This window comes from Myxococcus dinghuensis (assembly GCF_024198235.1).
In the GTDB taxonomy this organism is placed as follows: domain Bacteria; phylum Myxococcota; class Myxococcia; order Myxococcales; family Myxococcaceae; genus Myxococcus; species Myxococcus dinghuensis.
Window position 1 is genome coordinate 1 of record NZ_JAKCFB010000020.1, and the last position, 54862, is coordinate 54862.

The 54862-nt window shown below is 71.1% G+C and carries 56 protein-coding genes (1 of these 56 cut by a window edge); 29 read left to right on the top strand and 27 right to left on the bottom strand.

Annotation, left to right across the window (positions count from 1 at the left end; translation table 11 throughout):
- Positions 1–508: 508 nt before the first annotated feature.
- Genes LZ198_RS24500 through LZ198_RS24515 form a run of 4 tightly spaced genes read right to left on the bottom strand, consistent with a single transcriptional unit; the run spans position 509 to position 2371 of the window.
- Positions 509–889, bottom strand: a complete 381-nt coding sequence (locus LZ198_RS24500; protein ID WP_253974455.1) for a hypothetical protein — start codon at positions 887–889, stop codon at positions 509–511.
- A gap of 2 nt (positions 890–891) precedes the next feature.
- Entirely contained in the window at positions 892–1359 is a 468-nt protein-coding gene (locus LZ198_RS24505) for a hypothetical protein (RefSeq protein ID WP_253974456.1), read from the bottom strand.
- The gene (locus tag LZ198_RS24510; protein WP_253974457.1) at positions 1356–2213 is read right to left on the bottom strand and encodes an RHS repeat domain-containing protein; all 858 of its coding nucleotides are present in this window, start codon (positions 2211–2213) and stop codon (positions 1356–1358) included. The genes LZ198_RS24505 and LZ198_RS24510 overlap by 4 nt, the downstream gene beginning before the upstream one ends.
- On the bottom strand, positions 2210–2371 hold the full coding sequence (locus LZ198_RS24515) for a hypothetical protein (protein WP_253974458.1): 162 nt from the start codon (positions 2369–2371) through the stop codon (positions 2210–2212). Before LZ198_RS24515 ends, LZ198_RS24510 begins: the two co-directional genes overlap by 4 nt.
- A 257-nt stretch (positions 2372–2628) precedes the next feature.
- Here LZ198_RS24515 and LZ198_RS24520 point away from each other — a divergent pair, with 257 nt between their 5' ends.
- Both LZ198_RS24520 and LZ198_RS24525 read left to right on the top strand, forming a co-directional pair.
- Positions 2629–3513, top strand: coding sequence for an oxidoreductase (locus LZ198_RS24520; RefSeq protein ID WP_253974459.1), 885 nt, complete (start codon positions 2629–2631; stop codon positions 3511–3513).
- A 1-nt stretch (position 3514) separates the two neighbouring features.
- Complete coding sequence (locus tag LZ198_RS24525; protein WP_253974460.1) at positions 3515–4522, top strand: AraC family transcriptional regulator; 1008 nt, start codon at positions 3515–3517, stop codon at positions 4520–4522.
- A gap of 39 nt (positions 4523–4561) precedes the next feature.
- Here the strand turns inward: LZ198_RS24525 and LZ198_RS24530 are convergent, their stop codons facing one another.
- Entirely contained in the window at positions 4562–5344 is a 783-nt protein-coding gene (locus tag LZ198_RS24530) for an SDR family NAD(P)-dependent oxidoreductase (RefSeq protein ID WP_253974461.1), read from the bottom strand.
- 103 nt (positions 5345–5447) lie between these two features.
- Between LZ198_RS24530 and LZ198_RS24535 the strand changes: the two genes are divergently transcribed.
- Entirely contained in the window at positions 5448–6122 is a 675-nt protein-coding gene (locus LZ198_RS24535) for a TetR/AcrR family transcriptional regulator (RefSeq protein ID WP_253974462.1), read from the top strand.
- A gap of 31 nt (positions 6123–6153) precedes the next feature.
- On the opposite strand, the gene pdxR is transcribed toward LZ198_RS24535, so the two are convergent.
- The gene (gene pdxR, locus LZ198_RS24540) at positions 6154–7626 is read right to left on the bottom strand and encodes a MocR-like pyridoxine biosynthesis transcription factor PdxR (RefSeq protein ID WP_253974463.1); all 1473 of its coding nucleotides are present in this window, start codon (positions 7624–7626) and stop codon (positions 6154–6156) included.
- Between the two features lie 130 nt (positions 7627–7756).
- On the opposite strand from pdxR, the gene LZ198_RS24545 reads away from it, so the two are divergent.
- Positions 7757–8188 (top strand): rhodanese-like domain-containing protein, encoded by a 432-nt coding sequence (locus LZ198_RS24545; protein WP_253974464.1) that lies wholly within the window; start codon positions 7757–7759, stop codon positions 8186–8188.
- Between the two features lie 109 nt (positions 8189–8297).
- On the opposite strand, the gene LZ198_RS24550 is transcribed toward LZ198_RS24545, so the two are convergent.
- A complete protein-coding gene (locus LZ198_RS24550; protein ID WP_253974465.1) occupies positions 8298–8486 on the bottom strand; it encodes a hypothetical protein in 189 nt (62 codons plus the stop codon).
- 107 nt (positions 8487–8593) lie between these two features.
- Positions 8594–8980, bottom strand: a complete 387-nt coding sequence (locus LZ198_RS24555) for a hypothetical protein (RefSeq protein ID WP_253974466.1) — start codon at positions 8978–8980, stop codon at positions 8594–8596.
- A gap of 144 nt (positions 8981–9124) precedes the next feature.
- Between LZ198_RS24555 and LZ198_RS24560 the strand changes: the two genes are divergently transcribed.
- Positions 9125–9436, top strand: a complete 312-nt coding sequence (locus tag LZ198_RS24560) for a hypothetical protein (RefSeq protein WP_253974467.1) — start codon at positions 9125–9127, stop codon at positions 9434–9436.
- A gap of 103 nt (positions 9437–9539) precedes the next feature.
- Positions 9540–10664, top strand: coding sequence for an NAD(P)-dependent alcohol dehydrogenase (locus LZ198_RS24565; protein ID WP_253974468.1), 1125 nt, complete (start codon positions 9540–9542; stop codon positions 10662–10664).
- Between the two features lie 55 nt (positions 10665–10719).
- Here the strand turns inward: LZ198_RS24565 and LZ198_RS24570 are convergent, their stop codons facing one another.
- A complete protein-coding gene (locus LZ198_RS24570; RefSeq protein WP_323382856.1) occupies positions 10720–11214 on the bottom strand; it encodes a formylmethanofuran dehydrogenase subunit E family protein in 495 nt (164 codons plus the stop codon).
- Positions 11215–11281: 67 nt separating this feature from the next.
- On the bottom strand, positions 11282–12349 hold the full coding sequence (locus LZ198_RS24575) for a TonB C-terminal domain-containing protein (protein WP_253974469.1): 1068 nt from the start codon (positions 12347–12349) through the stop codon (positions 11282–11284).
- Between the two features lie 140 nt (positions 12350–12489).
- Between LZ198_RS24575 and LZ198_RS24580 the strand changes: the two genes are divergently transcribed.
- From LZ198_RS24580 to LZ198_RS24610, 7 genes are all read left to right on the top strand, one after another.
- Positions 12490–14409: a carboxypeptidase regulatory-like domain-containing protein gene (locus LZ198_RS24580; RefSeq protein ID WP_253974470.1), complete on the top strand. Its 1920-nt coding sequence runs from the start codon at positions 12490–12492 to the stop codon at positions 14407–14409.
- A 111-nt stretch (positions 14410–14520) separates the two neighbouring features.
- Entirely contained in the window at positions 14521–15072 is a 552-nt protein-coding gene (gene dps / locus LZ198_RS24585; protein ID WP_253974471.1) for a DNA starvation/stationary phase protection protein Dps, read from the top strand.
- A 110-nt stretch (positions 15073–15182) separates the two neighbouring features.
- Entirely contained in the window at positions 15183–16043 is an 861-nt protein-coding gene (locus tag LZ198_RS24590; protein WP_253974472.1) for an SDR family oxidoreductase, read from the top strand.
- A complete protein-coding gene (locus tag LZ198_RS24595; RefSeq protein ID WP_253974473.1) occupies positions 16040–16657 on the top strand; it encodes a glutathione S-transferase family protein in 618 nt (205 codons plus the stop codon). Before LZ198_RS24590 ends, LZ198_RS24595 begins: the two co-directional genes overlap by 4 nt.
- Before the next feature lie 9 nt (positions 16658–16666).
- On the top strand, positions 16667–18133 hold the full coding sequence (locus tag LZ198_RS24600; protein ID WP_253974474.1) for a protein adenylyltransferase SelO: 1467 nt from the start codon (positions 16667–16669) through the stop codon (positions 18131–18133).
- An 86-nt stretch (positions 18134–18219) separates the two neighbouring features.
- The gene (locus LZ198_RS24605; protein ID WP_253974475.1) at positions 18220–18759 is read left to right on the top strand and encodes an inorganic diphosphatase; all 540 of its coding nucleotides are present in this window, start codon (positions 18220–18222) and stop codon (positions 18757–18759) included.
- A gap of 2 nt (positions 18760–18761) precedes the next feature.
- Entirely contained in the window at positions 18762–19664 is a 903-nt protein-coding gene (locus LZ198_RS24610) for a CHAD domain-containing protein (protein ID WP_253974476.1), read from the top strand.
- Positions 19665–19680: 16 nt separating this feature from the next.
- Here the strand turns inward: LZ198_RS24610 and LZ198_RS24615 are convergent, their stop codons facing one another.
- The 3 genes from LZ198_RS24615 to LZ198_RS24625 all read right to left on the bottom strand — a co-directional run bounded on the left by LZ198_RS24615 (position 19681) and on the right by LZ198_RS24625 (position 21654).
- Positions 19681–19971 (bottom strand): hypothetical protein, encoded by a 291-nt coding sequence (locus LZ198_RS24615; RefSeq protein WP_253974477.1) that lies wholly within the window; start codon positions 19969–19971, stop codon positions 19681–19683.
- 82 nt (positions 19972–20053) lie between these two features.
- The gene (locus LZ198_RS24620; RefSeq protein WP_253974478.1) at positions 20054–20620 is read right to left on the bottom strand and encodes a DUF4142 domain-containing protein; all 567 of its coding nucleotides are present in this window, start codon (positions 20618–20620) and stop codon (positions 20054–20056) included.
- Between the two features lie 140 nt (positions 20621–20760).
- Entirely contained in the window at positions 20761–21654 is an 894-nt protein-coding gene (locus tag LZ198_RS24625; RefSeq protein WP_253974479.1) for a hypothetical protein, read from the bottom strand.
- A 902-nt stretch (positions 21655–22556) separates the two neighbouring features.
- Here LZ198_RS24625 and LZ198_RS24630 point away from each other — a divergent pair.
- Entirely contained in the window at positions 22557–23810 is a 1254-nt protein-coding gene (locus LZ198_RS24630; protein WP_253974480.1) for an Hsp70 family protein, read from the top strand.
- A 72-nt stretch (positions 23811–23882) separates the two neighbouring features.
- On the opposite strand, the gene LZ198_RS24635 is transcribed toward LZ198_RS24630, so the two are convergent.
- From LZ198_RS24635 to LZ198_RS24665, 7 genes are all read right to left on the bottom strand, one after another.
- Positions 23883–24314, bottom strand: a complete 432-nt coding sequence (locus LZ198_RS24635; protein ID WP_253974481.1) for a hypothetical protein — start codon at positions 24312–24314, stop codon at positions 23883–23885.
- A 132-nt stretch (positions 24315–24446) separates the two neighbouring features.
- Positions 24447–25319 (bottom strand): hypothetical protein, encoded by an 873-nt coding sequence (locus tag LZ198_RS24640; RefSeq protein WP_253974482.1) that lies wholly within the window; start codon positions 25317–25319, stop codon positions 24447–24449.
- Positions 25320–25321: 2 nt separating this feature from the next.
- Positions 25322–27946, bottom strand: a complete 2625-nt coding sequence (locus tag LZ198_RS24645; protein WP_253974483.1) for a TonB-dependent receptor — start codon at positions 27944–27946, stop codon at positions 25322–25324.
- Positions 27947–27989: 43 nt separating this feature from the next.
- On the bottom strand, positions 27990–28799 hold the full coding sequence (locus LZ198_RS24650; protein ID WP_253974484.1) for an OmpA/MotB family protein: 810 nt from the start codon (positions 28797–28799) through the stop codon (positions 27990–27992).
- A 127-nt stretch (positions 28800–28926) separates the two neighbouring features.
- Positions 28927–29484, bottom strand: a complete 558-nt coding sequence (locus LZ198_RS24655; RefSeq protein WP_407667461.1) for a chalcone isomerase family protein — start codon at positions 29482–29484, stop codon at positions 28927–28929.
- A gap of 255 nt (positions 29485–29739) precedes the next feature.
- On the bottom strand, positions 29740–30744 hold the full coding sequence (locus LZ198_RS24660) for a 3-oxoacyl-ACP synthase III family protein (protein ID WP_253974486.1): 1005 nt from the start codon (positions 30742–30744) through the stop codon (positions 29740–29742).
- Between the two features lie 173 nt (positions 30745–30917).
- Positions 30918–31814 (bottom strand): hypothetical protein, encoded by an 897-nt coding sequence (locus LZ198_RS24665; RefSeq protein ID WP_253974487.1) that lies wholly within the window; start codon positions 31812–31814, stop codon positions 30918–30920.
- Positions 31815–31928: 114 nt separating this feature from the next.
- Between LZ198_RS24665 and LZ198_RS24670 the strand changes: the two genes are divergently transcribed.
- Entirely contained in the window at positions 31929–34136 is a 2208-nt protein-coding gene (locus LZ198_RS24670) for a molybdopterin oxidoreductase family protein (RefSeq protein ID WP_253974488.1), read from the top strand.
- Here the strand turns inward: LZ198_RS24670 and LZ198_RS24675 are convergent.
- On the bottom strand, positions 34072–35121 hold the full coding sequence (locus LZ198_RS24675; protein WP_253974489.1) for a lysylphosphatidylglycerol synthase domain-containing protein: 1050 nt from the start codon (positions 35119–35121) through the stop codon (positions 34072–34074). The two genes, LZ198_RS24670 and LZ198_RS24675, sit on opposite strands and share 65 nt — an antisense overlap.
- 251 nt (positions 35122–35372) lie before the next feature.
- Between LZ198_RS24675 and LZ198_RS24680 the strand changes: the two genes are divergently transcribed.
- A complete protein-coding gene (locus tag LZ198_RS24680) occupies positions 35373–36359 on the top strand; it encodes a zinc-dependent alcohol dehydrogenase family protein (RefSeq protein ID WP_253974490.1) in 987 nt (328 codons plus the stop codon).
- 46 nt (positions 36360–36405) lie between these two features.
- On the top strand, positions 36406–37179 hold the full coding sequence (locus LZ198_RS24685) for a glucose 1-dehydrogenase (protein WP_253974491.1): 774 nt from the start codon (positions 36406–36408) through the stop codon (positions 37177–37179).
- Between the two features lie 33 nt (positions 37180–37212).
- On the opposite strand, the gene LZ198_RS24690 is transcribed toward LZ198_RS24685, so the two are convergent.
- On the bottom strand, positions 37213–39597 hold the full coding sequence (locus LZ198_RS24690) for a hypothetical protein (RefSeq protein WP_253974492.1): 2385 nt from the start codon (positions 39595–39597) through the stop codon (positions 37213–37215).
- A gap of 246 nt (positions 39598–39843) precedes the next feature.
- The gene (locus tag LZ198_RS24695; RefSeq protein WP_253974493.1) at positions 39844–40101 is read right to left on the bottom strand and encodes a hypothetical protein; all 258 of its coding nucleotides are present in this window, start codon (positions 40099–40101) and stop codon (positions 39844–39846) included.
- Between the two features lie 420 nt (positions 40102–40521).
- Between LZ198_RS24695 and LZ198_RS24700 the strand changes: the two genes are divergently transcribed.
- A complete protein-coding gene (locus LZ198_RS24700; RefSeq protein WP_253974494.1) occupies positions 40522–41622 on the top strand; it encodes a hypothetical protein in 1101 nt (366 codons plus the stop codon).
- Between the two features lie 24 nt (positions 41623–41646).
- On the opposite strand, the gene LZ198_RS24705 is transcribed toward LZ198_RS24700, so the two are convergent.
- A complete protein-coding gene (locus LZ198_RS24705) occupies positions 41647–43077 on the bottom strand; it encodes an ELWxxDGT repeat protein (protein ID WP_253974495.1) in 1431 nt (476 codons plus the stop codon).
- 226 nt (positions 43078–43303) lie between these two features.
- Between LZ198_RS24705 and LZ198_RS24710 the strand changes: the two genes are divergently transcribed.
- The 3 genes from LZ198_RS24710 to LZ198_RS24720 all read left to right on the top strand — a co-directional run bounded on the left by LZ198_RS24710 (position 43304) and on the right by LZ198_RS24720 (position 45944).
- Entirely contained in the window at positions 43304–44725 is a 1422-nt protein-coding gene (locus LZ198_RS24710; protein WP_253974496.1) for a galactose oxidase-like domain-containing protein, read from the top strand.
- 47 nt (positions 44726–44772) lie between these two features.
- On the top strand, positions 44773–45483 hold the full coding sequence (locus tag LZ198_RS24715; protein WP_253974497.1) for a TFIIB-type zinc ribbon-containing protein: 711 nt from the start codon (positions 44773–44775) through the stop codon (positions 45481–45483).
- Between the two features lie 113 nt (positions 45484–45596).
- Positions 45597–45944 carry a PilZ domain-containing protein gene (locus LZ198_RS24720; protein ID WP_253974498.1) on the top strand — a complete coding sequence of 116 codons (348 nt, stop codon included), beginning with the start codon at positions 45597–45599 and terminating at the stop codon, positions 45942–45944.
- A gap of 96 nt (positions 45945–46040) precedes the next feature.
- Here the strand turns inward: LZ198_RS24720 and LZ198_RS24725 are convergent, their stop codons facing one another.
- A complete protein-coding gene (locus tag LZ198_RS24725) occupies positions 46041–46433 on the bottom strand; it encodes a hypothetical protein (protein WP_253974499.1) in 393 nt (130 codons plus the stop codon).
- 244 nt (positions 46434–46677) lie between these two features.
- Here LZ198_RS24725 and LZ198_RS24730 point away from each other — a divergent pair, with 244 nt between their 5' ends.
- The 7 genes from LZ198_RS24730 to LZ198_RS24760 all read left to right on the top strand — a co-directional run bounded on the left by LZ198_RS24730 (position 46678) and on the right by LZ198_RS24760 (position 52807).
- Positions 46678–47400, top strand: a complete 723-nt coding sequence (locus tag LZ198_RS24730; RefSeq protein WP_253974500.1) for a hypothetical protein — start codon at positions 46678–46680, stop codon at positions 47398–47400.
- A 46-nt stretch (positions 47401–47446) separates the two neighbouring features.
- Entirely contained in the window at positions 47447–48283 is an 837-nt protein-coding gene (locus LZ198_RS24735; protein WP_253974501.1) for an urease accessory protein UreD, read from the top strand.
- Between the two features lie 86 nt (positions 48284–48369).
- Positions 48370–49137 carry an urease subunit gamma gene (ureA, locus tag LZ198_RS24740; RefSeq protein ID WP_253974502.1) on the top strand — a complete coding sequence of 256 codons (768 nt, stop codon included), beginning with the start codon at positions 48370–48372 and terminating at the stop codon, positions 49135–49137.
- Entirely contained in the window at positions 49137–50852 is a 1716-nt protein-coding gene (gene ureC / locus LZ198_RS24745) for an urease subunit alpha (protein ID WP_253974503.1), read from the top strand. The genes ureA and ureC overlap by 1 nt, the downstream gene beginning before the upstream one ends.
- 21 nt (positions 50853–50873) lie before the next feature.
- Positions 50874–51536: an urease accessory protein UreF gene (locus LZ198_RS24750; RefSeq protein ID WP_253974504.1), complete on the top strand. Its 663-nt coding sequence runs from the start codon at positions 50874–50876 to the stop codon at positions 51534–51536.
- A gap of 11 nt (positions 51537–51547) precedes the next feature.
- Positions 51548–52282, top strand: a complete 735-nt coding sequence (gene ureG / locus LZ198_RS24755) for an urease accessory protein UreG (RefSeq protein WP_253974505.1) — start codon at positions 51548–51550, stop codon at positions 52280–52282.
- Between the two features lie 153 nt (positions 52283–52435).
- Positions 52436–52807: a YciI family protein gene (locus LZ198_RS24760; protein WP_253974506.1), complete on the top strand. Its 372-nt coding sequence runs from the start codon at positions 52436–52438 to the stop codon at positions 52805–52807.
- Between the two features lie 68 nt (positions 52808–52875).
- Here LZ198_RS24760 and LZ198_RS24765 read toward each other — a convergent pair whose 3' ends face one another.
- Together LZ198_RS24765 and LZ198_RS24770 are read right to left on the bottom strand one after the other, a co-directional pair.
- The gene (locus LZ198_RS24765; RefSeq protein WP_253974507.1) at positions 52876–53373 is read right to left on the bottom strand and encodes a DUF4334 domain-containing protein; all 498 of its coding nucleotides are present in this window, start codon (positions 53371–53373) and stop codon (positions 52876–52878) included.
- Positions 53370–54491 carry an NAD(P)-dependent alcohol dehydrogenase gene (locus tag LZ198_RS24770; protein WP_253974508.1) on the bottom strand — a complete coding sequence of 374 codons (1122 nt, stop codon included), beginning with the start codon at positions 54489–54491 and terminating at the stop codon, positions 53370–53372. The genes LZ198_RS24765 and LZ198_RS24770 overlap by 4 nt, the downstream gene beginning before the upstream one ends.
- A 122-nt stretch (positions 54492–54613) precedes the next feature.
- Here LZ198_RS24770 and LZ198_RS24775 point away from each other — a divergent pair, with 122 nt between their 5' ends.
- Positions 54614–54862: the 5' portion of a PDZ domain-containing protein gene (locus LZ198_RS24775; protein ID WP_253974509.1), read on the top strand. The gene runs 1224 nt beyond the window's last position; 249 of the gene's 1473 nt are visible here — the first part of the coding sequence; the start codon lies at positions 54614–54616; its stop codon lies beyond the right edge, outside the window.

Sequence of the window (54862 nt, forward strand, 5' to 3'; positions counted from 1 at the left end):
TGACCGCCGCTACCTCGACATGTCCCTGCTCAACTCAACCCCAGACACTGCCGCTGCTTGACCCCACCAAGGAGCATTCCTTCCCCGTACCCCTCCGGACCAATTACACACGATTCGGGACTTGACCCACGGACTCGCACCCGCGACGCATCAGCGCTTTCAGCGCTGCCCTGTCTGCCTCCTTCAGCTTCACTTCCGGTCCCTGCATGCCGACCCTCCTACTTGGGCCAACATGCAGGTTCGGCAGACTTCATCCGGGCCGAAAACTAGCCCAGGTGAAGGCCAGCGGCAGGACCCGCAGCGGCAAGGCCGTGGGTAGGCCCTACCGCGATGTGGATCTCGACGCCGCGGCCGCGCTGCACAGCAAGGGCCGGAGATGGCGGGAGATCGCCATCGCGCTCTGGGGCCCGACCCGGCCCCTACACCGGGCGTGGCAGAACCGCCCCCCGGCTTCGGCCGCGTAGCTCCTTCTGGGCAGCGGGGTGTGACGGAAGGTTTTGGTTGTGGCCTACGGGTCCGAGACCTCGAACCGCTTCGCGAAGATGCGGATCTCGCTGGCCGTCGAGTTGGTGGTGATCTCGAAGCACCAAAGATCCCCAAGATCGACCCCGAGCGCCATCCACCGCTGCCTCATCTCGGCCAGCTTCGGCGCGTCAGCGATGCAGCGCGCGGCGCGGATCGACTCCGGCGCGGTCACCCCGAAGTTCATCTGCGCGTTGAAGGCGTAGCAATCCGTGAAGCGCACCTTCTGCTTCCGGCCATCCGGCCACTCGACCAGCAGGGCGACCTCATCGCGCTCACCGGGGGTACTCCGGTCGATGTTCAAGCTCACCAGCAGGGCGTCGTGCCACTCCAGCTCCGCGAACGCCTCGTCGATCCTCTCCGTCATGGCTAGAACCCCGGATCCTTATCGTTGTCGATTGACGCCGGGCTGTGGTGCTTGCCCTTGCCGTCGAGATGGTAGTGGCTCCTGTTCGGTCCCGCCCGGCGGGGTGGAGTCGGAGGGTCGATCCGCAGTCGCTCCTTGAACTTCCCATTGACGATCTCGCCATAGCTGCCGGAACGGTGCGGGTTCTCGAAGTAGCCCTCGGGGATCTTATGCTTCGGCCCCTTCGGGAGCACTACGCCGTCGGGTGTAACGTGGAACACGTCATCGGCGGCACCACCGCCATTCTTTGCGGCCTCGGCTGCGGGCGGGGTAGTCTCTCCTCCACTACCGCCCCCCCCAGCGTCCCCTGCCTGGTTCGCCATCTGCAGAGCATTGGATGCTCCTATGAGGTTGATTGCACCGGCAGCGATATAGACGGTCCCCATTGCCGCAGCCGAAACGCCTAGGGCGGAGGCAGGGACGCCAATCACGGCCCCGATTCCGGACAAGGAGAGTACACCACCTCCCGCCGCCGTCCCTCCTCCTCCAACGATCCCCACCACCCCCCCGACAATGTCCACCACGCCCCAGGCGAAGAGAGCAGCAGCGTATCCCACATAGAACTGCCGCGAATTCCCCTCGGGTGGAGGCACGAGTCCGAGGCCAGGAACTCCTCCTGCGAGCCCCCCCCCAACAGCGCGCCTTTCCCATACTCAATGACAACGCCGATGTTGTTCCGCGCGGAGTACAGGCTCCTTAGAAGAAAGAAGCGGAACTCTGCGGACATCGGCTCTTGCGGTTGGGTCGAGGACACCGAGAACCGTTCCCGAGTACAGATAGTGCCGTCCTCGTTGCAGGATTCACGGCCCCATTCCACTCTGCCAACCGAAGCATTGCTTCCCGCGTAGGCGGAGCCACCATACCAGCTGTCATAAATGATGACGGGCAGCTCGTTGGTCGCGAAGCCCGTGGGGTCTGTGTAGCGCAACGGGTTGTTGAGGCCGTAGCTGTAGCGGTTGAGCACCTGACTGACGCGAGGCCCCACGAACAACGGGTCCGCGCAGAGGAAGCGCCCCAGCTTCGGGTCGTACATGCGCCCCTTCATGTTGATGAGACCCACCTCCTCGTCGTGCTCGTGCCCCGTGAAGCCCTGCCGCACCCGCGAGTTGCCCCGCGTCTGCGACATGCCCAACGAGTGCGGGTAGCGTCGCCCACCATACGGCTCATACTTCGACACCTCGAAGGCCGCGCCCGACTCATCCGTCAGCGTCTCGACCGAGCCCAGGTGGTCCTTGTGCAGGTACAGCGTCTTCTGCGCCGTGAGCTGCTCCTGCGCGTTGGTCACCCTCCTCCGCCCCAGGGTTTCTTGAAGACCCGCTCGAACACCAGATGCCGGGCGTCATCCACGTCCTGCGCCGTGACACCGCATCCCAGCCGGGTACCGAGGGGAGCGGGCGCTCCCACCGCGAACTCGAACTCGAACCAGAATCGTCGCAGCGTCATTGGCTTGCTCCTGGGATGAATCGCGGAGGGCCCCCTGGCTCGAACCGGATGGCGGGGCACCCATGTAAGGCTTGTGTGTCCCTGCAATGTTGCCGCTTTTCCAGGTCGGGCAGGCGTGGGAGTCAGGGCCACGTCCCCGGCTGGCGCCATCGGATGAAACATTGGCGCCATCCGATTGGCGCCAGGACGGGGCGATTCCTAATTCTGAGCCACCGAATCCACGGTGCGGCATCCCACCGCTCAGGAAGGACACTCCCATGTCGAAGGTCTGGTTCATCACCGGCAGCTCTCGCGGCCTCGGTCGCGACCTCACCCAGGCGGCGCTCGACGCCGGCCACCGCGTCGTCGCCACGGCGCGCAACCCCGAGCAGCTCGAGGACCTCGCCAAGCGCTACGGCGACCGGATGCGTGCCGTCGCGCTCGACGTCACCGACCCGGCCGCCGCCCGCTCGGCCGTCGCCGCGGCGGTCTCCGCCTTCGGGCGAATCGACGTCCTGGTCAACAACGCGGGCTACGCCAACGTCGCGGCCATCGAGGACGCCGACATGGACGACTTCCGCAAGCAGTTCGAGACGAACTACTTCGGCGTCCTCAACGTCACCCGCGCGGCCCTACCCGTGCTGCGCAAGCAGCGGGAAGGCCACATCATCCAGGTCTCCTCCATCGGCGGGCGCATGGGCACGCCGGGCATCGCGTCCTACCAGTCCGCCAAGTGGGCGGTGGAGGGGCTGTCCGAGGTCCTCGCCGCCGAGGTCGCCCCGCTGGGCATCCGCGTCACCATCATCGAGCCGGGCGGCATGCGCACCGACTGGGCCGGTGCCTCCATGAGCATCAGCGACGTCCAGGACGACTACCAGGCCACCGTCGGTGAAGTGACGCGGCGGCTGCGCAAGAGCGGCGACGCCGCGCGCGGCGACCCGGCGAAGGCGGCGCAAGCCATCCTCCGCATCACGCAGGAGAAGAACCCACCCCTGCGCCTGCTGCTCGGCTCCGACGCCGTCTTCTTCGCGGAGGCCGTCGCCAACAAGCGCAAGGCCGAGGACGAACACTGGAGGTCCCTGAGCGTGTCCACGGATTATGATGGACAGGTCGACTTCGCGCAGACCCCCATCGCCCAGATGCTCGTGAGCCCGAGGAACTGAAGTGCCCACCGACCTCGTCCCCGTCCCCAGCGTCCTGCTCGACCGACTCACGTCGCTCGGGCTCGACGTGGGGCGGGTGCTCCAACACGCGGGCCTCGTGCTCTCCCGGTTCCAGGAGCCCAAGGCCCGCCTCACCACGCGCGAGTTCATGGGCCTGTGGCACGGCATCGAGGTCATGGCGGGCGCCCGAGACATCGGCCTCCGCCTGGGCGCCGAGGCGCGAGCGCACCAGCTCGACGTGGCCACGATGGCCGCGACCCACTCGCCCAACCTCGGCGAGGCGCTCCAGAAGCTCGCGCGCTACAAGCGCATCACCTGCCCGGAAGAGGTCTCCATCGACGTCACGCGGGACGAGGCCCGTCTGGAGTTCCACTGGCTCCTCGCGGAGGAGGCCCTGCCCATGTTCCTCGTGGACGCGACGTTCGCGTCCACGCTCGCGCTCGCCCGGAGGGGCACGGGCAAGCCCGTCGCCCCCAAGCGGGTGGCCCTGGCCCGCCGTCGCGCCGACGCGGAGCTGCTCACCCGCCACTTCGGCTGCAAGGTCGTCTTCGACGCGCCCGTGGACCAGCTCGTCTTCGATGCACGGCTCCTGGACGAGCCACTGCTCACCCACAACGCGGACCTGCTGGCCCTCCTCGTCCCCAGCCTCGACGCCGCGCTCGAGGACCCCTTGTCGCGGCGCGCGCTCGAGGACGACGTGCGACGCGTGCTGCGCCGCCACATGTCCGGCGAGCGGCCCTCCGTCGACAAGGTCGCCGAGACGCTGCACATGAGCTCTCGCACGCTCCAACGTCGACTCGGTGAGACGGGCACGTCGTACCAGCGCCTGCTCGACGAGGTCCGTCACCAGGCCGCGTGCCGCCTGCTGTCCAGCACCACCGTGGAGCCCGTGGAGGTCGCGTTCCTCCTCGGCTTCGAGGAGCTGAACTCCTTCACCCGCGCCTTCCAGGGATGGGAGGGCATGACGCCCCTGCGGTGGCGCGGGGCCCGTCACGGACATGCGCACTGAGGAGCCCCACCGGGCGCTCGCCGCGCAACGGCCCAGACCTCAGCGGGGGTCGAACTCTCGCACGAGGACCCGTTCGAACGCCCTCAGCGAGAGGACGCGGCGCGCGAAGGCGGCGAAGACGGCCTTCCCTCCCACCCGGTAGCGTGCCGTGGGCGCGCGCTCCGTCGCGGCGCGCAGAATCGCATCGGAGACGCGGCCCGGGTCATCCCCTGTTTCAATCTGCCGCCGGATGATGGACTCGACCCGCTCCCGCCCCTCGTCGTACAGGGACAACAGCTCGCGGGGTCGCAGCATCTGGATGCCGGTGCGGTGCGCGGAGGGCTCTACCAACGCCACCTCCACCCCCATGGGCGCGACCTCCACGCGGAGCGCTTCCGTATAGCCGGCCAGCGCATGTTTGCTCGCCGCATAGGCGCCGTGGAACGGCACGCCGACGAAGCCCGATACCGAGCCCACGTTGATGATGCGCCCCGCGCCACGCGCCCGCATGACCGGGAGGACGGCGTTCGTCACCCGCATGACGCCGAAGACGTTGGTCTCGAAGAGGGCACGAGCCTCCTCCGCGCTCGTCTCTTCACACGCCCCCACCATGGCGCGCCCGGCGTTGTTCACGAGGACATCGATGCGCTCCGTCTGCCGTGACAGTGCGTCGAGGCACGCCCTCACGGACGCATCGGAATCGACATCGAGCGAGAGGAAGCCAGCTCCGCCCGCGCGCCGGGTGCCGAAGACCTGGAAGCCGTGCTCACGGAAGCGGGCCGCGGTGAGGGCCCCGAACCCCGAGGAAGCGCCTGTGATGAGTGCGACGGGTCGTTCATTCATGGGTCGGACGATGCGGCGTCCTCGGGCAGGCAACCACTCAGGTTCCAAGAGCGGTCCTCCCTCCGAGCGCGCGCCGCCGGCCGGAATGACTTACTTTTCCCCCATGCCGCCCCGAGACCGCACGCGTCGCCGCATCCAGCCTCGCCAACAGCGCGCCCAGCTCACGGTCGACAGCATCCTCACCGCGGCCGAACGGGTGATGACGAAGGAGGGCTACGCGAAGACGACGACCAATCACATCGCGGAGGTCGCGGGCGTCAACATCGCGTTGGTGTACCGCTACTTCGCGGGGAAGGAGGCCATCGTGGGCGCGCTCATCGAGCGCTGGGCGAACCGCACCGCCGAGGCGCTCGAACAAACCCTCGCACGGCATGCCGACGCCCCACTTCCAGAGACAGTGAGGGCCATCATCGAGGTCCTCGTGAAGACCCCGGGACTTCCGGACTCGCTGCACCGAGAGCTCGTGAACAGCGTGGAACTCACGAAGCGGCGCGCGGCCATCGAGGCGCTTCGCGCACGGGCCTTCGAAGCCTTCGTCGAGGACCTCCAGCGACGTCGTGTGTTGGCGCGCGCGGCGGAAGGCGAGGCCCGGCTCTTCGTCCTTGCCCGGGCCCTCGAGGCGGTGAGCCACGCGGCGGCCTTCGAGCGCCCCGCGGGAATCTCCCTCGACACGGTCATCGAGGTGACGCGCGACATGGTGCTCGGCGTCCTCGAAGCGCCGAGGAGCGCCTCCCGACCTCGGGCACGCCGGAGCGGAGCAGCCGGCGGCGCCGCGTGAGGCCATCGCCCGCGCTCTCGGGATGCGTGACTCAGAGCAGCCCCGCCAGGCTGCGCACCGCCGCGCGCAGCCCCGCGGGGCTGGCCCCCGAGAACCCCAGCATGAGTCCCTGGACGGCGCCGCGTCCCAGGTAGAGCGGTGACAGCCTGCGCGCCCCCAATCCACGCGCGTCGGTGCTCGCGACGACGTGCGCGTCCCTCCTGCCTGCTCCGAGGAACGTCGCGACGTGCATCCCCGCCTCGGCAAGACCGGGACGGAGCTGGATTCCGACTTCCCGCCTCAACGCATCCAACAGCGCGTCCCGCCGCTCCGCGTACACGAGCCGCATCTGGCGCAGATGCGCCGCGTAGTGTCCTGACTCCATGAAGTGCGCCATGGCCGCCTGGGACAACGGTGGCGCGTGGCCGTCCGTCGAGGCCCGCGCCACGACGAAGGGCTCCACCAGCGCCTCCGGCACCACGAGGAACGCCAGCCGCAACGCGGGGAACATCACCTTGTTGAAGGTCCCGGCGTAGAGCACCCGCCCCGCCACGTCCATGCCCTGGATGGCGGCGACAGGACGCGTCGCGTACCGGAACTCGCTGTCGTAGTCGTCCTCGAAGAGCCACATTCCCGAGGCCCGCGCGTGCTCCAGCAAGGCCAGCCTGCGCGACAGGCTCATCGTCACGCCGAGCGGGTACTGGTGCGAGGGCGTCACGTACGCCAGCCGCGCCCTGGGCGCACGCGAGACGCCGACCTCGACCTGGAGACCTTCACCATCCACCGGCACGGGTTGCACCCGCGCCCCCGCCGACTCGAAGGCCGCCCGTGCGCCCAGGTAGCCGGGCTCCTCCAGCCACACCCCATCGCCTTCATCCAGGAGCAACCGCGCCGCCAGGTCCAACGCCTGCTGGGTGCTGGAGAACACGAGGACGCGGCGCCAGTCACACCGCACGCCTCTGGCCACCGCGAGGTGTGCCGCGATGGCCTCGCGCAGCGACCGCAGTCCGGAGGGTTCTCCCGCGGTCATCATCCCCGGGCCCAGGAGCCGCGCTTGTCTCGCGACGGAGCGCGCCCACAGCTTCGCGGGGAACAGCTCGAGCGCGGGCAGGCATGGGGTGAACGGCTGGACGTCCCTGGGTTCGGGAGGCAGGACCTCGCGGGACATGAGCAACCCGCGGCGCGACAATCCGCGACCTCGCGCGCCCGCGCCTCCACGCGAAACCACCGACGCGCTCCGCGGCAACCGTGCATGCTCCGGCAGCGCGACGATGCTGCCCGCGCCCACCCGTCGCTCCAGGAAGCCCTCTGCGTCCAACTGCGCGAAGGCTCCCTCCACCGTGCCCCGGGAGACGCCCAGCTCCCGGGAGAGCGTGCGCGTGGACGGGAGCCTGCTTCGTGGCGCGAGCGCGCCCGAGAGGATGGCCTCGCGCAACCGTTCGTAGAGCTGACGATGGAGGGGACCCGAGCCTCCTCCATCCGAGAGCAGGAACGGCAACGACACCCCGGCGGAGCGCTTCGGCATGCTCTGCATCTAGCCGGAACCCGCCACTGGCTGCTCGGGAAAATGGTCCAGTCATCGCGCGTGAAATGGAGCTGTTTCGTGGACCACTCCAGGCGCACATTGCCAGGCGTCGGAAAGACCGGAGCCCACCATGACCTCGCCCACCACCCCGTTCTCGTTCGTCCTCGAAATCCCAGCGGCCACACCCGAGGCCGCGCAACGTCACTTCCTCGCCAAGCTGTCCGTGGAGACCGACCCCGCAGACGTCTTCGTCGACCTGGACCGCAAGAAGAAGGGCTTCGTCGTGGTGGACACGCGCTCGAAGGAGGCCTACGCCGAACGCCACGTCCCCGGCGCGCTGAGCATCCCGACCCGAACCATCTCCGCGGAGTCGACAGCGCATTTGAGCAAGGACGACGTCATCGTGACCTACTGCTGGGGCCCGGGGTGCAACGGCTCCACCCGCGCGGCCGCGCGCTTCGCCGCGCTCGGCTTCCGCGTGAAGGAGATGATTGGTGGCATCGAGTACTGGGTGAAGGAGGGCTACGCCACCGAGACGACTGGGCGTGACCCTGCGCGATAGACCAGCGACCGAGGGATTCCCCTGGGCGTCTGTTCGCAGCGCGGAGTGGGCATGGCCCGGCTCCGTGGACAGGTTGGGGACGCTGCCAGCCTGCTCGTCCGCGCCATGCCTATGCGGCGATCTTCGAGCCGATGAAGCGCAGGAGTGTGGAGACCCAGACGAAGGCCCTCACGTTCTCCAGGTCCTCGGACAACTGCCCCACCGTGAAGTCCGACGGGTCCTCGTAGACCGAGTACAGCTTGTCGTTCGGGATGCTCCAATAGTGGTCGCTGTCCAACTCGACCTCGGTGTGCCCCACCTGCGCCAGGTAATCGAAGAGCAGGTTCGTCGCTTGTCTCAGCTCCGAGACTTCGAGCTTCGTGGACTGCCTCCAATGAGGGTGACACCACCGCGGGGCCGGTGGATTCAGACAGGCTCCTCGACACAACTCCAGTCGCACGTCTCACCTGCGACATAGGCGGTGTTCTTCGTCAGGTCAGGCAAGCCAGGGCCATCGTCGGGGTAGGCATCCAGCACCACGAAGACGCGGTCATCCTTCCAGGCGAACTGCACCCCATCCGACAGCACCTCGAACGTCCTCTTGTCGAGCTTGAAGCTGAATTCCTTCGCTCCGCTGACCACCAGGGTGACCCTCGACCATCCAGAGCGCGAGTCCCGATCCTGGCACACCACCTCGATCCTGCAGAGCCTCGAAGCGACTCCCACGTCGAGCTCAATCTTGCGAACCACGCCGTCGTACATGTCGCAGAACCGCTCGTGGAAGACCGCCACATGCTCGGGTTGCAGGCGCATCCATTCCCCCTGTCATCACGTTGAAGCCACTGAAATCGACGACGACACATGCCCCACGCGGACTGAACGGGAAAGCAAGTCTCCAGCTATCGACAACACGAGTCGGCCCCGGTTAGACCTGAGGGACAGGAGGAGGATGGATCCATGAGCACCACGCCGACCCAGGTTGGAGTCCTCGTCGAGGCCGCCCCCTCCAACGAGTCACGAGGAAGCGGCTCGGGAGCATCGCCGGAGGAGCGGGTGGCTCGATTCAAGAGCTCGCTCTCGAGCTTCGCCGCCGCGCTCGACAAGACTCGCGCCGCCATCCGGACAGCGTCGCGCGAGGCGGAGAAGACCCTCACCGTGAGCTTCGAGCGCATCACCGACGCGGTCCCTCGCGCGCAGGACGACGCCTCACGTGGGACGGAGCGTGACTCGACGACGCCCCGCACGCTCGAGCGGCTGGACGTCGAGTAGGCCCGGCGGCAGACCTGCGCCCGGCGAGCATGCTCGTAGGAGGCCTTTCGCAAAGCCTCGCACGCCCTCACCTTCTCGTGGACAGGCATCCAGGAGAGAGCCGATGAGCGACCAAGCCCAGGCCAGGGCAGCCGTGGTGAGACAGAAGGGCGGACCCTTCCAGATCGAGGACGTCACCCTCGAGGCCCCCCGCGAAAGCGAGGTGCGCGTCCGCATCGTCGCCACCGGCATGTGCCACACCGACATGATCGTCCGGGACCAGTTCTACGCAGTGCCCCTGCCCGTCGTCCTCGGCCATGAGGGCGCCGGCATCGTCGAGAAGGTCGGCCGCGGCGTCACCAAGGTGGTCCCCGGAGACCACGTCGTCATCGCCTTCGCGTTCTGCGGCAAGTGCGACCTGTGCACCACGGGCCACCCCGCCTACTGCCGCGAGTTCTACGACCGCAACTTCGGCGGCGGACGGAAGGACGGCTCCACCGCCACGCAGGCCCAGGGGAAACCCCTCCACGACCACTTCTTCGGACAGTCGTCGTTCAGCACGCTCGCCATCGCCACCGAGCGCAACGTGGTCAAGGTCCGCAAGGACGTCCCGCTGGAGCTGCTGGGACCGCTCGGCTGCGGTATCTCCACCGGCGCGGGCGCGGTGCTCAACTCCATGCGCATCCCCGCGGGGAGCACCTTCGCGGCCTTCGGCTCCGGCGCCGTGGGCCTGAGCGCCATCATGGCCGCGCGACTGGCGGGCGCCACCACCATCATCGCCGTGGACGTGAAGCCCAATCGCCTCCAACTCGCGATGGCGCTGGGCGCGACGCACACCGTGAACGGCGCCAGCGAGGACGCGGTGAAGGTCATCCGCACCGCCACCGGAAGCCGGGGCGTGGACTTCGCGCTCGAGTCCACCGGCAACCCCAGGATCCTCCGACAGGCCGTGGAGGCGCTCGACATCCTCGGGACCTGCGGCGTCGTGGGAGCGCCCCCCATGGGCACCGAGGCAGCGTTCGATGTGAACGACCTCATGGTCCCCGGCAAGCGCATCCAGGGCATCGTCGAGGGCGACAGCGTCCCAGATGTCTTCATCCCCCAACTCATCGACCTGTTCATGCAGGGACGCTTCCCCTTCGACAAGTTGGTGAAGTTCTACGCCCTGGAGCAGATCAACGAGGCCGCGAAGGACTCCGAGAAGGGCGACACGCTCAAGCCCATCATCCGGATGAGTCGGCCTGCGTGAGCACGCGCGGCGACACGACAGCGCGGACCGATGCCAGGGGCTGTCGTCCAGCCCCTCAGGACCCGGTGACGACCTCGAAGACCTCCGCGTCCGGCAGCGTGAGCACCTCCCGGCCCCTGACCGCCAATTGCTCGCGAGGCACGTCACGGAAGCGCTCGACGAATGAAGCCGCGGGCCGCAGCGTCAGCGATTTCCCCGTGGCGCGATTGCGGAACGTCGTCACCGTCTCCGCCGCATCGAGCCGCGTGAGGTTCAACTTCCCCAGGCTCGCACCCGTGGCCGCCGCCGCGCCGTCAGCCACGCACGCGTACTGCACCTGCGAGGGGCTGTGGTGGATGACCTCCAGGTCGAAGCTCCCGGCCCGCAAGCCCAACGCTCCCAGCGCGTACTCGCCCATCCGATATCCCGCGACCGCCCACGGCCCCGCGCCGCCGTGCACCGCCGCGACCCGCGCCAGCGCATCCTCCTCCGCGGCGCTCTTCGCGACAGGCGTCGTCGCGCAACCCATGCCAGCCAGCACGACGAGGGAGAGGACGACACGCAAGGCCACGGGCGACTCCTGACGCGGGACGAGACACCGGGTTCTACCCCGAGCCCGCCACCCCGGGCGACGCCCGTCAGTAGATGCCAATCAAGATGACCTTCACCCGCGGATTGCCGAGGTACTCCTCCAACCGCCACCGGCTCCGCAGCCCATCCGCCTTCACGCCGACCCCCTCCTCCGGCGGAGGGTCCGCGCTCGCCAGCGCGTTCTCCAGATGCGACAGCGCCCACGCGTCGAACTTCGCGTCGCCCGAGCCCTCCAGCACCTTGAGGTCCAGCAGCTTCCCGTCCTTCGCCTGACGGACCTCCACCACCGCGGCCAGCGCGAGCACCGGCTCGGTGACGTCCATCATGTACATGTTCGCCGCACGCCCCGCCTCGACGGCGGCCTGCAAGCGATTGCGCTGCTCCAACCGGCGGTCTCGCGGCTCCGCCGCGAACGGCGTGCCCGTCTTCCCGAAGCGCTCGATGGCCTCCACCTGCTCGCGCTTCAGCCGCGCCCCCAGCACCTTCAAATCCGGAGGAGGCGGCTGCACCAGCGACTTCGAGAAGAGGTTGCGCATGTTCGCGTAGTACGGAGGCGTCGCGCCGCCCCGGGCCCTCGCGGTCGCCGCCGCGTCCGCGGACCACGTGTCCACGCGCTCCGCCACTCGCGCCTGCTCCTGTCGCAGCACTTCCTTCGCGTCTGGCAGCGCCCCCGGCTCGTTGCGCAGCGTGCGCCCCGTCTGGAAGGGACGCCCCACCGGCTCGCCCCCCAGCAGTCCCTTGGGCATGAGCGAAATCGCGGGCGGCTCGGCGGCACGCGGCGCATCCGCCCCTGGCGTCCCGGAGCTCTCCGGCGCGCTCGCCGGTGGAGCCTTCGTCGGCGCCTCCGCCACCACCTCCGCGTCAGGCCGCTCCGGACGCACTGGCGAAGGCGGAGGAACACGCTGACGGGTCGGAGGAGGAGACGGCGTCGCCTCGCGCTTCGACGGGGCCTCGGGCGCCTTCGGCGTCACGTAGACGACTTCCACCTCCGTCACCGGCTGCGACGCGACCCGTGGCGCCGGGGCCGAAGGCATCCGCGACAACACCCCGAACAGCGCCGCGTGCAGGAGCACGGACGCCAGGACCGCGAATGTCAGCCGGGAGCGACGAGACACGCACGGGAGCATGCCTCCTCCCCTGCCCGAGGAGAAGCACCCCGAGGTCCAAGGACCCCGATGTCCCCCTGCCCGCCAGGCCCATCCGCGAAGTCGACGACAGTCACAGACTGTCACATTTCACGGCTAGGCTGTCCTCGATGAGACGCCCGTTCGACCTCCTCCCCGTAGGGCTGAGCCTGCTCCTGGTGCTCGGGTGCGGTTCGAAGCCCGCGAGCCCCCCTACCGAGCCCACCTCCTCGGACGGCGGCGGCACCGCTGGCGGCACGACGGCCCCCGCCCTCGACAGCGGCACCGTGTCCGCCCAGGTGGCCCCGGAAGACGGCGGCGTGACGGCGACGATGGAGGTCCTCGCGCTCGACCCCGAGGGACAGCCCCTGCCCAAGGCCGTGCTCTACCTCGTCCCCGAGGCGCTCCGCGCCACCCTCGAACGGGCGGAGACGGATGCCCAGGGCATCGCCCGGCTGCCCGCGCCCCCAGGCCGCTTCCGCCTGCTCGGGTACTGGGTTCGCAAAGCGGAGGAGGAGGTCGTCGACAACCGCTACCAACGCAAGCGGGAGGAGGAGTTCCTGCGCTACCTGTGGCGCGACCTCGAGGTCCACGCGGGCGCCCCGCCCGCTCGACAGGTGCTCCGCTTCGAGGCCCCGCGCGCCGCGCCCCTGAGTGCCCGCCTCGTCGACCCGGAAGGCAAGCCCATCGCGGGCGCCAGCATCGACGCCGTGCAGGAGTTCCCCTCCGTCCCCTCCGACGGTCCGTTCCTGCGCAACACGGCCTATCCACGTGAGAGCCTCCGCGTGTTCACCGACGCCGAGGGCCGCGTCAACGCACGTCCCGTGCGCGAGGGCGTCTATCGCCTCCGGTTCGACCACGCGACGGGCATCGCCGAAGCCGTGGCGACCACGGGCGCGCCATCCCAAGACGTCTCCATCGACCTCCGGACGCCCCAGTCCGTCACGGGGCGGGTCGTCGACGAGCAGGGCGCGCCCGTGAAGTCCTTCACCGTGGGCGACCACCGGGTGCGCGATGCCCAGGGCCGCTTCACGGTGAGCCCCGTCGGCTTCTACATGCTCGTGTCCGCGAAGGGCTTCGTCGAGCAACCCCTGTCCATCCCGCACCCACCGCCCCGGCACCTCACCGTGCCCGACATCGTGTTGCGCAAGGCCCTCACCGTGAAGGGACGGGTGGTCCTCCCCGAGGGACAGTCGGTGCCGGAGAACTCCACCATCGCCGGGCGGGCCCGTTCACACCGGGAGGGCCCCTTCCAACTGGGGCGCTCGGGCCGCTTCTCACTGGGCCCCTTCCCCATCGGCGAGGACGTCCAGGTGATGGTCCGGACCCCCACGCGCATCGTCTCGCACCGCTTCGCCGCGGACACCCTCGCGAAGCCGGTGAGCCTCCCCGTCCCCGCTCCGGGGCGACAGGTCACCATCCGCGTCGTGGACGCGAAGGGCCAACCCGTCGAGGCCGCGCGCGTGTCGGCGGAGAACCCCTCGGACGGAGAAGGCCTCGTCACCGACGCCCAGGGCCGAGCCACCTTCCAGCTCCCTCCCGGGCACTACACCGTCACGGTCGACGCCCAACAGCGCCTGCGCCCGAGGGAGCAGCGCATCCCCCCGCGCTATCCCCCGACGACGCTGGACCTCCCCGCCGAGGGTGACGTGCCGTCGCTCGAAGCCCGCCCCGTCTCCGGCCCGGGGCACCTCCGGCTCCTGCTCGCCCAGCCCAGCCACTACGACAGCGTCTTCGTCGTCACCGGGGAGCGGGCGTGGCCCGCGGACACGAGCGGCTTCCAGGAAGCGCTCGTGAACCCGCTCCAGGAGGACCCGGAGATGGATGTCTGGGCCAACAAGGGCGTGCCCCTCATCCATTACTCGGCGGTGAAGGAGTTCTCGGACCTCCCGCCCGGCACGTACACGGTCTTCGCCACCGACCCGTACTTCGAGAACGCGGGCGCGCTCCTCTTCCGCGAGGTCGTCCAGGTGTCCGCTGGCGCACACCCCGTCGTGCGGATCCGCTTCCAGGGCGAGGACGCGCGCGTGGTCCCGCCGCCAGGCGGCTGAGCCCGGGCGACGCCCGCCCGTCCGTCCGCCCTCCAGCCAGGGCGCCGACGCGTGGCACGAGCAGGACGCCATCCCCACCCTTGGGAAAGCCTTCTGGAGGGAGCGCGACCCATGAACTTTCCCAGCCATGTGAATGTCCCCGCGGAGACCCGCGAGGAGATCATCGACCTGCTCAACACCCTGCTGGCGGATGCCATCGACCTGCACTGGCAGATCAAGCAGGCGCACTGGAACATCCGCGGCACGCACTTCTACAGCCGCCACCTGTTGTTCGACGACCTGGCCAAGCACGCGCGCAAGCAGGCCGACGACTTCGCCGAGCGCGCCGGCACCCTGGGTGGCTACGCCGAGGGCACCATCCGCCTGGCCGCGAAGAACAGCGAGCTGCCCGAGTACGACCTCAAGGCGGTGGAGAGCGAGGACCACCTGCGCGCGCTCGTGGACCGCATTGCCCGCTACGCGGCCTCCATCCGCAATGGCATCCAGCGCTGCGACAAGCTGAACGAACCCATCACCGTGGACCTGCTCACGCAAGTGCTGGGCGACGTGGAGCTGGACCTGTGGTTCCTGGAGAGCCACCTCAACGGCACCGGCCGCCCCGCCGCCCGCAAGGGGGGGCGCGAGGACGCCCGGGGCGACACCAACCGCACGCCCCACGCCTGAGCCCTCGAAGCCAGCCCCGGCGCTGACCCGCGGGTCCGAGCGCTCTTCCACGAGCGCGCGGGCCCGCGTCGGCGTATAGAAGGCGTCCTCGAAATCCGAGGGATGCCCACATGAGCGCCGAGACACGACTGGACGGGAAGGTGTGCCTCATCACCGGGGCCACGGGCGGCATCGGCCTGGAGACGGCCAAGGCCCTGGGGCGCCTGGGCGCCACCGTGGTGCTGGTGGGGCGCGACCCCGGCCGCACCCAGGCCGCCGTCGAGGCCGTACGCGCCGCCGCCCCCGGGGCCCAGGTGGACTTCCTCCTGGCGGACCTCGCGTCGCTGAAGGCCGTGCGCGAGCTGGCCCAGGCCTTCCTCGCGCGCTACCCGCGCCTGGACGTGCTGATCAACAACGCGGGGCTCATCATCGACCGCCGGCAGGTCACCGTGGATGGCTTCGAGGCCACCCTCGCCACCAACCACCTGGCGCCCTTCGTCCTCACGAACCTGCTGCTCGACCTGCTGAAGCAGAGCGGGGCATCGCGCGTCATCAACCTGTCGTCCGACGTGCACCGCGTGGGCAAGCTCCAGTTCGACGACCTCCAGAGCGAGCGGCGCTACGACGGCTTCCGCGTCTACGCCACGTCGAAGCTGGCCAACCTCCTGTTCACCCGCGCGCTGGCGAAGCGGCTGGAGGGCACGCGCGTCACCACCAACGCGGTGCACCCGGGCGTGGTGAGCACGGGCTTCGGGCACAACAGCCAGGGCTTCTTCAAGTGGGTCGTCAAGCTGGGGGCGCCCTTCATGCTGTCCGCCGCGGGCGGAGCGAAGACCTCCATCTACCTGGCGTCGTCGCCCGAGGTAGAGGGTGTCACCGGGCAGTACTTCATCCGGCGCCGCAAGAGGACGCCGTCCGCCGCCGCGCGGGACGACGCCCTGGCGGAGCGCCTCTGGCAGGAAAGCGCGCGGCTCACAGGAGTGTCGTCATGATCGACCTGTACACGTTCCCCACGCCCAACGGCCGCAAGGTCTCCATCGCGCTGGAGGAGCTGGGGCTGGAGTACACCGCGAAGTCGGTGGACATCACGAAGGGCGCCCAGTTCAAGCCCGAGTTCCTGGCCATCAACCCCAACAACAAGATTCCGGCCATCGTCGACCCGCAGGGGCCGGACGGGCGGCCCATCACCGTCTTCGAGTCGGGCGCCATCCTGCTCTACCTCGCGGAGAAGACGGGCAAGCTGATGCCCGTGGGCGCGCGGGGCAAGACGGAGGCCACGCAGTGGCTGATGTTCCAGATGGGCGGCGTGGGCCCGATGTTCGGCCAGCTCAACCACTTCGGCCGCTTCGCGAGCACGAAGATTCCGTACGCCATCGAGCGCTACCACACGGAGTCGCGGCGCCTGCTGAAGGTGCTCGACGGCCAGCTCGGCAAGGGTGACTACGTGGCGAGCACCTACTCCGTCGCGGACATCGCGCTCTACCCGTGGGTGGCGGGCACCCAGGGCGCCTATCCGGAGCTGTTCGCCGGGCTGGCCAACGTGGCGCAGTGGCTCGCGCGCGTGGGCGGCCGCCCCGCCGTGCAGCGAGGCATGAAGGTCCCCTGAGACGTGCCGATGTCCTCGCTCGAACAGCTCCGCTTCGACAACACCTATGCCCACCTGCCCGCCGGCTTCGGCGCGCGGGTGGCGCCCCGCCCCTTCCCTGGCGCTCGGCTCGAGAGCGTCAACCCGGCCGCGCTGCGCCTGTTGGACCTGGCCCCGGAGCAGGCGCGGCGGCCCGAGTTCGTCGCGGCGTTCGGCGGGGAGAAGCCGCTGCCCGGCATGGAGCCCTTCGCCATGGTGTACGCGGGGCACCAGTTCGGGGTGTACGTCCCTCGCCTCGGGGATGGGCGGGCGCTGCTGCTCGGGCAGGTGCGCAACGCCGCCGGCGAGTCGTGGGACCTGCACCTCAAGGGCGCCGGCCCCACGCCCTTCTCGCGCGGCGGCGACGGGCGCGCGGTGGTGCGCTCCACCATCCGCGAGTACCTGTGCGGCGAGGCGATGCACGGGCTGGGCATCCCCACCACGCGGGGGCTGTGCATCCTCGGCGGCGACGAGAAGGTGTACCGCGAGGAGCCCGAGCGGGGCGCCATGCTGGTGCGGCTGGCGCCGACGCACGTGCGCTTCGGCACCTTCGAGTACTTCCACCACACCGAGCAGCAGGGCCACGTCGCGGCGCTGGCGGACCACGTCATCGCCGCGCACTTCCCGCACCTGTCCGGCGTGGAGGGGCGCCACGCGCGGTTCTACGCGGAGGTGGCCGAGCGCACCGCGAGGCTGATGGCGCGGTGGCAGGCGGTGGGCTTCGCGCACGGGGTGATGAACACGGACAACATGTCCATCCTCGGGCTCACGCTGGACTACGGGCCCTTCGGCTTCCTGGACGACTTCGAGCCGGGCTTCATCTGCAACCACTCGGATGACCGGGGTCGCTACGCGTTCGACCAGCAGCCGCGCATCGCGCTGTGGAACCTGGCGTGCCTGGGCGAGGCGCTGCTGTCGCTGCTCTCCGAGGACGAGGCCCGCGCGACGCTCGGCGCCTTCCAGCCCGCGTTCAGCGCGCACTTCCTGGCGGCGATGCGCGACAAGCTGGGCCTGCGCGAGGCGCGCGACGAGGACCGCGCGCTGGTGGGGGACCTCTTCTCCCGCATGGCGGAGGCCCGGGTGGACTACACGCGGCTGTTCCGCGCGCTGGGCCGGTTCGAGACGTCGACCAGCGCGGGCCCGTCCGCCGCGAGCGCGCTGTTCCCGGACCCGGCCGCCTTCACGCCCTGGGCGGAGCAGTACCGGGCGCGGCTCCGGTCCGAGGGCAGCGTGGACGCGGAGCGGCGCGAGCGCATGGACCGCGTCAACCCGCGCTACGTGCTGCGCAACTGGCTGGCCGAGGCGGCCATCCGCCGCGCCGAGCAGGGTGACTACTCCGAGGTGGACCGGCTGCTGGAGGCGCTGGCGGACCCGTTCACCGAGCGCCCCGAGTTCGAGGCGTATACCGCCCCGCCTCCGTCGTGGGGACGACACCTGGTGGTGAGCTGCAGCTCCTGAGGTCCCCGGCCACAAGGTTGGGCAACCGAAAGTCGCCCACCAGGGCGCTTGTCGGATGGCGCCCCAGGCCCAACCTTGCGCCTTCCATGTCGACGGACCTCACCCGCCTGCCCTTGCGCGGGCAGCACGGCGCCTTCCACGTCGTCGTCGAGTCGCCTCGGGGCTCGACGGTGAAGCTCAAGTACGACCCCGTCCTGGGCGCCTTCTCCATCTCCCGCCCGCTGACGCGGGGGCTGCGCTACCCGTTCGACTGGGGCTTCGTCCCGTCGACCCAGGGGCCGGATGGAGACCCGCTCGACGCGATGGTGTTGTGGGACGACACCACCTGGCCCGGCGTGGTGCTGCCCTGTCGCGCGCTGGGCGTCCTCCAGGTCGACCAGAAGCGCAAGGGCGGCAGGCCGGGAGAGCGCGAGCGCAATGACCGCATCCTCGCCGTCCCCGTGTCCGCCGCGCGCTCGGAGAACCTGCGCACGTACCAGGACCTGTCTCGGCGTGAACGCGAGGAGCTGGCGCACTTCTTCATGACCGCCGTCCACTTCGAGGACAAGGACGCGCGCATCCTCGGGTGGGAAGGCCCCGAGGCCGCCGAGCGGATGCTCACCCCTCACACGCCCGCTGGAGGCTGACCATGGCCCACCCCACCCCCATTCGAGGCCTGGGCCCCGACAGCGAGCTGGGCCTCGCCGCGCGTCGAATCCTCGCCGGCCGCCTCGCGGACGTACGCAAGCCGGAGGCCCGGCTCACCGACAAGGGCATCGACGACGACGCCGTCCACGACATGCGCGTGGCCGCGCGGAGGCTGAGGGCCTCGCTCCAGGTGTTCCGCCCGCTCGGCGGACTGACGAAGCTGGAGACCGAGGTCAAGCAGCTCCAGGACGCCCTGGGCGAGGTGCGCGACCTGCACGTCCAGGCGCTGTGGCTGGAGGCCATGGCCAAGAAGGCCCGCAAGGAGAAGCCGGAGACACGCGCGGGCATCGCCGCGCTGGCTCGACAGCGACAGGACGGCCTGAAGGCGAAGGAGGCCCGACTGCGCAAGGTGCTGGACCGGTGGACGGGCCACACCGTGCCCCGACTCCTGCGCAAGCTCGACGCGCTGGAGGACGACCACCGCTTCGGTGGGCGCAAGGTGAAGGACCACCTGCTGTGGCGCGTGCGCCGCGTGCGCAAGCGGATGGAGGACTACGTGGACGCCTCCGACGCGCAGACCGCCCACGCGCTCCGCAAGGACTTGAAGAAGCTGCGCTACGAGCTGGAAATCTATCAACCCGCCTTCCGACGCACGCTCGGCGCGCTGCTGGAGGTGCTCGTTCCGCTCCAGGACGGGCTCGGCGAGTTGCACGACGCGGACGTGCGCCTGGAGGTCTTCGAGCGGCTCGCCGCGGGCGGCAAGCCCCGGGAGCGGAAGGCGGCGCGCGCCCTCCTGCCGCTCATCCGCGATGGCCGCGACAAGCGCTCCGCGGAGATCTCCCGCGAGCTCCAACGCTGGCACAGCGAGGAGATCCCCCGGAAGCTGAGCCGCGTGCTGTCCTGACGGCCGCTCTCGCCCGTCAGCCGCCGCAATCCGACGGACAGGTGTCCTGGGACTCCGACGAATCACAGACGCCGTTCCCGCACGGCGCCACGCAGTCTCGCGCGCAGCGCTCGAGGGACTCTCCTCGCGTGCAGACCCCATCACCGCAGAAGGGCTCGGCGCCCGGACCCTCGCAGGGGTTGAGCGCCGAGACGAGCACGGCGGACGACGCCGAGGACTCCGGGCAACGCGCGGGGTCATCCCCGCAGCCGATGCCCATCACCCCGAGCAGCCAGGTCCCCATCCAGACAGCGTGTCGTGTGTTCACCGGGAAGCGCTCCGTTCGGCCCCGGCCTCACGCTACCACGCGTCAGTCCCGGGCCGCGGAGGCAGGCCGGGACACGCCCCCCTCACAGCGTCCCGGTGAGGTCCTTCTGGATGGGGAGCGCCTCCTCGAGGTGCGCCTGGACCTCCTTGCGCTCCGACGCGGCCTCCTCCTTGAGCGCCTCGTCCTGCACCTGCGGCGTGACGATGGCGTCCAGCACCATGGCGGCGCGCCCGTGGACCACGAGCTGCGTGTCCATCATCGCCAGGTCGAAGCGTTGTCCCTCCAGTCCCCCCAGCACCCGCATCAGCCCCTGCACCTCCGCCACCAGTTGGACGGACAGTTGGCTCTCGGCGGGCATGATGCGCTGGTCGCTCGCCAGCGTGTCCAACCGCTGCCTCGCCGCGGAGTGGTCGTTGACCATCTTCGTGCTGAAGTCCTTCACGCTCGCGACCGTGGCGCGACCCTCGCCCATCTTGCCGAGCGACACCTCCCCGTCATTCAGCACCTGGAGCACGCGGAGGATCTGCGCGTCGCTCAAGGTCACGACCTGCGCATTGAGGCTCTCCGCCTCGTTCTGGCTGCTCTCGCTCGTGCACGCCGCGGTCAGCACGCACACTCCCGCCAGCACCACCTTCATCCAACCCTTCATCACGGCCCCCCACCTTTCCGGCGCCTGAGCGCATCCGTGGAGGGTGGGATGAGGTGGGGACGGGCGGTATCGGCGCCCCGGGTCGGTTCACGTGTCCGCCACAGGATGGGGCGGTTCGCGCCATCCCGCAGGCAGGCGGGCTACTGGGCCGAGCGGGCGTCGATGCGCACCGCCTTCGCCTCTCCGGAGTCGTCCGTGCGATAGGTGGCGTTCACCTGGGTTCCCTTCTGGAGGTCCTCGGGCACGGACTGGAAGCCATCCAGGGTCACCTGCGTCTGGGGACCGACCTGGAGACGGAGGCGTGGCTCGCCGTTCTCACTGAGCAGCACGGCGTCCTCGCTGGACTGGACCACCTCGCCGGAGATCTGCTGCTCGGCGCCTTGTTGGGTCGCGGTCTGCGACTGCGACCCGTTCGTCGACGTGCCCGTGGTGCTCGACGAGCCCGAGGGGGCGGACAACATCACCCATGGCGCCTGCTGGGTCGTGGGCACGGTGCCCTGCCCCTGCTGCGAGGACGGGTCGATGCCGGCCGCGCCAGGAGCCCCCGTGCCCGGGGTCGACGAAGTCGTCGAGCCCTGCGTCGTGCTCCCTCCCGGGGAGGCCACGGCCCCAGCGGCGTCGGACGTGGTGGAGGGTTGTGTCGTCCCCTCCAGGGACTGCGCTCGAGGCGGTCGTGTATCGAGTTGCTCGAGCGGAGAGAGGGATTGCTGGTCGCCCCCGGCCACCGTGGAGTCCGCGCCCTGCGAGGTGTCCTGACTGGAGCCTCCCGTGCCGAGGGAGGACGACGCGCCCGTGCCTGCGGACGAGGAAGAGGCCGTCGCGCCCGAAGACGACGTGCCCGTCTGGGTCGAGCCCTGCGACGGAGGCTGTGTCTCCGGCGAGGTGCTGGCGCCGAGGTCCCTGGCGCGACTCTGCGCCGCGACCTGCTCCGCACGCGCCTCCTGGTCCCGCTCGCTCCGCACCGCCGCCTCCTGCTCCGCCGCTTGCGCCTCCACCGACGGAGAACCCTGGGAGTTCGCCTGCGCTCCCGACATCGTGGAGTCGGAGGTGGCGCCCTGTCCCACCGAGTTCGCCTGCGTTCCGTTTGCCGAGGTGCCGGATGCGGAGCCTTGCCCCGCCGAGTTCGCCTGGGCTCCGCTCGCTGAAGCGCCGGATGTGGAGCCTTGCCCCGCCGAGTTCGCCTGGGCTCCGCTCGCTGAAGCGCCGGATGTGGAGCCTTGCCCCGCCGAATTCGCATGGGCTCCGGTCCCTGCAGTGCCGGACGCGGAGCCTTGCCCCGCGGCGCCCACCTGGGGTCCGGTCGTTCCGGTGCCGGACGCAGAGCCCTGCCCCGTCGCGCCCACCTGGGTTCCGGTCGTTCCGGTGCCGGACGACGCGCCTGGTCCTGTCGTGGGCGGCTGTGCTCCCTGCGACGGTTGAACCGGCACGGTCCGCGTGCCCTGGGACTGTGGCCCCGATGGCGTGCGCGCCGCGCCTTGCTGGGCCTCTGCCGCCAGTTGGGCCTGCTTCGCGGCCTCGAGCTGTCGTCGGGCCTCTTCCTGTGCCCTGCGCGCGGCGACCGTCTCCTGCTCCGCGCGAGCCTTGGCGTCGGCCAGTGCCTGCTGCTCCCGCTGGAGGTCGGATGGCCCGCTCTCCGGCTGCTGAGACGCGGTCCCCGTGGCCGCCTGCTCGCCTTGCGAAGCGGAGGAGTCGCGACTGCGTTCGCGACATCCCACTCCCAGCGCCAGCGCGGCGGCGCCCGCCACCATCCATCTCGCGCGAAGTCTCATGTAGGGCTCCCGTGGTGTGACTTCCGGTCCAGAAAGTTGAACAACCACCACGGGCATCGGCCCCCGAGCGGACACGAGCGGCCGGCGCCCCGGCCGTCCTCCAGCGGGCGACCGGGCTCACGACGCCCTACCCTTTCCCCGCCATTGGAGATAAGGGGCGCACCCCCATGCGCGCCTGCGGACTCGACTTCGGAACCAGCAACACCGCCGCCGCCCTGCCGGACGGCACGGTGCTGTCGCTGCAACCCCACACCTCGGAGCCCCGGCTGTTCCGCTCCGTGATGTTCTTCCCGGACGACGAGCGCGAGGTCTACACCGGCGCCGACGCCATCAACCGGTACCTGGAGGACAACACCGGGCGCTTCATCCAGTCGGTGAAGTCCTTCCTCCACTCCAACTCGTTCCGCGCCACGCAGGTGAAGGGTCGCACCTTCACCATCGAGGAGCTGGTCGCCATCCTGCTGCGCCGCGTGCGCGACTCGGCGGCCGCCCACATGGGCGGGCCCCCCGAGGCCGTCATCCTCGGCCGCCCCGCCGTCTTCACGCCGGACCCGGAGGCGGACGCGCTGGCGCAGCGGCGGCTGCTGCGCGCCGCGGAGCTCGCGGGCTTCGAGCACGTCCAGTTCCTCATCGAACCCATCGCCGCGGCGCTCGCGTACGAGGCGCAGTTGACGCGCGACGAGCTGGTCCTGGTGGCGGACTTCGGCGCCGGCACGACGGACCTCACGCTGATGCGGCTGGGCCCCTCGAGGCGAGGCGCGAAGGACCGTCACGCGGACGTGGTGGGCTCCACCGGTGTGCGCATCGGCGGTGATCGCTTCGACGCCGAAATCATGCGGCACAAGCTGCTGCCCCGCTTCGGCGCCGGCTCCACGTACCGGGTGCGTGGCCTCAGCGACAAGCGGCTGCCCATCCCCCAGCACGTCATGGCGAAGCTGCTCTCCTGGCACGAGATGTCCTTCATCCGGGAGAAGTCCACGCAGGACCTGCTGTCGACGATGCTGGAGACCAGCGACAAGAAGGCCGAAATCGAGGCGCTGCACGACCTGGTGATGGACAACCTGGGCTACCGCCTGTTCCGCGCCATCGAGGCGGCGAAGGTGCGGCTGTCGCGTGAGGAGGTCGCCACGGTCGACTTCGAGGAGGCGCGCATCAACCTCCACGAGCCCATCACCCGCGACGAGTTCAACGCGTTCAGCAAGCCGCTGCTCGACGAGCTGGAGCAGTGCACCGAGGGGCTGCTCGCGAAGCATCCGGAGGCCGCGCACATCGACGCGGTGTTCCTCACCGGTGGTTCGTCGCAGATTCCGGCGGTGCGCGAGCTGTACGTGCGCCGCTTCGGCGAGGAGCGCGTGCGCACCGCGGACGCCTTCACCTCCGTCGCCGAGGGCCTCGGCCGCGCCGCCGCCGCGCTGGGCTGACCGCTCGAGACACGAACGCCGCCCGGAGGACGTGTCTCCGGACGGCGCGTCGTCACCGCATGGACCCGGCGATTACTCCACCCAGTGGACGGCGCCCAGGCCCGCGGGGAGCAGGTCGCAGATGAAGACGTGGTGCTCGTACGGGTCGTTGTCGTAAACGGCGTCCGCGGGGATGCAGCGGGCGGAGTTGGGGTACGGCGCGTTGAGCGACGCCGCCAGCGCGCGACAGGACGCGTGGTCCGTCAGCCCCGCGCACTCCTCCGTGCAGCTGTCCGCGCTGATGGTGCTCGGGTCGTACGTGCCATAGGAGTTCGACACCTCCCAGCACAACCCGGACGCGCACTCCGTATCCGCCGTACAGCCCTTGCCGTTCGCCTTCAGGCCCTGCGTCTGCTCCGCCGTCTCCGGCGTCGTGGGCTCCGAGGTCGTCTCCGGCGCCTTGCCGCCACAGCCCATCAGGGCGAGGGAGGAGACCGTGACTGCCAGCGCGAGGATGTTCCGCATGGGGTGGGACCTTTCCAGGTGGGGGAAAAGGCTCACCCCATCACACGCAAAGTCCGACACCAAGCCGTCTTCTCGTAAATTCCAAACATCCAGGAGAGCTGGAGGTTTCTGCCGACTCGGGTCCTCCCGTGACTACGGCCCGACCTCGACCTCGCGGCTCAGCCAGCCCACCCCGCCCCGGCCGTCGCGGGCCACCACCCAGAAGGTGACGCGCTGGGGGTTGGCGGGCGTCTCGTACTTCGACGTCGGGTCGCCGGGCACGCCGTTGGCCGGCTCCTGCGAACGGAACTCCTTCACCTCGCCGTCCCCGGTCGCGAACCAACTGAAGAAGACCTGCTCCGTGCGCGGGCCCTCGTCGCCCTCGTACACCTCGGCGCTGCCCTCGGTGAGCACGGGCGTGAAGCGCACCTCCTGCTTCCCCGCGGGCAGCGGCCCCACGAGCGAGGCCCCCTCCCAGAGGATGTCCGCGACGCCCGGGTTCTGGTTCGGCGCGCGCGTCGAGCGCAGCAGCACCTGCCGCACCCCGCGCTCGGTGCCCTCCGGCGTGCCGCTGCCGTCGGACGCCTCGTAGCCCACGAACAGCGGGATGCCCTTCTCCAGCGCCGCGCGGATGCGCGGGTCGTCGGGGTTCGGCTCGCCACTCCCACCGGGGTTGGCCGCCGCCAGCGCGTCGCGCAACACCGCCTGCACCGCGGGGTCCGCCAGCGACAGCGTCGCGTCCGCCAGCGGCACGCCGTTCTCCCCGGGGCACCTGCCGTCGTACGGGTTGCCGGAGGCGCGGCACAGCGCGTAGCTCACCGTGACGGGCCGCGCGTCCGGCGTCACCGCCAGCGCGTCGAAGGTCATCGGACCGGGCAACGTGCCGTCGTCCGGGTCCAGCACCAGCTCGGGCGGCTCCGCGCGGATGGCCAGCACCCGCACGCGGCGAATCTCGCTCTGGAGTTCGAAGTCGGGACCGCAGGAGACCAGCAGCGCGGTCAGGCTGACGAGGACGAGCGGGCGCATGGTCAGAAGGCCCCCTTGGCGCCGAGAATCGGAAGGATGGGCAATCCCTCGAAGTACGCGCTCTGGGTGTAGTTGTAGTTGTAGGCGATGCCCTCCACCGCCGCGTTGTTGTAGACGTTCGTCAAGTCCAGGAAGACATCCAGCGTCCACTTGTCGAAGACGAAGTTCTTGTCCACGCGGATGTCCAACTGGTTGAACGACGGCAGCCGCCGCGAGTTCACCGCCGAGTACAACGGCAGGAACACGTCCGTCCCGTCGTCACGCACCGAGCCGACCACCGGCGTGGTGGGGTTGCCCGACGCGAAGCGGAAGCGCGCCCCCACCTCCCAGCCCCTGGGCAGCTTGTAGGACGCAATCGCCGTCAGCACGTGCGTCTGGTCGTTGTCGAACTTGCGCCAGCGCGCCCCGGGCGCGTCGCGGCGCTCGCTGCGGCTGAGCGTGTACGAAATCCACCCGAACAGGCGGTCCGTCAGCGAGCGGCGCACCAGCAGCTCCAGGCCGTAGATGCGGCCCACGCCCCCGTTCTTCAGCCGCTCCGGCACCACCTCGCCGTTGCGCTCGACGAAGGCGTCGGAGCGGACGATGAGGTCGTCCAGGTCGTTGTAGAAGACCTCGCTGCTGATGAACCACTCCGGCAAGGGCTGCCACTCCGCGCCCAGGCCGTACTGGAGCGAGCGCTTGGCGGCCAGGTCCGGGTTGCCGAAGGCGAGGCTCGGCTCATCCTGCACCGGAGGGCTGTGGTACACGCCCGCGCCGCCCTTGAGCGTCCACTGCTCCGTGAGCGCGTAGCGCACCGCGAGCCGCGGGTTGAGCGTGCCGCGCGCGTGCTTCTGGTCGGTGAAGACGTAGCCCTCCGCGCGCACGCCCGGCACCACCAGCAGCTCCCTCACCGGCCGCCAGCGCGCCTCCACCCAGGCGGAGGGGAAGAACTGCGTGAAGTCGCCGTCGGTGGTGAGCAGCTCCTCGGTGACCAGCGGCATGGGCGGCTCGCCCTCGCGCGGCGGGCGCTGCACGCGCGCGTTCACGTGCGCCAGGCTCGTCACCACGTCCACGCCACCCGCCAGGGTGAGGGGCTCGCCGAAGGGCACCTCGACGGTGGAGCGCAGGTTCAGGTCCGTGGAGTGGATGCGCAGGTTGCGATCCCCGATGGCGAACTCCACCAGCGTGTCGCCCACCATGGCCTGGGTGTCGAGCCGCAGCGCCTCGCCCTTGTACTCGTGGCGCAGGCGCAGCTGGTTGAAGCCCGTCGTCACGTCCAGGTTGCCGTTGACCGTGGGGTCGTCGTCCGCCGGCCGGTCGAACACCAGCCCCAACCTGTCGCGCGAGGTGAGCCCCTGGAGCGAGAACGTGTGGCGCGGCACCGGCTTCCACACCAGCTTGAGCTGCGCGTCGTAGTAGCGCGGCGCCACCTGGAGGCTCGGGCCGTCCTCGCTCTCCGGGACCACCCCCAGCACCAGGTCGATGTACGAGCGCCGGCCGCCCACCGCGAAGCCGAGGTTCTCCGTGATGGGCCCCTCGAGCACGGCGCTGGACTCCACGAGGCTGACGCCCACCGTGCCGTGGAAGCCGTCCATGCGCGGCTCGCGGCTGCGCACGTTGATGACGCCGCCGGTGATGTCGCCGTAATAGGCGGAGAAGTTGCCGGGCAGGTAGTCCAGCGCGTCCAGCAGGTCGGAGTTGTAGACGGAGGTCAGCCCACCGAAGTGGTACAGCAGGGGGATGCGCAGGCCGTCCAGGAAGACGCCGGACTCCTGGGGGCTGGTGCCACGGATGACCAGGTCGCCGCCGTTGAAGGCCGGCCGCGCCACGCCGGGCAGGTTCTGCACCACCTTCAGCGTGTCACCCTGCGTGCCGGGCACGCGCTGCACCTCGGCCACCTGGATGGTGGTGCTCGTGACCTCCTTGCGCTCGCGGTCGCTGCGCACCACCGTCTCGTAGGGGCTGAAGATGCGCTTCTGCACGTAGTACGTGGCCTGCGTCTCGCGGCCCTCGGTGAAGGTCTCCTTCGTGCGGAAGCGGTCGTACCCGCCCAGCACCACCAGCACCTCGTGCGTGCCCAGCGGCACGCCCCGGAAGGCGAAGCGCCCCTCCACGTCCGCCACGGTGGACTGGTCCAGCTCCGGCAGCACCACCTCCGCGCCCGCCAGCGGCTTGCGCGTGCCACGCTCCAGCGCCCGGCCGCTGAAGTTCACCGGGGCCTCCGGCGCGGCCACGCCCCCGTCCTCCAGCGACGCGGGCGGCGCGGGGCGGAAGACGAACTGGTAGGCGTACTGGATGCGCACCGGCGCGGGGACGTCGTCCACCTCCGCCGGCTCGAACTGGAACTGCTTCACCGCCTCCACCGCCGCCTCGTCGAAGCCATGCCCCGCCGGCTGCGACACCTCCACGTTGGTGACGGCGCCCGTCTCCGAGATGTCGATGACCATCACCACCGTGCCCTCGAGCTGCTGGGCGGCGGCGTCCGGGGGATAGGGCGCCTCCACCTGCTTGAGCAGCACGGGGGGCCTGGTCAGCACGCCGGTGGGGACGGCCGCGTCGGCGCCGGAGTCGGCGACGCCGCCATCCGAGGCCTGGGCCCAGGCCCCGGTGGCGACGAGGAGACAGGAGACGGCGAAGAGCGTTTTCATGTGCGCGAGGGCGGGGGATGGCACATCCCCGCGCCCCACGCTGTCACAACTTCGGCGCCAGGACGATCTCGATGCGCCGGTTCTGGCTGCGGTGCTCCGTCGAGTCGTTGGCGACGATGGGCTGGTACTGGCCGTAGCCCGCCGCCGACAGCATGGTGGGGTCCACGCCCGAGTCCTGCAGCGCCCGCACGACCGCCATGGCGCGCGCCAGGCTCAGCTCCCAGTTGGTGGGGAACTGCCCGCTGCCGATGGGGATGTCGTCCGTGTGCCCCTCCACGCGGATGATCTTCCCGGTGACGCTCTTGAGCGCCTCGGCGATCTTCGCCAGCGCCTCCGCGCCCTCCTTGCCCACGCGCGCGGAGCCGGACGCGAACAGGATCTTGTCCTTGAGCTGCACCGTCATGCGGCCCTTCATCTCCGACAGTTCGATCTTCCCGTCGGAGATCTCCTGCTTGAGGCTCTGCGCCAGGTTCTCGTACTCGGAGCTCTTCTTCTCCAGCTCCTCCTTCGCCTGGGCCAGCTTCTTGGAGTTGCGCGCCAGCTCCTCGTTGAGGGCGGCCAGCTGCGCGTTCTGCTCCTGCAGGGCCCGGCGCTCCGCCGCGTTGGCGGTGAGGCGGGACTCGGAGGTGTTGAGCCGCGTCGTCAGCGCCTCCTTCTCCTGGTTCAGCGTCGCGTTGCGCTCCTCCAGCTCCTTCACCTTGGCCTCGGCGGCCTCGCGCGCGCCCTTCTCGTCCGTGAGCCCCTTGGTGAGCTGCTCGGCCTCCAAGGCCTTCGCGTCGAACTTCCCCTGAGAGACGCACCCGGTGGAGAGGGAGAGGGCGACGAGCGTGCCCAGAATCAGCCGTGTCCGCATATGTACGATTCCTCCCGACAACGATGGTTGGAGCTCCAGACTACCGCCGGGAGCGGTCCAGGTCAGGAAGAACCCACATCGAAAAGAGAGGAGGCGAGCCCCGGGTGGCGGGGCATGCGGCCAGCCGTCAGCGGGGGAAGATGGGGTGCGCGTCGAGCCAGACGGCGAAGAGCGCGTCGGCGAAGGACTTGCCGGGGATGAAGACGCCGCCGCTGGCCTCGCCGCCGACCTCGAGGCCGCCGTCCGGCGTGTAGGTGATGATGAGGTCGCCGCCCTTCCCCACGTCGCGCAGCGAGGCGAGCATGACGCCGAGCTGCTGCGCCAGGGGGCCTTCATTCAGGTGCGGGTTGCGGGACACCAGGCCGTGGCGGAGGCTGTCGACGAGTTGGGAGCGGCTGATGTCGCGCAGGAAACGGAAGTGCAGCCGCTTGACGGAGTCGGAGGCGACGGCCTCCGAGGCGTTGCGGGGCTGGTCCTCCAGGTAGAGGCTCCAGACGTAGACCTTGAAGAAGAAGCGCTTGTGCAGCTCCATGTGGGCCAGCGCGACGGTGCGCCCCTGGAGCGTGAGCGAGTCCGGCATGCGGACACCGCCCACCTGCTTCTGCCCCGCGTGCGCCGCGCCCGCCACGAGCCACAAGCCCAGCACGAGCCACCGCGCGTGTCCTGTCCACGCCTGCATCCTCATGCGTCCGACCCCCGCCCCATCCGAGTCCGGTGTCCCCATAGGTGCACATCGCGACGGCGGGCCGCCAGCAGAACCTGACGTCCCCCTGTGCGCGAGTGGACGGTGACGACGGAAGGTGAAGCGCGGCTCACGCGAAGTGCCTGTTCGAGGACGCTCCGACACCTGGGCGCGGGTGGGCGACGAGCGGTGTGGAGGCTGGGAGGTCGTCATGGCGGGGCGTGGAAAGCCCCGCCATACCAAGCGCCCCTGACGTGGTTACGCGGACGTCACGCGCTCGAGCAGCGCGCCGGACCAGGTCAACCCGCTGCCCACCACGCTGAGCACCAGCGCGTCCCCCAGCGACGGGTCGTCCCAGTGCTCGCTCATCACGCCCGGCGCGCCCGCGGCGCCGGTGTTGCCACGGCGGTGGACGTTGAAGACGTGGCGCGACTCGGGCACCTCGCAGCGGCGGGCCACCGACTCCAGCATGCGCAGGTTCGCCTGATGGCCGATGAAGGTGACGTCCCCCACGCCCTTGCCCGGGTGGCGCGCCAGGTACTGGGCGCGCAGCTCCTGGAACGTCTCGCTGGCGCGGCGGATGGCGAACTTCTGCACCTCCGCGCCGTGCTGCGTGAAGTGGCCGATGCGCGGCACGCGCACCTTGTCCGCCCCGGACGGGTCCCCCGCCAGCCGCGTCTCCGCCACCCGCCAGCGCCCGGGGACACGGGGAGAGAGGATGGCGGCCGTGGCGCCATCCCCCCACAGCACCGCGGAGGAGCGGTCCGTGTAGTCCACCACGCGCGTGGAGTTCTCCATGTTCACCACGAGCACGAACTCCGGCAGCCGCTCCGGGCGCATGCCCGTCAGGAAGTGCAGCTGGGTGCAGAACGACGAGCAGGCGCTCTGCAGGTCCACCGCCGGGCCGTCGATGCCCAACAACTGCGCCACGCGGTTGGACTCGGCGGGGATGCACTCGTCCGGGCTGCACCCACCCGCCACCACCAGGCCGATGTCGGAGGGCTTCAGCCCCGCGCGCTCCAGCGCCATCAGCGCCGCGCGGCGCCCCGTCTCCGCGTTGCTGAACTGCGCCGCCTCCTGCGCGGCGCGCACGTCCCGGTTGCGCGTCTCCCGCACGTACTCCAGGGGCAGCACCGTGTGTCGCGTGTGGATGCCCACGCGCTCGAGAATCCAGGCATCCGTGGTCTCGAGGCCCAGCTCCTCGAGGAAGGCATTGGTCAGGAGGTTGGGGGGATGGAAGTGACCGAGCGCGTGCAGGAACATGTGAACCCTCTAACCGCGAACCCTGCCCATTCTCTGTCAGCGCCATGTCAGGCCTCTGCTGCTCCGCGGGGCAGCCGGCCATCCGTGCCGCGCGCCGGACAATTACCGCCTGGGCATGTCGTCGACGCGACGTGTCATCTGTACCCGTGGACCCGGATGGCGCGAGGCGGGGCTCAGCGCTTCGGTTCGCTCGTGAGCAGCAGGCGGAAGAGGCCCGTTCCCTCGGTCCTGAAGCCCTGCTGGTAGCGCTGGGTGGTGGGCTGGAAGTGGATGTCGCCGGAGAGGTCGAGCGATTGGATCCACGCGCCGTCCAGGAGGACCTCCATCGTGCCCGCGACGTCCGAGGACATCAGCATGGGGGAGGACGGGTCGCTGACGAAGATGAGGCTGGAGGTGATGGAGAAGACGGCCACCTTGCCCTGGGGTCGCTCGCGGACCTCGGTCAGCGTCACCTTCGCGTCCGCGAAGTCCGAGCCCGCCATCTGCTCCTCCATGAAGGACTCGAAGAGCTCGGCGAACCGGGGCTGCGAGGCGCCGGGCTTCATCGCGCCCTTGGGCAGCGCCTTCTCCAGCGCGTTCTCCTTGCCCAGCTCGTTGCCGAGCTGCTCGCGCACCAGCTTCGTCTCCTCCTCCCCCACCGGCTGCCCGGCCTCGTCCGTCACGGCGATGACGCCCTTGGCGCCCGCCTGGGCGACGTACGTCTTCCCGCTGATGGCGGCCGTCTCGCGCTTCACGCCCTGCTCGTCCGTGGAGACGGTGCCTTGCAGGCCGAAGGCCACCTTCACCCGCGTGGGGACGCGGCCCTTCGCCGCGAGCACCGTGCTGGTGGACACGCCCTGCACGTCGGAGAGGAACGACATCGACTTCGGCTCCATGCCGGGACCGGAGAGGGTGACGTCGTACTTCAGCGCGAACATGGCGGACTGCGCCTGGGCCTGGCCCACCACGAGGTCCTTGCGCACGAGCTGGACGGGACTCGCGGCCGCGCCCTTCGCGGGCTTCCCGGCCACGGCAATGACAGGCGACAACACCAACCCCAGGACGACGACGCTCGAAGCCAACCGGTGCATGGATTCTCCCTCGGTCACAATCCTTTCATGGCATCACCGCCCCCGTCAGCAGTGGACAGACGTCCACACTCCGGCGCGGATGCGGGCCTCCGAACTCGGGTAGAGTCAGACGCCATGAGCGCCACCACGTCCCGGGTCCACTTCCGTACGTGCAACCTCTGCGAGGCCATGTGTGGGCTTCGCATCGAATTGGAAGGCGAGCGCATCACCGCCATCCGGGGCGACGAGGAGGACCCCTTCAGTCGGGGTCACGTCTGCCCCAAGGCGCTGGCGCTGAAGGACCTGCACGAGGACCCGGACCGGCTGCGCCACCCGCTCCGCCGCACGGCGACGGGCTGGGAGCAGGTGGGCTGGAACGAGGCGCTGGACGAGGCGGCGCGGCGGCTGAACGAGGTGCAACGCCGATACGGCAGGAACGCGGTGGCGTCGTACCTGGGCAATCCCAACGTCCACAACCTGGGCAGCATGCTGTTCGGGCCGGAGCTGGTGCGGGCGCTGCGCTCGCGCAACCGCTTCTCCGCCACGTCGGTGGACCAGCTTCCCCACCAGCTCGTGTCGTACTTCATGTTCGGCCACCAGTTGCTGGTGCCCATCCCGGACATCGACCGGACGCGCTTCATGCTGGTCATGGGCGCCAACCCGCTGGCCTCCAACGGCAGCCTGATGACGGCGCCGGACGTGCGCGCGCGCCTGCGGAGCATCCAGCAGCGCGGCGGCCGGCTGGTCGTCGTGGACCCGCGCCGCACGGAGACGGCGGCCATCGCGGACAGCCACCTGTTCATCCGCCCGGGCACGGACGCGCTGGCGCTGCTGGCCCTCCTGCACGTGGCGCTGGTGGAGTCACCGCCGCAACCCGGCCGGCTGGACGCGCACCTGGACGGGCTGGAGGTGGTGCGCCAGGTGGCGCGCGAGTTCCCGCCGGAGCGCGTGGCCGGGCACACGGGCATCGCCGCGGACGCGCTGCGACGGCTCGCCCGCGACTTCCTCGCCGCCGAGGGCGCCGTCTGCTACGGGCGCATGGGCCTGTCCACGCAGCCGTTCGGCTCGCTGTGCCAGTGGCTCATCAACGTCCTCAACACGGTGACGGGGAACCTGGACCGCGAGGGCGGCGCCATGTTCACCCAGCCCGCGTTCGACATCGTCGGCGGGCCGCGCGCGCTGGGCATCAACCCGGGCAGCTTCGGCCGGTGGAAGAGCCGGGTGCGCGGGCTGCCGGAGTTCGCCGGCGAGCTGCCCGTGGCGGTGCTCGCGGAGGAGATGCTCACCCCGGGCGAGGAGCGCGTGCGCGCGCTCGTCACCGTGGCCGGCAACCCCGTGCTGTCCACGCCCAACGGCGCGCAACTGGAGCGCGCGCTGGAGGGGCTGGACTTCATGGTGAGCATCGACCCGTACCTCAACGAGACGACGCGGCACGCGCACCTCATCCTGCCGCCCGTCTCGCCGCTGGAGCGGCCGCACTACGACGTGGCCTTCCACGTGCTCGCGGTGCGCAACACCGCCCGCTACGCGCCCGCCCTGTTCGAGCCCGGGAAGGACACGCGCCACGACTGGGAGATCGCCCTGGCGCTCCAGCACCGGCTGGACACGCTGAACCGGGGGCGCCCGTCCGTGCGCGCCACGCTGAAGTACCAGGCGATGCGGAGGCTGGGCCCGGAGCGCGTGCTCGACCTGGGCCTGCGCCTGGGGCCCCACGGCGCCCGCTTCCATCCCCTCAAGCCAGGCCTGACGCTCTCCCAGCTGCGGGAGGCGCCGCACGGCGTGGACCTGGGGCCGCTGCGGCCCTGCCTCCTGGGGCGCCTGCGGACGAAGGACCGCCGCATCCACCTGGCGCCGGAGCCGCTGCTGGCGGACGTGCGGCGGCTGCGCGAGGCCTTCCCGGAGGCCCCGCCCACGGTGGAGGGCGAGGAGGCGCTGGTGCTCATCGGCCGGCGCCACCTGCGCGACAACAACTCCTGGCTGCACAACGTGCCGGGGCTGCTCAAGGGCAAGCCGCGCTGCACGCTCATGGTCCACCCCCGGGACGCCTCGCGGCTGGGGCTGGTGGACGGCGAGGAGGTGGTGGTCACCTCGCGGGTGGGCGAGGTGTCGGTGCCCGTGGCGGTGACGGACGAGGTGATGCCCGGCGTGGTGAGCCTGCCGCACGGCTACGGCCACCAGCGGGGCGGCAGGCTCCAGGTGGCCAACGCGCACGCGGGGGCCAGCCAGAACGACCTGACGGACGACCGCGCGGTGGACGCCGTCAGCGGCAACGCCGCGTTCAACGGCACGCCGGTGCGGGTACGGAAGGCACGGGCGCCCGCCCCCGCCATACCAGCGGCGTGAGGGCCCCCGCCGTCACGAAGAGCAGCTGCACCAGGTGGCCCAGCAGCGCCACCGACATGGCGCGGGCGGCCGTGGTGTCCAGCACGCCCGCCGCCAGCGCGAACGCCCCGTCGCTCACGCCCACCTGCCCCGGCACCAGCGAGCCCACGGCCAGCGCGCACAGGTAGAGCCCTTGCGAGAAGAGGGCCTGCACCAGTGACGTGTCGATGCCCACCGCGTGGGTCAGCACCGCGTACTGGGCCACCTGGAGGGCGCGGCTGCCGAGGAAGGCCGACATGGGCCCCCGGGGCAGGAGCGGCCCGTGGCACGCGGAGGCGTGGAACTGCTGGGCGTGCCGGGCCCAGCGGGCGGAGCGGCGCGCCAGCCACGCGCAGGGCTGCTTCGCGCGCATGCAGGCCCGGAAGCCGGCACAGGCCAGCACCAGCACCACGCCGTGGCCGAGCATCGCCAGGGTGAAGGCGGACCAGCCCGTCAGCAGGAAGGAGGCGGCCGCGCAGGGGAAGGAGATGAGGCCACCCGCCGCCAGGGAGGCGGACTGGGACGTGGCCGCCGCCGCCGTCGCGCGGGCGCCGCCCAGGTAGGGCGCGAGCAGGGCGGCCTTGGTGGCCTCCGCCGCGGCGCGTCCGGCGGGCGCCATGCTGGACACCGCCGTGCCGATGAGCTGCGCGCGCACCAGCTCGCGCAAGGGGACGAGGTCCGCGCTCGGACCGTAGGCGCTGCGCGTGGCCAGCGCGTCCATGACCTGGCGCCCCACCTCCAGCAGGGCCACCCAGGGCAGCCAGGGCGCCGCGTCGAGCAGCACGTCGCCCAGCTCGCGCGGCCCCACCTTGCGCACCAGCAGCGCCAGCATGCCCAGCCCGGCCACCGCGAACAGGGGCCGCAAGAGCCCCGCCACCCTGCGCCGCCAGGGGACCGGGGGCGCGCGAACCGCCACCGCGACTCCCATGGGCCGCCCCAGGACTGCCTCCCCGCGCGCGTTGCTCACCCTCGCCTCCTCGCCACCCCTGCGGCCCTGGGTCAGATTCGAAGGTGAGCAGCCCGCCCGGGGATGGCGAGGGGCGTCCGCCGCGCGACGGCCGGTCGCCTCCGACTCGCGTCGGAAGGTGGACATCGCCCCCTGCCCGTCCCTCCCACGGGGCCGGGGGGTTGCCCGAGCGGCGCGGAGTGCGTGCTCGGCACCGGGGCCGAAGGTCGCTAGGGTGGGGCCCCATAGCCCGTGCGCACAGGGAGCGACCCATGAAGGCGGTTCGGTTTTCGAGCTTCGGACACCCACTGAAGGTGGCGGAGGTGGTGGAGGAGCCCGACGCGGCGCTCGAGTCGGGCCAGGCCCGGCTGGAGGTGCTGGCCTCCCCCATCAACCCCTCGGACCTGCTCACCCTCTCCGGCCAGTACGGCTCGCTGCCCAAGCTCCCCGCGGTGCCCGGCAACGAGGGCGTGGGGCGCGTGGTGGAGGTGAAGGACACGACGGCGGCGCGCGTGGGGGACATCGTCTTCCTGCCGCTGGGCACGGGCACGTGGCGCAGCCACCTGGTCGTCCCGGCGGAGGGGCTGGTGCCGGTGCCTCCGGGCACGGACCTGAAGCAGGCGGCGATGATGTTCATCAACCCGCCCACCGCGGACATCATGCTGCGCGAGTTCGTCACGCTGCAGCCCGGGGACTGGGTGCTGCAGAACGCGGCCAACTCCGGCGTGGGCCGCTACCTCATCTCCCTGGCGAAGCTGGCCGGCTACAAGACGCTCAACGTGGTGCGCCGCGAGGAGCTGGCCGCGGAGCTGACCGCGCTGGGCGCGGACGTGGTGCTCACGGACACGGACGACCTGAAGGAGCGCGTGCGCGCGGCCACCGGTGGCGCGAAGGTGCGGCTGGCCATCGACGCGGTGGGCGGCGACTCCACGCGGCGCCTGGGTGACGCGCTCGCGACCGGCGGCACGGTGGTGAACTACGGCGTCATGAGCGGCAAGGGCCCCAAGCTGTCCGCGGAGGCCTCCATCTTCAAGGACATCACCCTGCGCGGCTTCTGGCTGGTGCTGTGGATGAAGCGCACCCCGCGCGAGAAGCAGGCGGAGACGTTCGGCCGGCTGGCGAAGCTGGTGGCGCAGGGCACGCTGCGCACGGCCGTGGAGGGCACCTTCTCCCTGGACGAGGCGCGCGAGGCGCTCGCGCGGGCCATGGAGGGCGGGCGCTCCGGCAAGGTGCTCTTCACCCCCAACGGCCCGGTGTGAGCCGGCCCCCACGGATGTTCACCCAACGATTCCCGGAGGCGACGCGATGAAGCGAGTGGAAGGCAAGGTGGCACTGGTCACGGGCGCGGCGGGCGGGCTGGGCAGCGCGGCGGCGCGGATGCTCGCGCGCGAGGGCGCCAGGGTGGTGGTGACGGACCGCCCCGGGCGCGACGAGGACGGCCGCGCGGTGGCGGAGTCCCTGGGTGAAGGGCAGGGCCTGTTCGTCCCGCTCGACGTCACCCGCGACGCGGACTGGGCGAAGGCCATGGAGGCGACGCTCGGGCGCTTCGGCCGGCTGGACGTGGTCGTCAACAACGCGGGCATGGGCATCCCCAAGGACATCGAGGAGCTGGCCCTGGAGGAGTGGCGGCTGGTCCACGCGGTGAACCTGGACGGCACGTTCCTGGGCTGCAAGCACGCCATCCGCGTCATGCGGCAATGCGGCGCGAAGGGCTCCATCATCAACGTGTCCTCGGTGGCGGGCCTGGTGGGCGTGCCCACGCTGGTGGCGTACGGCTCCGCGAAGGGCGCGGTGCGCATGTTCACCAAGTCGGTGGCCCTGCACTGCGCGCAGAAGGGCTACGGCATCCGCTGCAACTCCATCCACCCCACCTTCGTGGACACGCCCATGGTGCAGGCGCTGGTGAACTCCAGCCACGCGCCGGACAAGGCCCGCGCCAACCTCATCCGCTCCATCCCCATGGGGCACCTGGGCGAGCCGGACGACGTCGCGAACGCCATCGTCTACCTCGCCTCGGACGAGTCGAAGCTGATGACGGGCGCGGAGCTGGTGCTCGACGGCGGCGCCACCGCGCAGTAGCCGCTCCTCGCGTGGCGGACCGGCGGCGCCCCTTCAGACCCAGGGCGCCGCCATCAACTGCGCGAAGCGCGTCCCCACGTCGGGCCGGCGCAGCATCACCTGCCCCCACGCGTGGGCCTCCGTGCTCCAGGCCTCCACCGACAACCCGAACGAGGCCAGCGTCGCCAGCACGTCGCCCCCCGTGCTCATCGACTTGAGGATGCGCGCGTAGTCCATCAGCGTGGAGAGCCTCGCGCCCGGCAGCAGCGGCTCGTCGTCCAGCGGCCCCACCTCCACCCGAGGGTTCGGAGGTGACGCGCGCGGCGGCGCGGGGAGCGAGCCCACCGCCTCCACCGCGGCCAGCAATCGCAGCCGGTGCGCCTCCTGCTCCTGGCGGCGCTGCTCCGCTTCCAGGCGGGCCTGCTCGGCCTGCTGCGCCTGGAGGGCGCGCTGGCGCTCCAGGTCCCTGCGCCGCGACTCCTCCACGCGGCGCCGCAGCTCCTGCTCGCGCTGGTGCTCCTCCTCCTCGCGGCGGCGCTCGAGGTGCTCGGTCATCATCCGGAGGTCGACGTGGATGTCCTCCAGCAGGTGGCGGTGAGTCGAGGACTCCTCCGGCGGGACGGGCGCGGCGAGCACGCGGCGCTCGAAGTCGGGGAACCACGCCAGCAAGTGCTCCACCGCGGGGATGAGGAAGTCGTGCCCGGCGCGCAGGGCGTTGTTGAGGGGCGACGACGCCCAGGACACGGCATGCGAGGTCGAGCGAGGCCACGCGTCCACGCGCGCGTGCGCCGCCTCCCACACGAAGGGCAGGCGCTCCGGCAGCGCCTCGGCGGGGGCCTCCCGGATGAACCACGCCACCAGCGCCGGCAACTGGAGGTTCGAGTCCACGCGCCACCACGTCTCGAAACACGCGATGGGCTCCTGGCCCGACGCGAGCTGCCGCTCCCACAGCTCCCGGCGCCAGGGGGCGAACGTGGCCAGCAGCTCCGCGCGCTCGGAGGGGTGGCGCTGGAAGCGCAGCCACACCGCGTCGATGAGCTCCTGCCGCTGGGAGGTCCCGCTGTTGGAGCGCAGCGCCTTCATGAGCGGCGCGAGCACGGGCGCGCGGTCCGGCCGCTCCCACACGGCCATCAACAGCCGCGCGGCCTGGCCGGAGTGCTGCTCCTCCTCCCAGCGGCCCAGCCGCACGGGCAGCGACAGCAGCAGGTCCAGCAAGGGCTCCGCGCACGCCGCGTCCCGCGCCCACGTGTGCAGCAGCGCGGCGACGTCGGAGTCCCCCAGCGCCAGCCAGTGGACGAAGCCGGACGCGCGCACCAGCTCCGCGCGCCCGGCCGAGGGCACCTCGCCCACCGCCCGCGTGGCCGACTCCAGGAAGGCGCCCACGTCCGCCGAGCCGCGCAGGGACGCCGACTTGCTCGCCCACTCGAGGAAGCGCAGGGACTCCTCCGCGGCCACCTTCCCTCGCGTGTCGCGGGCCCACGTCGCCCAACGAGCGCGGGACGCCTCCGGCTGCTCCTCGAAGGGCCGGTGCAGCGCCCAGGTCCTCAACCTGGACGCGAGCCCGCCCTCCAATCGCGCGCAGGCGGAGAGCACCGCGTCCAGCGACGCCGTCGAACACGGGAAGGGCAACCGCTCGAGCACGTCCCGCGCGAAGGCCTCGTCGGGTGCGTCCGCCAGCCGCCGCAGGAGCCGCGACGACTCCAGGGCCGCCAGCTTGCGGCGGACCACTGAGAGGGCGTCCGGCGCCTCCAGGGAGTCCAGGGCAGCGAGGAGCGCGTCCTCGTCCTCCAGGCACAGCGCGCACTCGAGGCGGACGTCCGCGTCCTCGTGTCCCAGGCCCATGCGCAGCGCGTGGAACATGTCCAGCTCCGGCTCCTGGCCGGTGGCGCGGACCCAGGCCACGGCGGCGCGGGCCGCGTGGTCGGAGTAGCGCTCGAAGACGGTCCGGGCATGGCGCTCCAGCGCCTCGCGGGGGGCGCGCCCCATGCGCACGCGGGGCCAGACCCGCCAGCGCGTCACCGCCAGCGCCGCCTCATGGGCCGCGACGCCCTCCCCCATCAACGAGCCCACCGCGGAGGAGAGCACGTCGTAGGAAGGCTCCCCCCGGTTCACCTCCGCGAGCCCGGCGAGCTCGCGAAGCGCCTGGGCGTGGCTGCGCTGGGCCAGCACCGCCAGCGACGCGTCCTCCCAGGAGGGCTCGTCCTCGTGTCGCGTCGGCGGTTCGGACCCGGGGAGCGTCTCGGCCCAGCGGTCCTCGACCTCCTCCACGAAGCCCCACAACGTCAGGTGCGGCAGACACCGGCGCACCGCCTCCACGAGCCGGCACACGGCCGCCCACTGAAGGGCGTACCGCGCCTCGAGCTCCCGGGCGAGCGACGGCTCCAGCGTCAGCACGCGCTCGGGCAGCGCGAAGCGGTCCACACCCGCGTGGAGCAACATGCGCGCGGCACCATAGCGCTCACGCGGTATCGGACCGCAGGCGCAGCTCGGACAGCGGACACCGGGCAGGTTGAAGCGGGTACATCCCGGACAGCGCACCCACGTGCCGCGCAGGGCACCGTTCTCCCACGGAGGAGCCATGGCCCCCTGTGTACAACGTCCCGCCCGGGATTGCCCCGCCCCCTTCCGTGCATCCACCGGCGACGCGCCAGGCAGACTCCCCTGGCGCGCCGCCCTCCCGACGGCTCAGCGGGAGCGCCGCACGCGCGTGGCCGGAGGGGCCCGCTTCGCGCAGGTGGGGCACATCCGCTGCTGACGCACGACTTGAGCCCCCTCCCCGCCCGGGTCGTCACGCCACTTCTCGCGCGCGGCGTGGGCGACGAAGTGCACCTGCGGGCGGGAGGGGAACTCCACCCAACGCGTGGCGACGGTGACGAGGTGGCTGGGAATGGAGGGACCCACGGACTGCTGACACGACTGGCAGCGATACATCGACACAGCCATGGCACGACGAGGCCCACGGGTGGCTGAGGCCCGGGGCGCGGGTGGACCGGCCGTCATCGGACGACGACCGGTGGAGGTCCCGACGCGGCGCGCGACGACACGGTCGACGCCGGGACGACACGAGGTCTTCATGACCTCGCGACCGTGAGAATTCGAGAATGCGGACACGCGCGAGCCAGACGCCCTCGCGCGCGCACGGGTGGCGCGGGGGAGCAGACGACTCAGGCTGTGGAGGGAGTCACGCGAGAGGCGCTGCGGCGCCACGTCGAGAGGGTTTGCGCAAGGTAATGAGACACCTCGCGCCCGTCAAGACGGCGACGCAGCCAGTCATCGTGCGCTCGCGTGGGAACGGCCGGCGAGGCTTGCGCGTCCACGGTGGGCCTGGGCCAGACTGCCCGCCGCAACCAACGGGAGATGTGAATGGGACTCGCAGAACGCAGGGCCGCCAAGCAGTTCGAGGAGACGACCCTTCCGCAGCTCAAGCAGGCGCTCAACGACGCCGCCCGGTTCGACGTGCCGGTGAAGGTCGACTGGGCCACGCTCATCCAGGACGACTACGCGCACCTGTTCGAGGAGGCCTGGCCCAAGGTCTACTTCGCGCCGCTCATCGAGGCGGTGAAGACCTTCGCCGAGGACGCGCTGGGCCGCGAGTTCCTCCACGGCGCGCTCAAGCAGGTGGTCATCAAGAACGTCGCGGGCAACAGCTCCGGCTCCAGCTTCGCGTCCTTCGTCGACGGCGTGCTCACGCTCGACCACGAGCCCTTCTCCAACATCGACGACGTCTACGACCGTCGCGAGGGCATCCAGCGCGTGCTGGAGGCCGAGCCGGAGCTGAAGCCGTCCACCGACGCGCTCGGCCCCTTCCTCGACCTGAAGTCCCGCGGCGTCGAGTCCACGCTCCAGGCGCTGCTGCGCATCGCCCACCGCCGCGACGCGGGCGTCCCCCTGCTCCCGCCGTTCGTGACGGTGACGACCCGCAGCGGCACCTACTTCACGGGCGTCGTCCGGGACATCCTCGAGGACCGGAGCGAGGGCCGCTCCCTCCTGCTCCAGGAGCACCGCGACCGCAACAGCAACGCCGTCGTCATCAACCTGAACCACCTCGAGGCGCTCAGCGTGCTGGACACGGGCTCGCTCGGTGGCCTCAAGCGGGACGCGGCGCCCGTCATCTCGCAGCTCCAGCTCCGCCGCCAGCTCCAGAAGAAGGGCGAACGACTGGACACCCTCATGGAGCGCGCCACGCCGCTCACGCTCACCCCCGGCGCGGACGCCACGAGCGCGGAGGCCCTGCGCGCGCTCGCGTTCCTGGCGGACCAGGTCCTCGCCGCGCTGGAGTCCTTCACGAAGGACGACGACGCCCGGCAGGCGCTGCTCGAGAAGGTCCAGCGCGTGCACCTGCGCGTGGGCGCCGACTCCGACGTGACGCTCTCCCACGGCACGCTGGAGTTCGTCACCAGCGAGAAGCCCGTGGGTTGGAGGCTGGGCGACGAGCTGAAGCAGGCGCTGCCGCCGCTCCTCTGACGTCCCCCGGCCCTCGCTCCTGGCTCAGAAGGCGCGGGGGCCACACGCCGGCTCCGGGCGGAAGGGCAGCGCGTGGAGCTGGCGTCCCCCCTGCGCGTCCGTGGCGGTGAAGAAGAGGTCCCAGCCGGAGCGGATGAAGCCTCGCGGGTCCGACGCGGCGGCGTTCGGCACCAGGAAGTCGAGCGACGCCGCGCCCCCGGGGAGGCCATTGGTCACCCAGGGCGCGTACGTGGCCCCGTCCGGGGTCGCGCCGAAGAAGAGCAGCCCCTGCGTCACGGTGAGCGAGCGCGGCGCGGAGCCCTGCTCGCCGGGCACCAGGTCCGCGTAGAGCAGCGTCCCGCCCTCCGTGCCGTCGCTCACCCACGGCTCCATGCCGTGCACGCCATCATCCGCGACGAAGAAGAGCTGGGAGCCCAGCACCACGAGCTGCTCCGGCCCGGAGCCCTCCCGGCCCGGTCGCACGTCCCTCAGCCGGCGCGTGCCCTGGGGTGAGCCATCGCTCGTCCACAACTCCAGGTCCCCACCGGCGCCGTGCGCGGACGCGGCGAAGTACAGCCGCCCACGCATCCCCACCATCGACCGCACCTCGTCGAAGCGCGCCAGCACCACCGGCGGCGCGCCCCCGGTCGTCACCATGAGCGACACCGGCTCGCCGTGCGCGCCGCCCGCCACGAAGAACAGCCTGCGCCCCACGAGCGTGGGCCGCCCTTGAATCCCACGCTCGCTCGGGACGCGGAACACCTCGGTGGCGTGGCGCGTCCGGACATCCAGGCGCATCAACCGCGTGGAGAAGCCCCGGTCCTGCGCGAGGAAGTCGAGCACGCCCTCTCCCTCCGGCACGAGCTGGTCCGGCGCGGAGTCCTCGGGGCCCTCGTCCAGGTCCACCACGAGGACGGTGCCCTCCTGCGTGCCGTCCGTGCGCCACAGCTCGCGGCCATGCTCCGGGTCCCCCGCGGTGAAGTAGAGCAGCCCGCCCAGCGCCGTGAGGCCCTCCGGGAACGAGCCCTCCTCGCCGGGCCACAGGTCCGCCACCAACCGCGTGCCCTCCGGGCTGCCGTCGCTCACGAACAGCTCCCGCCCATGGACCGGGTCGGTGGCGGAGAAGAACACCCGGTCTCCCACGCGCGTGAGGTCCATGGGGTCGGAGCCCTCCGGGCCCGGGACCAGCTCCCTCAACAGGAACGTGCCCGCCCCATGACTCCCGCTGCTCACCCACGGCTCGCGGCCGGTGGGCGGAGCGTCCCCCACGAACAGCAGGCCCCACGGCGCCGCGGCCATGGAGCGCGACCGCTCCGACGGCTCGACGGGGCTCACCCCCAGCGCCACCGCGTCCGCCGAGCAGACCTCCCAGGGAACCACGGCCTGCGCCCCGACCGCCTCATCCTCCGGGACATACGAACAACCCACGAGCCACGGCACCGCCACCAGCATGGGGGCTGACCACCTGCGCATCATCGAAGACCTCTCCCTCGCGCGCGGGTCGACGGGAGCGTCCACCGAGGACACGGTCCCTGACGCCGTCGCGCGGGCGGCAGACCAGGACAGATGCCCGGCGGCGACAACCGCCCCGGGGTGCGAGGCACGCATCGCGCAGCCGGCACTGCCCGCGACACGCGGACGGCTCGACGCCCACGGCCCCTCCCCTACGTTCCATGTCCCCCAGAGTCGTTCGGAGTCCCTCATGGAACGCTGTCGTGCCCTCGTATCCTCGGGCCTGGTCTTCGCGTGGTCCGCCGTCGTGTGCCTGCTCGCCGCTCCCGTCGCCTGGAGCCAATCCGAGCTGACGATGGGCCTGTGGTCCCCCGTCATGCACTGGCCCCTCTCCGCCACCCACGCGAGTCTGCTTCCGGACGGAACGGTGATGTTCTTCGGCGAGTTCGAGGAGGGCCTGCTCCCACCGCGGCGTTGGAACCCGGACACGGGCGAGCTCACCGCGCTGCCCCACCCCGGCTACAACATCTTCTGCGCCGGACACTCCTTCCTCGCCGACGGTCGACTGCTCGTCACTGGCGGCCACGTGGAGAGCCACGTGGGCCTGGCCGACGCGAGCCTCTTCGACGCGGTGACCTCTACCTGGACGCGCCTGCCGGAGATGAACGCCGGCCGCTGGTACCCCACCAACACCACGCTCTCCAACGGCGACGTGCTGGTGCTCTCCGGCGAGGTCAACGGCTCCGGCGACATCAACCCGGTGCCCCAGCGCTACCTCGCGCAAAGCCAGACATGGAAGACCTACGAGAGCGCCACCAAGGACCTGCCCTACTACCCGCGCATGTTCCTGGCCCCCGACGGCAAGCTCTTCTTCGCCACGCCGTGGCGGGGCACGCTGTGGTTCGACCCGGAGGGCGAGGGCACCTGGACCAAGGGCCCCAGCAGCAACTTCGGCGGACGCAGCTACGGCCCCGCCGTCTACCTGGACGGCAAGGTGCTCATCATCGGCGGCGGCGACCCGCCCACCGACACCGTCGAGGAGATCGACCTGAACGCGGCCACGCCCCGCTGGCGCCACGTCGCGCCGATGACCACCCGCCGCCGCCAGCACAACGCGACGCTGCTCCCGGACGGCACGGTGCTCGTCACCGGCGGCAGCAGCAGCGGCGGCTTCGACACCGCCGCGGGCTCCGTCGCCCACGCGGAGCTGTGGTCCCCCACCACCAACACCTGGCGGCGGCTGGCGGACAGCGCCGGCTACCGGGGCTACCACTCCATCGCGCTGCTCCTGCCGGATGGACGCGTGCTCACCGCGGGCGGACGCCACGACCACACCGCCGAGGTCTTCGCCCCGCCCTACCTCTTCAAGGGCCCCCGCCCGGAGCTGACGGACGCGCCCGCGACGGTGAGCCCCGGCGCCACGTTCGACGTCGTCACCCCGGACGCGGCCCGCATCGCGCGCGTGACGCTCATCGCCCTGGGGTCGGTGACCCACGCGTTCGACCAGAACCAACGGCTGCTCACGCTCGACTTCACGCGAGGCGACGGGACGCTCACCCTGCGGGCGCCCCCCACGCACCACCACGCGCCGCCCGGCGACTACCACCTCTTCCTGGTGGACACCTCGGGCGTGCCGTCCATCGGCCGCAGGGTCCGGGTCCTTCCTCCCTGAGGTCCACCTGGGAGCCCCTCGGGTTTCGTGGAAGGATGAGACACAGCATGAGCATCCAGTGCCCCATCTGCCCACAACCTGCGCCCACGCTGCGCGTCATCGAGATGCGCGGGGTCCAGGTCGACACCTGTGAACGTTGTTATGGCCATTGGCTGAACGCGGGGGAGTTGGACCGGTTGGCGCCGGGCTGGAAGACGGACGCCCTGGTGACGGCGATGCACACGGCCTCCCGTCGCTGTCGTCACGCGCGGCACCACGTCCCGACGCACCGCACGAGCTGCGGGCTGTGTGGGGTGGAGGCCGCCCGCTGTCCGTGCTGCGGTGAGTACCTCGCGAAGGTGGCCACGGAGGTGTGCGCGGTGGATTTCTGCGGGAAGTGCCATGGGTTGTGGCTCGACCCGAACGAGCTGAAGGCGCTGATGGAGTGGCACCGGAGCGCGATGCGCCCGCTCGCCATGGGGGCCGCGGTGATGGCGGGAGGCGCCGCGGCGGGGATGGCGGCGGTGGCCCTGGCGGATGTGGCGGCGAGGGCGCCCGGGGAGCACTCCCGGGTCGCGGATGCCCTGGCCAGCGTGGTGGAGCGGGCGGGCGACGCGACGGACGCCCTGGAGCTCGCGTCGGACGCCGTGGACCTGGTGGACGTCTCGAGCATGGGGGAGAGCCTGAGCGCCGCCGTGGAGGCCGCCGCCGAGGGCGGGGCCGCGGTGGGAGAGGCGATGGCCGTCGTCCTGGAGGCGGTGGCGGGGTTGTTCCACTGACCCACCTTCACAACTCCCGGGTTTTCCCTATGCTCATCGATCTACCCAGTGGGCCCGCCGGAAGGCGGGGCGGGGGAGCGCCGAAGATGAGCCATGTGAGCGCGAGGTCCGTCATGCACGATGATCGCCGTCTGTTCCCCCGGCTCCAGGCGCCGCTGTACGCGCGCCCCGCCCGGCTGAAGTTCGGCGACAAGCGACAGGTGCTGGACGCCAGCCTCGGCGGAGTACGCATCTACTCCGACGAGCAATACACGGTAGGCAGCCAGCTCGAGGTCGACCTGTATCTGAGCGACGGCACCACGCTGGAGTGTCGGGCCCGCGTGGCGTGGATCAACAAGCTCGCCAAGGACGAGGTGGCCCGCTTCGAGGTGGGCCTGGCGTTCATGGACATCACCCCGGAGACGTTGGAGCGCCTCAAGACGGTGCTCGTCCCCGAGGAGACCGAGGCGATCCGGAGCTGAGCACGCGGTCCGCGGGCCCCTCCCGGACGTCCTGGGCAGGAGGGAGTCCACCTCCTGCCCGACGTCGTCACGGCGCGAGCCGCGCGCCAGGAGCGACTACGCGCAGACGTACCTCCGCGTCGACGCATTGCACTGGCAGAAGCTCTCGCTCTCCGGGCTGTCGCAGCAGGGGACCCGGACCGTGGAGTTGCCGTTGCAGGCCTTGTTGTAGAGGTCCGCGCACGAGGGGAGCGAGGGCGAGCACGAAGGCGACGGACACGGGATGCTGATGCCGTCACACGTCACGCCCACGTACTGCGTCGCGGAGCAGGTGGTCGTCGTCGCCGGGCAGCTCACCGTCCCCTGCTGGCACGTGGCGGAACAGGACGTCAGCTCCTCGGAGGCAACCCCCGACTCCTCGCCCGGCCCCGTCACGTCGTTTGGCGCGGCTCCGCACCCCAACACGAGACTGGCGGCGCAAGCCAACAGCCACAGCGTCCATCGCTTCATGTCGAATCTCCTGTCGTGAAGATGAGCGAGCAGTGGATGTCCGGGCCGACGCCATCTTCGACAATCCGAGTCGCGACAACAACTCGCGGTGATACGCGTCAGCGATTGATGCCACCGGAGCCCTGGCGGGCTCCACGGATTCGCCCTCACGCCATCTCGTCATTCATGTCATAAAACAACGGCTGCAATCCGGAAACGTCCGGTGCTCCCGGGGCGGCCCGGGCTCGCGTATCGAGGGGAATGGATGTCCTGGGGGTCTTGGGTCGCGGCGTCGTTGGGCATGGGCGTGTTGTGGTTCGTCTGGAGGGTTCGCGCGGTCTACCTCCAGAACCGGGAACCGCCGCCCGTCCTCGAGGGGGCGCGGCTCTCCGAGGAGGTCCGTGAGGTCGTCTTCGCGGAGCGGGCCCCGGAGGACGACCCGGCGTTCCAGGCGCTGCTCGACCAGGTCGCCGAGGGACAGGGGATGGAGGCCGCGCGCACGGATGCGCGCTCGGTGCTGCTCGGCTGGCACCGGCTGCGCGAGCGGGGCATCCAGCCCGCCCCCGAGGCCGCCGACGAGGTCCTGGGCGTGGTCGTCGAGAGCTACTTCGTCGCGGACGAAGGGGCGGCGACCCACGCCACGCCCATCACCCTGGCCGTGTTCCTCGACGGGGAGAGCCTCTACCACCACGGCGCCCAGCGGGTCCCCGCCGAGCGCGACACCCGGACGGATGTCCTGGAGGCGGGCCACCTGCTCGTCGTGGCGGCCTCCGAGCTGGAGGACCTCCCGCCCCCCGGCCCCCGCTCCACGGCGGTCCTGAACAACGGGCGCGTCCGGTTCACGTTCCTGACCCCCTCCGGCCCCAGGGAGGTGGAGGTGAACCTGGACCGGGCCCTGCGCGACGGCGGGCACCCCCTGCACGACCTGGCCGAGCTGAGCCTCTACCTCGTCGGGCTGAAGAGGGGCTTCCCGCGGGAGAAGTCCTGACGCGGGCCATTGTGCTCGGGGGCCCTCCTGTCCCAGGCTCACGCGCGTGAGCCTGTCCTCCCCCCGGCCCCACACCGCGCGCGCGGGCTTCGCCCGACTGGCCTTCGAGCGCTCCGGCCCCCACACCGTGGTGCGCACGGCGCTGGCGCACAGCCCGCTGCGGCTGCTCACCCCGCGCAACCACGGGCACGCCGCGTGGGCCTACACCAGCTCGTTCGGCGGTGGGCTGGTGGACGGGGACCACCTGCACCTGGACGTGGACGTGGCGCCGGGCGCCACCGCGTGGCTGTCCTCGCAGGGCGCCAACCGCGTGTACCGCTCCCCCTCGGGGTGCCGGAGCGACGTGGTGGCGCGCGTGGGCGAGGACGCGCTGCTCGCCTTCGTGCCCGACCCCACGGCCTGCTTCACCGGCGCGCGGTACGCGCAGACGTTCGACTTCCAGCTCGCCCCCGGCGCGTCCCTCGTCTTCGCGGACATCGTCACCGCCGGCCGCAGCGCCAGCGGCGAGCGCTGGGCATTCGACCACTACGCCTCCACCCTGAAGGTGTCCCTGGGAGGCCGGGCGCTGGTGGACGAGCGCTGGCTGCTGGAGCCGGGACATGGCGCCCTGGTGGAGCGGCTGGGCCGCTTCGAGGCCATGGCCTCCGTGCTGCTCGTGGGCGCGGCCCTGGCGGACGCGCGCGCGGCGCTCCACGCCCGCGTCACCGCCCTGCCCGTCACCCCACGCGCCGACCTGGTCCCCTCCGCCAGCCCACTGGGCACCCACGGCCTGCTCCTGCGCGCCGCCGCCGTGTCCGTGGAGGCCCTCGTCCGGACCACCCGCGACTGGCTCGCCTTCCTCCCACCCCTGTTGGGCGACGACCCCTGGGCCCGCAGGGTGTGAGTCCCACCCTTGGCGGCGCTTGACGCATTGCACTAACGTCGGCGGCTCAAGACACGGGCCCACCGGGCCATCCAGGAGTCAGGCGCGTGCATCTGTCCCCTCGTGACGTGGACAAGCTGTTGCTGCACCAGGCGGGCTTCCTGGCCCAGAAGCGCCTCGCCCGGGGCGTGCGGCTGAGCTACCCGGAGGCGGTGGCCCTCATCGCCACCCAGTTGCTGGAGCTCATCCGCGACGGGAAGAACGTGGCGGAGCTGATGGACCTGGGGCGCCGCATGCTGGGGCGGGCCCAGGTGATGGAGGGCGTGCCGGAGATGCTGGCGGAGGTGCAGGTGGAGGGCACCTTCGCGGACGGCTCGAAGCTGGTGACGGTGCACCACCCAGTGGTGGCGGAGCACGGCGACCTGACGCTGGCGCTGTACGGCAGCTTCCTGCCGGTGCCCCCGGTGGAGACGTTCGGCGCGCCGCCCGCCCCGGTCGACGGCATCCCCGGCGAGGTGCGGGTGCAGCCCGGGGAGCTGGTGCTCAACGAGGGCCGCGACACCATCTCCCTCGCCGTGACGCACCAGGGCGACCGCCCCATCCAGGTGGGCAGCCACTACCCCTTCTTCGAGACGAACCGCGCGCTGGTGTTCGACCGGGAGAAGGCCTACGGCCGCAGGCTGGACATCCCGGCGGGCACCGCGGTGCGCTTCGAGCCGGGGGAGCGCAAGACGGTGCAGCTGGTCGCCATCGCGGGGGAGCAGGTGGTGCGTGGCGGCAACGCGCTGGGCAGCGGCAAGGTCTCGCCCGAGAATCGCGAGCGCGCCATGCAAGCGGTCCGGGAGCAAGGCTTCGGGCACGAGGAGGAGCGCTGATGAGCCGGAAGATGGACCGCCGTCACTACGCGGACATGTTCGGTCCCACCACCGGAGACCGGGTGCGGCTGGGCGACACCGGGCTGTGGGCCCAGGTGGAGCGCGACGCCACCGTCTACGGCGACGAGTGCAAGTTCGGCGGCGGCAAGGTGCTGCGCGAGGGCATGGGCCAGCGCGCGGGCACCCACGACGTGGACGCGCTCGACGTGGTCATCACCAACGCGCTCATCCTGGACTGGACGGGCATCTACAAGGCGGACATCGGCATCAAGGCCGGCCGCATCGTGGGCATCGGCAAGGCGGGCAACCCGGACATCATGGCGGGCGTGACGCCGGGCATGGTGGTGGGCGTCACCACCGAGGCCATCTCCGCCGAGGGCCACCTCGTCACGGCGGGCGGCCTGGACACGCACATCCACTTCATCTGCCCGCAGCAGGCGGACGAGGCGCTCGCCAGCGGCATCACCACCTGGGTGGGCGGCGGCACGGGGCCGGCCACCGGCACCAAGGCCACCACCTGCACGCCGGGCATCTGGAACCTGCACCGGATGCTCCAGGCGACGGACACGATTCCGCTCAACATCGGGCTGACGGGCAAGGGCAACACGTCCCTGCCCGAGGGACTGGTGGACCAGATTCGCGCGGGCGCCATCGGCCTGAAGCTGCACGAGGACTGGGGCACCACGCCCGCGGCCATCGACACGTGCCTGTCCGTGGCGGAGGGCGAGGACGTCCAGGTCACCATCCACACCGACACGCTCAACGAGTCGGGCTACGTGGCGGATTCGCTGGCGGCGTTCAAGGGCCGCACCATCCACACGTACCACTCCGAGGGCGCGGGCGGCGGCCACGCCCCGGACATCATCCAGGTGTGCGGCGCGCCCAACGTGCTGCCCTCGTCCACCAACCCCACGCGGCCCTACACGCGCAACACGTTGGACGAGCACCTCGACATGCTCATGGTCTGCCATCACCTGGACCCGGAGATTCCCGAGGACGTCGCGTTCGCGGAGAGCCGCATCCGGGGGGAGACCATCGCCGCGGAGGACATCCTCCACGACCTGGGCGCCATCAGCATGATGTCCTCGGACAGCCAGGCCATGGGCCGGGTGGGCGAGGTCATCTGCCGCACGTGGCAGACGGCGCACAAGATGCGCGAGCAGCGCGGGCGGCTGCCTGGAGAGCAGGGCGACAACGACAACCTGCGCATCCGCCGCTACCTGGCGAAGTACACCATCAACCCGGCCATCGCCCACGGGCTGTCGCACGAGGTGGGTTCGGTCGAGGTGGGCAAGCTGGCGGACCTGGTCGTGTGGCGTCCGGCCTTCTTCGGCATCCGGCCGGAGCTGGTGCTCAAGGGCGGCTTCATCGCCTGGGGGCAGATGGGTGACGCCAACGCGTCCATCCCCACGCCGCAGCCGTACATCATGCGCCCCATGTTCGGCGCGCGCGGGCGGGCGCTCGGCGCGACGAGCCTCGCGTTCGTGTCGCAGCGCGCGCTGGCGGAGGACGCGCTGCGCGGGCTGGGGTTGGGCAAGCGGCTGGTGGCGGTGAACCGGTGCCGGGGCCTGGGCAAGCGGGACATGCGGCTCAACGACGCGACGCCCACCATCACCGTGGACCCGGAGACGTACGAGGTGCGCGCGGACGGAGAGCTCCTGCGCTGCGAGCCCGCCACGCGGTTGCCGCTCGCCCAGCGCTACACGCTGTTCTGACCGGCCGGGGACACCGCGCGCATGGGCTCGTTCTGGAAGGTGCTCCAGTTGGGGGACTCGGGGTTCCCCACCGGGGGCTTCGCGCACTCGGGTGGGCTGGAGGCGGCCGTGCAGGCGGGGGAGGTGCGCGGCGCGCCGGAGCTGCGGCGGTTCCTGCGGGAGCTGCTGTGGCAGACGGGACATGGCGCGCTGCCGCTGGTGGGCGCGGCGCACCGCGAGCCTTCCACCCTTCCCGCGCTGGACGCACGCGCGGACGCGTTCCTGTCCGGCCACGTGGCCAACCGCGCCAGCCGCACGCAGGGCCGCGCGTTCCTGGACACGTGCTCGCGCATCTTCCCGAAGCCCGTGGGGCCCGTGCGCGAGGCGGCGCGCGCGGCCGGGCTGTGCTTCCACCACGCGCCCCTGTTCGGCGCGGTGCTGCGCGCGCTGGACGTGGAGCTGGCGGACGCGCAGCAACTGCTCCTGTCGCTCACGGCGCGCGGCGCGTTGTCGGCGGCGGTGCGGCTGGGCATCGTCGGCACGCACGAGTCCCACCAGCTCCAGCACCAGGCGGCGCCGCTGTTGGACGCGGTGCTGGAGCGGTGCGCGGGGTTGGGGTTGGACGACCTCGCGCAGCCCTCGCCGCTGTTGGACCTGCTGGGCTCCACGCACGACCGGCTCTATTCGAGGCTCTTCCTGTCCTGAGGTGATGCGCAATGCATGACGACCACCGCGGCCACGGCCATGACGACGACCACGACCACACGCACGAGGACTGGGACCACCCGGGCCACTTCCACGAGCGCGAGGAGCCGAAGAAGCGCGACTACGAGGCGCGCGCGTTCACCATCGGCATCGGCGGTCCGGTGGGCAGCGGCAAGACGGCGCTCGTGCTGGCGCTGTGCCGCAAGCTGCGCGAGCGCTACCGGCTGGGCGTGGTGACCAACGACATCTTCACCAAGGAGGACGCGGAGTTCCTGGTCCGCAACCAGGCGCTGTCCCCCGAGCGCATCAAGGCGGTGGAGACGGGCGGCTGCCCCCACGCCGCCATCCGCGAGGACATCAGCCACAACCTGCTGGCGCTGGAGCAGCTCATGGAGGAGCTGACGCCGGAGCTGCTCATCGTCGAGAGCGGCGGCGACAACCTGGCGGCGCAGTACAGCCGGGAGCTGGCGGACTACACCGTCTACGTCATCGACGTGGCCGGCGGGGACAAGGTGCCGCGCAAGGGCGGCCCCGGCATCACCCAGTCCGACCTGCTCATCATCAACAAGACGGACCTGGCCCCCCACGTGGGCGCGGACCTGGGTGTCATGGACCGCGACGCCCGGAAGATGCGCGGGGACGGGCCGTTCGTCTTCACCCAGGTGACGAAGGACGTCGGACTCGACGAGGTGGTCGAGCACCTGGTTGGCGCCTGGCGCGCGCGCACCGGCGGCCGCCCGGCCTGACCTCGACAGGGCCCTGTCAACAAAGCGCGCCCCAACCTCTTGGAAACACGGCGCTTTCGTGCGGAGTCGACCCCGCGACGCGAAAAAGTCGCGGGTGTGTCGATCCCCTCCGGCGCCATTCGTTGCCTGGGTGAACCTCTTCCAGGAGACACCATGAAATACCTGACCTTCATCCGCAGCACCGAGACCCACCGCGCTGGAGGCCCGCCGGCCGCGCTGATGGAGGCGATGGGCCAGTACGTGGAGAAGTCCTTCAAGGACGGGACGCTCGTCGACACGGGCGGCCTGCTGCCGAGCAGCGAGGGCTTCCGCGTCCGGCTCGCGAACGGGAAGCTCAGCGTCATGGACGGCCCCTTCACCGAGACCAAGGAGGTCATCGGCGGCTGGGCCATCATCCAGGCGGCCTCCAAGGAGGAGGCGCTGCGCATCTCCACCGAGTTCATGGAGCTGCACCGCAAGCACTGGCCCGAGTTCGAGGGCGAGTCCGAGGTGCGGCCCATCTTCGACCCCGGCATGGGGAAGTAGCAGGCGCCTGGGAGTCCTGGACCGGCGGGCCCGCCCGAGCAGGGGGCCCGCCGCGTCCGCGCCGTCGCTCAGTCCCGACGGAGGATGAAGAAGTAGGGCTGCGCCATGTCCCGGGCGTCCATGGCCCCGAGCAGGGTGACCTCGTCCACCTTGCGGAAGATGTCGTGGGTGGGCCAGTCGTCGTAGATCATCGTCGCGCTGAGCCGGCCCCGGTACTCGGTCATGCGCAGCCGCGCCTTGAACTTGTTCGTCTCCACGTCCGCGCGATGGGAGCCCACGGGGCCGCGAATCGAGGGGGACGGCCACTTCCTCGGGTCCACCGGGAACACGGAGCCGCGGTCCTCGGTGAAGAAGAGCAGCGGGTGCACGCTCTCCGTGTCGACGAACTCCTTTCCGTACCAGCCCGTCGCCGCGAGCATCCCGTCCATGCGGTGGCCGGTGTGCAGCTCGCTCCCCTTCCACCGGCCCTTCATGAACGCGAGGTCCACGGTGGGCAGGCCGTCGAACAGCGCGAGCGCCTGCTCCAGCGAGATGCGACCGGCCTTCACTGCCTCGTCGAACGTCATGGGGTGTGTCCTCCGTTCATGCGCAGCACGGGCTTGATGGCCGTGCGCGTCTCCATGTCGTGCACCGCGTCGTTGATGGCCTCGAAGTCGTAGGAGCGGCTGAGCTTCTCCAGCGGGAAGCGCCCCTCGGCGTGCAGCGCGATGAGCCGGGGGACGAAGGTCTTCGGGTCCGCGTCGCCCTCGAGGATGCCCACCAGGCGCTTGCCCACGAGCAGCCCCATCATCGGGAGCGTGACGTCCGCCTTGTCCGGACTGGGGAGGCCCAAGAGGCCGCACGTCCCCAACGGGCGCGTCACGTCGAACGCCTGACGCAGCACCTGGGGCAGGCCGACGCACTCCAGCGTGAAGTCCGCGCCGCCGCGGGTGCGCTTGAGGATGGACTTGAGGAGGTCGGGCTGCGTGGCGAGGAAGACGTCCGTGGCGCCCAGCTCGCGCGCGAGCTCGAGGCGCTGGGGGCTCAGGTCCACGGCGACGATGGTGGAGGCCCCGGCGACACGCGCCGCCATGATGGCCGCGAGCCCCACCGCGCCCGCGCCGAAGACGGCGAGCTGCTGTCCGGACTGGAGACGGAAGGCCTCGAACACCGCGCCGGCGCCCGTCTGGAAGCCACAACCCAACGGGGCGAGCAGCTCCGGTGGCGTGACGGCGGAGACCCTCACCGCGTTGTGCTGGTGCGCCAGCACGTGGGTGGCGAAGGAGGACTGGTGGAAGAAGCTCGAACGGATGGGCTCGCCCCGCCAGCGCATGGGGAACGTCCCGTCCGGCCGGGCGCCGGAGAAGTTCCCGGCGTAGCCCTGCTGACAGTAGGCGGGGTGACCGCCCTCGCAGGGAGCACAGGCGCGACACGAGAAGTAGCTGAGCACCACCGTGTCGCCGGGGACGAAGGCCGTCACGCCCTCGCCCACGGCCTGCACGATGCCCGCGCCCTCGTGCCCGAGGACCGCCGGGAGCGGGAAGCGCCCCGCGCCCGCGCGATACGTGAGGTCCGTGTGACAGATGCCACTCGCCGTCACCCGGACGAGCAGCTCGTTCGCACGTGGCGACTCCAGCTCGACCTCGTCGATGACGAAGGGACCATTCACCTCCTGCAGCAGCGCGGCACGGACCGGATGACCCATGGACCCATCTTATTGGCAATCCGCCAACGATGTCGCCACAGAATCGCTCCGACCGCGTCCGGCCCCGCGTTGAGCGTGCGGGGAGCGGCACGCTACGCTCCACCGTCCAGGGGGAACGACACGTGGATCCACTGCTCGCGACGCTGCTCTGCGCCTCATTGGCGCTCACCTTCGCATCCGTGTGGCAGTCGGGGCCTCCGGCGCTCGGAGGCGCGGGGTTCGGGCTGAAGCCGGCGCCGGATGGGCGCATCCTCGTCGACACGCTCGCCCCGGGCGGCCCCGCGGACCTCGCGGGCCTGCGCCCCGGAGACTGGCTCGTCGCCGTCAACGGCATCCCCGTCGCAAGCCTTCCTGGGCCCCAGCTCGTGGAT

Excerpts from the sequence above, each read along its gene's own strand:
- LZ198_RS24595 (WP_253974473.1), top strand. The coding sequence starts at position 16,040 with ATGATCGACCTGTACACGTTCCCCACGCCCAACGGCCGCAAGGTCTCC.
- ureG (WP_253974505.1), top strand. The coding sequence starts at position 51,548 with ATGCATGACGACCACCGCGGCCACGGCCATGACGACGACCACGACCAC.
- LZ198_RS24515 (WP_253974458.1), bottom strand. The coding sequence starts at position 2,371 with ATGACGCTGCGACGATTCTGGTTCGAGTTCGAGTTCGCGGTGGGAGCG.
- LZ198_RS24645 (WP_253974483.1), bottom strand. The coding sequence starts at position 27,946 with ATGAAAACGCTCTTCGCCGTCTCCTGTCTCCTCGTCGCCACCGGGGCC.
- LZ198_RS24670 (WP_253974488.1), top strand. The coding sequence starts at position 31,929 with ATGAGCGCCACCACGTCCCGGGTCCACTTCCGTACGTGCAACCTCTGC.
- LZ198_RS24690 (WP_253974492.1), bottom strand. The coding sequence starts at position 39,597 with ATGTTGCTCCACGCGGGTGTGGACCGCTTCGCGCTGCCCGAGCGCGTG.
- LZ198_RS24640 (WP_253974482.1), bottom strand. The coding sequence starts at position 25,319 with ATGCGCCCGCTCGTCCTCGTCAGCCTGACCGCGCTGCTGGTCTCCTGC.
- dps (WP_253974471.1), top strand. The coding sequence starts at position 14,521 with ATGAACTTTCCCAGCCATGTGAATGTCCCCGCGGAGACCCGCGAGGAG.
- LZ198_RS24705 (WP_253974495.1), bottom strand. The coding sequence starts at position 43,077 with ATGATGCGCAGGTGGTCAGCCCCCATGCTGGTGGCGGTGCCGTGGCTC.
- LZ198_RS24610 (WP_253974476.1), top strand. The coding sequence starts at position 18,762 with ATGGCCCACCCCACCCCCATTCGAGGCCTGGGCCCCGACAGCGAGCTG.
- LZ198_RS24600 (WP_253974474.1), top strand. The coding sequence starts at position 16,667 with ATGTCCTCGCTCGAACAGCTCCGCTTCGACAACACCTATGCCCACCTG.
- LZ198_RS24715 (WP_253974497.1), top strand. The coding sequence starts at position 44,773 with ATGAGCATCCAGTGCCCCATCTGCCCACAACCTGCGCCCACGCTGCGC.
- LZ198_RS24635 (WP_253974481.1), bottom strand. The coding sequence starts at position 24,314 with ATGCGGAACATCCTCGCGCTGGCAGTCACGGTCTCCTCCCTCGCCCTG.
- LZ198_RS24655 (WP_407667461.1), bottom strand. The coding sequence starts at position 29,484 with ATGAGGATGCAGGCGTGGACAGGACACGCGCGGTGGCTCGTGCTGGGC.
- LZ198_RS24750 (WP_253974504.1), top strand. The coding sequence starts at position 50,874 with ATGGGCTCGTTCTGGAAGGTGCTCCAGTTGGGGGACTCGGGGTTCCCC.
- LZ198_RS24665 (WP_253974487.1), bottom strand. The coding sequence starts at position 31,814 with ATGCACCGGTTGGCTTCGAGCGTCGTCGTCCTGGGGTTGGTGTTGTCG.
- LZ198_RS24620 (WP_253974478.1), bottom strand. The coding sequence starts at position 20,620 with ATGAAGGGTTGGATGAAGGTGGTGCTGGCGGGAGTGTGCGTGCTGACC.
- LZ198_RS24710 (WP_253974496.1), top strand. The coding sequence starts at position 43,304 with ATGGAACGCTGTCGTGCCCTCGTATCCTCGGGCCTGGTCTTCGCGTGG.
- LZ198_RS24700 (WP_253974494.1), top strand. The coding sequence starts at position 40,522 with ATGGGACTCGCAGAACGCAGGGCCGCCAAGCAGTTCGAGGAGACGACC.
- LZ198_RS24535 (WP_253974462.1), top strand. The coding sequence starts at position 5,448 with ATGCCGCCCCGAGACCGCACGCGTCGCCGCATCCAGCCTCGCCAACAG.
- LZ198_RS24560 (WP_253974467.1), top strand. The coding sequence starts at position 9,125 with ATGAGCACCACGCCGACCCAGGTTGGAGTCCTCGTCGAGGCCGCCCCC.
- LZ198_RS24770 (WP_253974508.1), bottom strand. The coding sequence starts at position 54,491 with ATGGGTCATCCGGTCCGTGCCGCGCTGCTGCAGGAGGTGAATGGTCCC.
- LZ198_RS24500 (WP_253974455.1), bottom strand. The coding sequence starts at position 889 with ATGACGGAGAGGATCGACGAGGCGTTCGCGGAGCTGGAGTGGCACGAC.
- LZ198_RS24650 (WP_253974484.1), bottom strand. The coding sequence starts at position 28,799 with ATGCGGACACGGCTGATTCTGGGCACGCTCGTCGCCCTCTCCCTCTCC.
- LZ198_RS24720 (WP_253974498.1), top strand. The coding sequence starts at position 45,597 with ATGCACGATGATCGCCGTCTGTTCCCCCGGCTCCAGGCGCCGCTGTAC.
- LZ198_RS24605 (WP_253974475.1), top strand. The coding sequence starts at position 18,220 with ATGTCGACGGACCTCACCCGCCTGCCCTTGCGCGGGCAGCACGGCGCC.
- LZ198_RS24520 (WP_253974459.1), top strand. The coding sequence starts at position 2,629 with ATGTCGAAGGTCTGGTTCATCACCGGCAGCTCTCGCGGCCTCGGTCGC.
- LZ198_RS24680 (WP_253974490.1), top strand. The coding sequence starts at position 35,373 with ATGAAGGCGGTTCGGTTTTCGAGCTTCGGACACCCACTGAAGGTGGCG.
- ureC (WP_253974503.1), top strand. The coding sequence starts at position 49,137 with ATGAGCCGGAAGATGGACCGCCGTCACTACGCGGACATGTTCGGTCCC.
- LZ198_RS24630 (WP_253974480.1), top strand. The coding sequence starts at position 22,557 with ATGCGCGCCTGCGGACTCGACTTCGGAACCAGCAACACCGCCGCCGCC.
- LZ198_RS24765 (WP_253974507.1), bottom strand. The coding sequence starts at position 53,373 with ATGACGTTCGACGAGGCAGTGAAGGCCGGTCGCATCTCGCTGGAGCAG.
- LZ198_RS24530 (WP_253974461.1), bottom strand. The coding sequence starts at position 5,344 with ATGAATGAACGACCCGTCGCACTCATCACAGGCGCTTCCTCGGGGTTC.
- LZ198_RS24760 (WP_253974506.1), top strand. The coding sequence starts at position 52,436 with ATGAAATACCTGACCTTCATCCGCAGCACCGAGACCCACCGCGCTGGA.
- LZ198_RS24580 (WP_253974470.1), top strand. The coding sequence starts at position 12,490 with ATGAGACGCCCGTTCGACCTCCTCCCCGTAGGGCTGAGCCTGCTCCTG.
- LZ198_RS24725 (WP_253974499.1), bottom strand. The coding sequence starts at position 46,433 with ATGAAGCGATGGACGCTGTGGCTGTTGGCTTGCGCCGCCAGTCTCGTG.
- LZ198_RS24625 (WP_253974479.1), bottom strand. The coding sequence starts at position 21,654 with ATGTCGGGAGCGCAGGCGAACTCCCAGGGTTCTCCGTCGGTGGAGGCG.
- LZ198_RS24565 (WP_253974468.1), top strand. The coding sequence starts at position 9,540 with ATGAGCGACCAAGCCCAGGCCAGGGCAGCCGTGGTGAGACAGAAGGGC.
- LZ198_RS24545 (WP_253974464.1), top strand. The coding sequence starts at position 7,757 with ATGACCTCGCCCACCACCCCGTTCTCGTTCGTCCTCGAAATCCCAGCG.
- LZ198_RS24660 (WP_253974486.1), bottom strand. The coding sequence starts at position 30,744 with ATGTTCCTGCACGCGCTCGGTCACTTCCATCCCCCCAACCTCCTGACC.
- LZ198_RS24590 (WP_253974472.1), top strand. The coding sequence starts at position 15,183 with ATGAGCGCCGAGACACGACTGGACGGGAAGGTGTGCCTCATCACCGGG.
- LZ198_RS24695 (WP_253974493.1), bottom strand. The coding sequence starts at position 40,101 with ATGGCTGTGTCGATGTATCGCTGCCAGTCGTGTCAGCAGTCCGTGGGT.
- LZ198_RS24730 (WP_253974500.1), top strand. The coding sequence starts at position 46,678 with ATGTCCTGGGGGTCTTGGGTCGCGGCGTCGTTGGGCATGGGCGTGTTG.
- pdxR (WP_253974463.1), bottom strand. The coding sequence starts at position 7,626 with ATGCCGAAGCGCTCCGCCGGGGTGTCGTTGCCGTTCCTGCTCTCGGAT.
- LZ198_RS24555 (WP_253974466.1), bottom strand. The coding sequence starts at position 8,980 with ATGCGCCTGCAACCCGAGCATGTGGCGGTCTTCCACGAGCGGTTCTGC.
- LZ198_RS24685 (WP_253974491.1), top strand. The coding sequence starts at position 36,406 with ATGAAGCGAGTGGAAGGCAAGGTGGCACTGGTCACGGGCGCGGCGGGC.